Here is a 57,671-nt window from a genome sequence, read left to right as displayed (position 1 = left end):
CAGTAAAACCGGTATTTACTGGGCTACCATTGGTGTAAACCATAGTAACGCCACGTAATAACAGCATCATGACCAGAGTGGCAATGAACGCTTGTACCTTACCTTTAGCGACAATGACCCCGGTTATGGCACCAATAAATGCCCCTAACGCCAATGCAGCTGCGACGGCAACCAAAGCATTCACTTCCAACCCAACAATAGATGCCGCTACTGCGCCAGTCAGTGCCAATAATGACCCGACAGACAAATCAATACCGGATGTCAGGATAACCAGCGTCATACCCACCGCCATAATGGCATTGACAGAAGTCTGCTGGAGAATGTTAAACATGTTATTTAGGGTAAAGAAGTTCGGGCTTAGTGACGAAACCACAGCAATCAGCACCAGCAGCGCAATCAGTGATTTTTGTTCTAATAACCATTCTTTACTGAACCAGCGTTTTGTCTGGATAGCTTGGGAACTCATATCTGATTACTCCTGCTCTACTCGTCATATTTCAAGCCGCATTTGCGTTAGCTTCCTGCAACTCGAATTATTTAGAGTGTAAATAAATTATTTTTCAATAAATCACGCTTGCCAACGGCTGCCGCCATCAACACTTCCTGGGTAGCCTGTTCAATAGAGAACTCGCCGCTTAGCTGGCCTTCATGCATCACAAGAATGCGGTCACTCATGCCCAGCACTTCCGGCATTTCTGAGGAAACCAGAATGATGCTCAACCCTTCTTGTTTGAATTGGTTGATTAATTGGTAAATTTCTTTTTTAGCCCCGACGTCGACACCACGGGTAGGTTCATCAAGGATCAACACTTTAGGACGGGTCATTAAACCGCGTGCAATAGCCACTTTCTGCTGGTTACCACCGGATAACAAACCAATAGGTTGTTCCATGGAAGGTGTTTTAATATTAAATAAACGAATGAAATCCGATACCGCCTGCTGCTCTTCAGCATGCTTGAGCGAACCACCTGAACGGCTAAAATAACGCAATGCAGTCAAAGACATATTCTCTTTAACTGACATTCCAAGTACCAAACCATCCCGTTTGCGGTCTTCAGAAATATAGACAATGCCATTTGCCAGACCATCTTGTGGTGAATGGGTGACAACTTCGCGGCCATCCAACATCACAAAACCTGATTTACGCGGTAGCGCGCCATAGATGATTTTCATCAGCTCGGTGCGACCAGCCCCCATCAGACCGGCAACCCCCAAAATTTCGCCACTGTATAAAGTGAAACTGACATTTTTCACGCCCGGGCCGCATAGCTGTTTGACCTGCAAACGCTTTTCACCACGGGGTATATTCAAGCGCGGGTACTGTTCTTCCAGCTTACGGCCCACCATCATCTCAATCAGTGAGTTTTCAGTCAGACTATCAACCGGTTTTTCGGCAATAAATTGCCCATCACGAAATACCGTGACGTCGTCGCAAATCTCAAAAATCTCTTTTAACCGGTGAGAGATATAAACAATTCCGCGACCTTCCGCCTTTAGCTCTTTAATCACATTAAACAGAGAGGCGGTTTCAGTATCGGTAAGCGCATCGGTTGGCTCATCCATAATGATCACTTTGGATTCAAAGCTCAGCACTTTGGCTATCTCCACCATTTGCTGATCACCAATGGAAAGCTCACCCACTAGCCGATGGCTGCTGTAACTGATATTAAGGCGCGCCAGCAGTAAATCGGCTTCGGCATACATCTTTTTCCAATCGATGCTGCCAAAACGATTAACAAACTCACGCCCTAAGAAGATGTTTTCTGCGATAGTTAATTGAGGAATCAGGTTAAGTTCCTGATGAATAATGCCAATGCCCGCTTCCTGCGAGTCTTTTGGGCCATTAAACGCCACTTCCTTACCCATAAAATACTGACTGCCAGCATCTTTACTGTAGATGCCGGTCAGCACTTTCATCATGGTCGATTTTCCAGCGCCATTTTCGCCTACCAGTGCCATCACCCTGCCGGGATAGACACTCAGTGCGGCACCGGAGAGTGCTTTAACGCCGGGAAAGGCTTTATCAATCCCTTTAAGTTGCAGCAAAGGTTGCATAAATGCCTCAGAAGGTTACGCCGGAACAGAGAATGACATTAGCAAAGGGGGAACATTCCCCGCTACGGATCACTGCCCGGCTTTGTTTGGTTTGCTCTTTAAAAGCCTCATGGCTGATATAGCGCAAAACAATTTGGTTTCCCTGGTGCTGCTCAAGTTGTGATAGTTGCGCGAGTAACGCTTCATGGAGTTGCGGATTATTTTTAACGATCTCCTCCGCCAAGACTGCACTTTCAACCTGCATTTCTTGTGTTACCACCTCAAGAACCTGAAGAAATCCAGGGACGCCTCGTGTCAGTGCCAGATCGATACGTGTGGTGGTTGCCGGTATCGGCAGCCCCGCATCACCTATCACAACCTGATCGGTATGGCCCAGGCGGGAGATAACAGCGGAAATATCAGAATTAAGTAATGCGCCTTTTTTCATTTTCTACTCCAACAGCGAAACGTTTCGCTGATACTGAGTTTAGAAAAATAGCCGCAGAAGGCAAACCCAATTTGATGAAATTGTGATCGCCATCGAAACGTTTCGCTGAACAGTGGGAAAAGAAGAAGAATAGGTACAAAAAAGGCCGTTAATCATAACGGCCTTTCAGATTAAATCTCTACCTGCGTCCCAAGCTCAATCACCCTATTCGGTGGGATCTCAAACTGGTCAGCTGCACGCAGCGCATTCCGACTGAGCGCAATAAATAACTTACCGCGCAGGAACAGGTACCACGGCCGCTTGGTAAGGATTAGCGACTCATGGGACATAAAGAATGAGGTTTCCATCATCTGGCATGGCAACCCCTCCAGGCCGCAGCGATGGAAGATTTCTTCCACATTCGGTGTTTCACGCCAACCATAACTGGCCACCACTCGCCAAAACGTCGGGGAGAGTTGTTCGATGGTTACCCGGTTCACATTGTGCACATACGGCGCATCTTCAGTTCGCAATGTCAGTAGCACAACCCGTTCATGCAACACCTTATTATGTTTAAGGTTATGCAACAGCGCGAAGGGAATGACATTCATTGCGCGCGACATATACACAGCAGTACCCGTAACCCGCACTGGGGGGGATTTCTCCAATGAAGCAATCATCGCTTCCAGTGAATTACCGTGTTCATGCATACGGCGCAGCAAACCGAAACGTTCACTTTTCCAGGTCGTCATGATGATAAACATCACCAGCCCCAGAGACACTGGCAACCAACCACCGGAGAACAATTTCAACGCATTGGCAGAGAACATAGGGACATCGATAATCAGCAAAATCACCAGTAAGATGCCGACAAATACCCGATTCCAGTGCCAGTTTTTCAATGCCACGATGCAGAACAGAATACTGGTTATCACCATGGTACCGGTTACGGCGATACCGTACGCGGCCGCCAGGTTACTGGAACGTTCGAAGCCAACAATAACCAATACCACCGCCAGATAGAGAGTCCAGTTAATGACCGGGATATATATCTGGCCAGATTCCATTTCGGAGGTATGAATAATCCGCATTGGCGGTAAATAGCCTAGGCGAACCGCCTGCCGGGTGAGCGAGAATACACCGGAAATAACCGCCTGCGAGGCAATAACGGTCGCCAGGGTTGCCAGAATTAACAGCGGAATCAATGCCCAGTCAGGAGCTAATAAGAAGAAGGGGTTTTTGATGGCTTCAGGATTTTTCAGCAATAACGCGCCCTGACCAAAATAGTTCAGTACTAATGAGGGCAAAACCACGGTAAACCAGGCTAAACGAATAGGGAATTTACCAAAATGGCCCATATCTGCATATAAGGCTTCCACCCCAGTTATCGCCAGTACAACTGCGCCAAGCGCATAAAACGACACGGATTTATATTCAGTAAAGAAACCTATCGCCCATTTAGGATTCAGCGCAACCAATACTTCTGGATTCGCAATAATACTGCGCAAACCAAGTAGTGCGATCGTCAGAAACCAGACCAGCATCACGGGAGCGAATAATTTACCGACACTGCCGGTACCGTGCTTTTGAATCACAAACAGCAGGGTGAGTACCGCAATGGAGCAGGGAACAATATAAGGGTCTAATGCTGGGGCTGCTATTTCTAGCCCTTCAATGGCCGACATAACGGATATTGCCGGGGTGATGACCACCTCACCATAAAAGAAACTGCCGCCAATTAACCCGAGAATCACCAGTATTGAGGTGGCTCTGGAAGAGGTATTACGCCCTGCCAAAGACATTAACGTTAAAATGCCCCCTTCGCCGGCGTTATCGGCCCGCATGACATAGGTAAGATATTTAATCGAGACAATCAGGATAAGCATCCAGAAAATCAGCGATAAAAAGCCAAACACCACGTCCGGGCGGACATCAAAACCATAATGACCAGAAAAGCACTCTCTCAAGGTATAGAGCGGGCTGGTACCAATATCACCGTAAACTACCCCTATTGCCGCCAGGGTTACCGCCGATAAAGACTGTTTATGTTCTGTGCTCATAATTGATTTCTTTTTGCTAGAACATCCATAAGCTGATGCGTGCGTTTAAGAACCTTAATCCTCGGTTCTGTATTGTTTATACGCCCACCAAAAGGCGCACAGTATGCACGATTTCAATGGATTGCCTACTCTTAAATAGGCACCTAACAGAGCGAAAATTCATCAACTACAAATAACTGATGATATAAAAATTCTACGAATCAACGAACTATCTTATTAATAAAACCAGCGATCCCATGAAGAAAAGATGGTTTATTCCTTTTTATCAGGTAAAAATCAATCAACTAACGGAACATGTAGAACAATTATGGCGCAATCATCACAATTAGCAGAAAGAATCTCCCGCTTAAGCAGTGCCCTTGAAAGTGGTCTGTATGAAAGACAGGAAGCTATCCGCTTATGTTTGCTGGCCGCCCTCAGTGGCGAGAGTGTTTTTTTGCTCGGCCCACCGGGAATTGCCAAAAGCCTGATTGCCCGCCGCCTGAAATTTGCCTTCCGTAATGCCCGTGCATTTGAATATCTGATGACCCGTTTCTCAACACCGGAAGAGGTGTTTGGCCCCCTCTCGATTCAGGCATTGAAAGAGGAGGGACGCTATCAACGGATGACAGGCGGTTACCTGCCGGAGGCTGAAATCGTCTTTTTGGATGAGATCTGGAAAGCCGGCCCGGCAATTCTAAACACCTTGCTGACAGCGATTAATGAACGGCGCTTTAGAAATGGTGATCGGGAAGACAGCATCCCTATGCGATTACTCGTTACTGCCTCTAACGAGCTGCCTGACGCTGATAGTAGCCTGGAAGCACTTTATGACCGCATGTTGATCCGTCTATGGCTGGATCGCGTACAAGAGAAGCAGAACTTCCGCTCACTACTGCTCAGCCGACAGAATGAAAATCATAATCCGGTGGCAGAAAATCTCAGTATCAGCGATGAAGAGTTCTATCAGTGGCAACCGTTGATCGACAAAATCACCTTACCGGATCACTGTTTTGAGCTTATTTTTCAGTTACGTCAACGGCTCAGTGCGCAAGAACAAGCGCCCTATGTCTCAGATAGACGTTGGAAAAAAGCGCTACGCCTGTTACAAGCCAGTGCTTTCTTTAGTAGCCGCAGTGAAGTGACACCCATCGACTTAATCTTGCTGAAAGATTGCCTGTGGCATGACCTCAGTTCGCTTAAGCTGCTGCAACAGCAGCTTGAACAGTTATTAACCGAGCAGGGATATCAACAGCAAAGCCTGTTAATGAAACTACAGCATGTTCAGGGTCAGTGGTTGCAGCACCAACAACAGCAAAGTGACCATCAAGCGCTAACCGTCGTCAAACAAAGCGGTATGTTCAGCCGCAAATCCCAATATGCTCTACCAGACGACCTGACAGACAGCACTTTGACGCTTTTGCTGCAAAAACCGCTCAGCCTGCACGATATTCAAGTTACCCATTTGCAAATAGAAAAAGATGCCCTCGCTCAATGGTTGAACAAAGGAGGGAGCTTGCGCGCTAAATTAAATGGTGTCGGTTATGCCCAATCCATTGATGCAGAAATTGATGATAAATTGCATATCACAATACTGGATATCAGCCGCCAACCCTCCACACTTTCCCAACCGGGCACGGCAACTGTCAGTGTTCCCCCGGAATTGCTGGTGGAATTAACCACAGTAGAACATAGTCTTGCCGAACAACGGCGGCTATTCAGCCAACACCAGCCGTGTTTATTCACTCCCTCCTCATGGCTTGCCAAAGTCGAGGCCAGCTTGTTGCAGGTGGCAGAACAACTTAAACAGCAACAGCAAAAAATGCGCGGACACTGACAGATGCTCAGCCTGGCAACATTGGATATGCTGCTATCGATAAGTGAGGGTGAGCTTATCGAAGAGATGGTGATCGGGCTATTGGCGTCACCTCAATTAGCACTATTTTTCGAAAAATTCCCGCGAATTAAACGGGCGCTAATGAAAGATATTCCTGGTTGGAAGCAAAACTTACAGCAGCGTATCCGCGAGGCTAAAGCTCCGGCTACTCTGGCAAATGAGTTTTCCCTATACCAACAAAGCTTGTTGGAAAGTAGCCCACTATTTTATGTGCATCTGCCAGATATTGTGGCTCAGTTACAGCAATGGCAATCGCCCTTTGCTTCACAAGCCAATACATTGCTACAAACCGCTGATTTAGCCAGAAACCCTCAACCCGGCGATAGTTTACAAACCTTATTTTTACAGCGTTGGCGTGTCAGTCTAACGCTACAAACCATCACCATTCATCACCAGTTACTTGAGCAAGAGCGAGAGCAACTTCTGGCTGAACTCCAGCAGAGATTGGCGCTCAGTGGGGCATTAGAACCTGTACTGGCAACCAATGATGGGGCAGCAGGGCGGCTTTGGGATATGAGTCAGGGCCACTTACAGCGTGGCGATTATCAATTGCTACTGCAATACGGTGACTTTCTACAACAACAACCCGAATTACAACAACTGGCCGAGCAATTGGGTCGTAGCCGTTCAGCAAAGGCACAACCGACACCAGAGGCTCGCTTTGAACCTTATACTGTCATGGTTCGCCAGCCCGATACAGTGCCAGAGGAGGTCAGTGGCATTCATCAAAGCAATGATATTTTGCGATTGCTCCCGACGGAACTGGTGATGTTAGGGATGAGCGAGCTGGAATTTGAGTTTTATCGCCGTTTACTGGAGCGCCGCTTACTCACTTACCGTTTGCAGGGTGACAACTGGCAGGAGAAAACCTTACAGCGCCCGGTCAGTCTTAAAAGCAATGATGAACACCCTCGCGGCCCTTTTATCGTCTGTGTCGATACCTCAGGCTCCATGGGCGGATTTAACGAACAATGTGCCAAAGCATTTTGTCTGGCTCTGCTTCGAATTGCACTGGCAGATAATCGCCGCTGTTACATCATGCTATTTGCCACTGAAATAATTCACTACGAGCTATCTGCTGCCAGTGGTATTGAGCAGGCGATTCGTTTTCTTGGCCAACATTTTCGCGGAGGTACCGATCTGGCTGCTTGCTTAGCCAGCACATTAAATAAAATGGAAGATAGAGAATGGTATGACGCAGATGCAGTGATCATTTCAGATTTTATCGCCCAACGTTTACCAGACGAATTAGTCAGAAAGATTAAAATCCAGCAACAAGCCCACCAGCACCGTTTTCATGCTGTTGCCATGTCTGCGTATGGTAAGCCCGGTATCATGCGAATTTTCGATCATATCTGGCGTTTTGATACTGGGCTAAAAAGCCGCTTGATGCGCCGCTGGAAGCGCTAGTTAAGCAGGCCGGCTCCAACGTTTATCGACAACCCCAATATCGTCATATTAAAGATAAATGATAACACTGACTGCAAGAGTACTACGCGGCGGATATCTGACGTGCCGGTAGAGACATCGGCAGTTTGGCAAGCCACACCAATGGTAAATGAGAAATAAAGGAAATCCCAATAGGAAGGCGTGGTTATCTCTTTGGGGAAAAGTAACGGTAGAACCGTTTCTGATTTATCGCGGCGCATATAAAACAAATGTGCGTAGTGCATAGTAAAAGCGGTGGATAATAATAACCATGAAACCAATAACGTCAGCCCTGTCAGGACCAAATGGAACGCCTTGGCAGAGCCTGAGAGCTGATTCGCCGTGCTCAATTCAAATAAAATAACCAGAATACTGGCCAGACACGCCATGCTGACAATACTCAGCACCATACTGGCACTTTCATCCTGCACCCGGGCTATTTTGCTGATTTTCGTCGAATCAGTGCGTAATAATTGCAACCATAAAAACAGTAAATAAAGCCAGGCGGAAACATTCCAACTAACCATCAGACGCAGCAATACCGAGTAATGTGTTGGCAGCAGGAAATAAGTGACAACACCCGCGCCAACCGAAAACAACAATCGTGGCCGAGCGTGTAAATAGTGCTTTATAGGATGAAAAAGGGCCATAACATCAACAACCTTGCATATAGTGATATTTAAAATATTTATATATCACTACAGCATAGATTAAAAACCCACAATTATATTGGGAATCAATAATCCCCAATATAATTGGTCTTGTAGGTAGGCAGCAAGCGCACTCCCCCCTACAACATCTAGTATTAAGGGGATTTACAGCAGGCCTTCAACCTTCTCGCTAATTTCTGGCCCCCATACGCCACATTGAACCTGACCGATATGTTGCTGTTGCAGCAATAACATCACTAAACGAGACTGGCCGATACCGCCACCGATAGTTTGCGGCATTTCACCACTCAGCAGTGATTGGTGCCATTCCAGTTTCAGACGATCTTCATCAGAAGTCAGTGCCAATTGGCGTTTAAGTGCCTCAGCATCAACACGTATCCCCATGGATGAGATTTCAAACGCGTCTTCAAGAACAGGGTTCCAGACAATAATGTCACCGTTCAAGCCCGCAAAACCTTCAGCACTCGGCGACGTCCAGTCATCATAATCTGGCGCTCGGACATCATGAGATTTACCGTCAGCCAATTTACCACCGATGCCAATCAGGAATACAGCTCCCAGCTCTTTAGCTATCGCACGTTCGCGGCCTTTAGCATCCAGGTCAGGGAAACGCGCACGCAGGCTTTCGCTGTGGATAAACTGAATATTCTCTGGCAGGAATGGCTTCACACCAAATTCAGCACTGATCGCTACTTCAGTTTCTTTAATAGCGGTATAAATCTTGTTAACAGTGGATTTCAGATAAGCCAGGTTGCGTTCACCATCTCCCATCACGCGTTCCCAATCCCACTGATCGACATACACAGAATGAATAGCACTTAGGCGATCTTCATCAGGGCGCAATGCTTTCATATGAGTATATATCCCTTGGTCAGCACCAAAATCAAAGCGACCCAAGGTTTTGCGTTTCCATTTAGCTAATGAATGAACGACTTCAAAAGTTGCATCCGGCAATGTCTTCACTTTTACCTGAACGGCTTTCTCTGAACCTGAAAGGTTATCTTGAGTACCATCACCCACACGACTCAGGATTGGTGCCTGTACTTCAATCAGACCCAGTTGTTGTTCTAATTGACGGGAAAAGAATGATTTTACGAAGCTGATTTGTTGTTGTTTTTGGATAAATTGTTTTTTCATTGCCGTTTTCTCGATTCGTTATTACTGATTATGCTAATTAGGTTATGCCACCTGGCTTGACATCGATTAAGCAACATAATGAGGGTTAAATTCAATATCCAACAAATAATATTGCCTTTTCACTTTTAATAATTCATTTTTATGGGTCTTAAATTAAGTAATCGTTAAAAAAAGGAGGCAAATATGGGTGAAATTTATCAAATCGATAATCTCGATCGCGGCATCCTGAACGCATTAATGGAAAATGCACGCACACCTTATGCTGAATTGGCAAAAAATTTTGGCGTGAGTCCAGGAACTATCCATGTGCGAGTGGAGAAAATGCGCCAGGCGGGGATCATTACCGCGGCTTGTGTTCACGTTAATCCAAAAAAACTCGGGTATGACGTGTGTTGCTTTATCGGTATTATTTTGAAAAGTGCCAAAGACTACCCGTCGGCACTAAAAAAACTGGAAGGTTTAGAAGAAGTTGTAGAAGCCTATTATACCACCGGCCACTACAGCATTTTTATTAAAGTGATGTGTAAGTCAATAGATGCGCTCCAGCAGGTACTTATCAACAAGATCCAGACTATCGATGAGATCCAGTCAACGGAGACACTTATCTCCCTGCAAAACCCCATCATGCGTACCATTGTGCCTTGAGCACTAAATAACTATACCCACATTATCCACAGGTAGATCCCAGCTGATTCACAGCGTACAATACCGGCTCTTTACTTCGGTTGGGTTCTTTATGGCTGACATTACCTTGATCAGTGGCAGTACACTCGGCAGCGCTGAATATGTTGCTGAACATTTAGCTGAGAAATTAGAAGAAGCAGGTTTTTCTACAGAGACGCTGCATGGCCCTGAATTAGACGAGCTTACGCTTGAGGGTACGTGGCTAATAGTCACATCAACCCACGGTGCGGGTGATCTCCCAGATAACCTTCAACCATTATTAGAACAAATCGAACAACAGAAGCCTGATCTTTCTCAAGTGCACTTTGGTGCTGTTGGTTTGGGCAGTTCAGAATATGACACTTTCTGCGGTGCAGTGAGAGCATTGGATCAACAATTGATCGCACAAGGCGCCAAACGTTTGGGTGATATTTTAGAAATTGACGTCATCCAACATGAAATTCCCGAGGATCCGGCAGAGGTTTGGGTCAAAAATTGGATTAATTTGCTCTAATTTGATTAAAGATCACGCGAACGAATGTGGATAAGTATGCTTAAAAGCAGGGTAAAACCGGTACATATCCACATAACAACCTTGGCACCTCAAAGTGCCTGTGCATAACATGCCATTTAGATCCCAGCTTATACGCAATAGGATCACCGATCATTCACAGCAAACGATCTTCCTTAATACTATGATCTTCCATGTGAATAATCACTTATCCACAGAGGATCATGATCCTAATAAGAGATCTAATAAAGAGATCTTTAAATAAAAAGATCTTCTTTTAATTAAGGGGGATCCTAAGCCGCTTGGTCGAAAGTCTAAACTTGAGTAGAATCCCCCACCCCGGGGCAAACACAGAAATTCGCATAACGGCGAGGTGCAGTACCATGTTTTATCCAGATCAATTTGACGTCATCATCATTGGTGGTGGCCATGCCGGCACGGAAGCTGCAATGGCAGCGGCACGCATGGGACGTCAGACCTTATTGCTGACGCACAACATCGACACACTGGGACAAATGTCTTGTAACCCAGCGATTGGCGGTATCGGTAAGGGACATTTGGTAAAAGAGATCGATGCTCTGGGTGGTCTGATGGCCATGGCGACTGACCAAGCGGGTATTCAGTTTAGGATACTAAACGCCAGCAAAGGGCCAGCGGTAAGAGCGACCCGAGCTCAGGCTGACCGTGTGCTGTATCGCCAGGCAGTACGTACCGCATTGGAAAACCAGCCAAACCTGATGATCTTTCAACAGCCAGTTGAAGATCTGATTGTTGAAAATGATCGCGTTGTGGGTGCAGTCACCCAAATGGGTCTTAAATTCCGGGCGAAAGCGGTGGTATTAACCGTTGGTACTTTCCTCGACGGAAAAATTCATATCGGTCTTCAGAACTACAGTGGTGGTCGTGCTGGTGATCCGCCATCCATCTCATTGTCACAGCGTTTGCGTGAATTACCACTGCGCGTTAATCGCCTTAAGACCGGTACTCCACCACGTATTGATGCGCGGACCATTGATTTTAGCCAATTGGCTCCTCAGTTCGGTGATACGCCTATTCCAGTATTCTCTTTCCTGGGTCATGCCGATCAACATCCTGAGCAGATGGCGTGCCACATTACGTATACCAATGAAAAAACGCATGAAGTGATCCGCAATAACTTGGATCGTAGCCCAATGTATGCCGGGATCATTGAAGGGATCGGGCCACGCTACTGTCCGTCGATCGAAGACAAAGTTATGCGTTTCGCCGATCGTAATTCACACCAGATCTTCCTTGAACCAGAAGGTCTGACCAGTAATGAGATCTATCCGAACGGTATTTCAACCAGCCTGCCTTTCGATGTACAGATGCAAATCGTCCGTTCAATGAAAGGGCTAGAAAATGCCCGTATCATTCGACCAGGTTATGCCATCGAATATGATTTCTTTGATCCGCGTGATTTGAAACCTACCTTGGAAAGCAAATATATCCACGGTCTGTTCTTTGCTGGGCAAATCAATGGCACTACCGGCTATGAAGAAGCAGCGGCTCAAGGGCTGCTTGCAGGGCTTAATGCGGGCCGCTTCGCTAACGATGACGATGGATGGTCACCTCGCCGCGATGAAGCTTACCTTGGCGTGCTGGTGGACGATTTAAGCACCCTTGGCACCAAAGAACCGTATCGCATGTTTACCTCTCGCGCAGAGTATCGCTTGATGCTGCGTGAAGATAATGCGGATCTGCGCTTGACTGAGATGGGCCGTAAATTGGGGTTGGTTGACGATGCTCGTTGGGCACATTTCAGCAAGAAAATTGAGCAAATTGAAAAAGAACGTCAACGTCTGCGTGATATCTGGGTACATCCACACTCAGAAAACGTTTCTGAGATCAATGCATTACTAAAAGCGCCGTTGTCTAAAGAAGCCAATGGTGAAGAATTACTGCGTCGGCCTGAAATTGATTATCGTTTGCTGACAACCCTAACCTCTTTTGGCCCAGCATTAACAGATCCACAAGCTGCGGATCAGGTTGAAATTCAGGTTAAATATGAAGGGTATATTGCGCGTCAGCAGGAAGAAATTGAAAAACAACTGCGCAATGAGAATACTCTACTGCCGGCTGATCTGGATTATCGTCAGGTGTCTGGTTTATCGAACGAAGTCATCGCTAAACTGAACGATCACAAACCTAACTCAATCGGACAAGCCTCGCGTATTTCTGGCATTACCCCAGCAGCAATCTCTATTTTATTGGTTTGGCTGAAAAAACAGGGGTTGTTACGCCGTAGTGCCTAACAACCGACGTTTGCCTGCATTGCTAAGGGATAAGCAGTGCAGGTAAGTTCTTCTTTGCTTCAGGCCACAACTAACGGTTCAAACCACTGCCAAGCTAGATTATCATTCCTCATCCCGGCCCTTTTCATGCTGACTGAACGAGCTTAGTCAGAGGATATTGTTGTGTTAAAAAAATTAGATTCCCTGCTAAATGCCGCAGCTATTGTGTTACCTGAACAGCAAAAATTACAGTTGATAGGCTATGTAGAACTGCTGCATAAGTGGAACAAAGCTTACAATCTGACTTCTGTTCGTGACCCACAGCAAATGCTAGTGCGACATATTCTGGATAGTATTGTGGTTAACCCACATTTGCAGGGTGACCGGTTTATTGATGTGGGCACCGGCCCTGGGCTTCCTGGGATACCGCTGGCAATTGTACGGCCTACTGCGCACTTTACGTTGCTAGATAGCTTGGGTAAACGTGTACGCTTCTTGCGTCAGGTACAGCACGAACTGGGCTTAAATAATATTGAGCCAGTGCAAAGCCGAGTTGAGGACTTTGCCGCAAAACCGCCATTTGATGGTGTAATAAGCCGTGCATTTGCATCTCTACAAGATATGCTGTCTTGGTGTCACCATTTGCCAGCCAAGCCTGAAGGGCGCTTTTATGCGCTTAAAGGGGTGAGGCCGGACGATGAGTTAGCCGTACTGCCGGAGGGTATTAGCCTTGAATCGGTCGTGCGATTGCAGGTGCCAGAGTTGGAAGGTGAACGCCATCTGGTCATTCTTAAGTCAAACTAACTTTGTTATTTATCAAAAAAATGTAATAAATCCTTGGCGGATGGTAGGAAAATTATCGTATTTATTATTTTTAATATCGATAAGTATTTCTTCGCTTACTATCGTACCGGCAGATTATATTTTACGTGTTGTTTACAAAAACAGCGATAACAGATGGCATAACTATATTGAAAGCTGGCAAATAGTCACTTTAGTCATTACTTTAGCTGTGCCATCACTCTTTTTATGTAGACGAAGTGTTGCTTGATTATTATCTGAAATGTCAACGGGAAGTTTTTACTAAGTAGATAAGTTGTTCGATAATAGTTTAATTTTAACATTATGATTTATAAAACTTTTTAATGGCTCTTTTCGTTAAAGACAAACAGAAGCTTTATGGGATATAAATCAGTTTGTTTTAAGTTTTGTGATCAGTTGCACGCTTTATTGGTAATGGTTGGAATCGTCAGACAATTAAATGGGGGCTTTATTCCGAGGCTTTTCTTGTGAAAATAGTCCGAAAGAAGAAAATTTAAATAATTGTTCACCTTTTCGCTACTTATCGATTGAATTCGTTTGAGTGGCCCGTATAATTTGCTCGTTTTTTGCTGCTTGACTCAATGGGGTAAAAGGCAGTTTTATACCTCACTCAGCATACCCTTAGTGTGGTTCGGAGAGAACAAACGTCATGCCTGTATCCCTTTACAGTGGGAAAATCGCACGAAAGCTGCTGTTTTTGCAGTTAATGACTTTTGTTGTTCTCAGTGCTGCTTTTGGCTTTAAAAGCCTGGAATGGAGTGCTTCTGCTCTGGCAGGAGGATTGGCGGCTTGGTTGCCCAGCGCCATGTTTATGTTGTTTGCTTGCCGCCATCAGGCAAAAACAGCAGCTCCAGGTCGTGTTGCGTGGTCGTTTGCCATTGGCGAAGGGTTAAAAGTTATCATGACGATAATTTTGCTGATTGTGGCTTTGGGGCTGTTTAAAGCAGCGTTTGCGCCACTCGGTTTAACCTATTTGGCGGTGCTGATTGTGCAGATATTGGCACCGGCTGTGATTAGCGGCTACCGTACTTAACCGTTATCGTATTTAACTACAAAAAGGGTAAGAGGCATCATGTCTGCATCAGGAGAAATCTCTACTCCAAGGGACTACATAGGTCACCACCTGAATAACCTTCAGTTGGACCTGCGTACCTTTGAGTTGGTCAATCCCCACTCACCTGGCCCTGCAACGTTCTGGACGTTGAACATTGACTCTTTGTTCTTCTCTGTCGTGCTGGGGTTAGCTTTTCTGTTTGTGTTCCGCAAAGTCGCGGCAGGTGCCACCAGTGGCGTGCCTGGCAAATTGCAGACTGCTGTTGAGTTAATTATCGGTTTTGTCGATAACAGCGTGCGGGATATGTACCACGGCAAAAGTAAAGTCATAGCACCATTAGCCCTGACCGTGTTTGTTTGGGTTTTATTGATGAACATGATGGACTTACTGCCAATCGATTTACTGCCTTACATTGGTGAACATGTCTTTGGGTTACCTGCATTGCGCGTGGTACCTACTGCGGACGTGAGTATTACCTTGTCCATGGCATTGGGTGTCTTCATCCTGATTCTGTTCTATAGCATCAAAATGAAAGGTGTAGGCGGCTTCGTAAAAGAACTCACGATGCAGCCGTTCAATCACCCGATATTTATTCCAGTTAACTTAATTCTGGAAGGTGTCAGCCTGCTGTCCAAACCCGTTTCACTCGGTTTGCGACTGTTCGGCAACATGTATGCGGGTGAGTTGATCTTCATCCTTATTGCGGGTCTGTTGCCGTGGTGGTCACAGTGGATGCTCAGTTTACCTTGGGCTATCTTCCACATACTGATTATTACGTTACAAGCCTTTATCTTCATGGTTCTAACGATTGTCTATCTGTCGATGGCGTCCGAAGAGCACTGATTTTCTTAATATACCCTAAATAATTCGAGTTGCAGGAAGGCGGCAACTGAGCGAATCCCGAGGAGCTTACATAAGTTAAGTGACTGGGGTGAACGAAGGAAGCCAACGCACATGTAGCTTGAAGTATGAAGTGTATAACACTACTGCGTTTAACTGAAATAATTGGAGACTGTCATGGAAAACCTGAATATGGATCTGCTGTACATGGCTGCCGCTATAATGATGGGTTTAGCGGCAATCGGTGCTGCGATCGGTATCGGCATCCTGGGTGGTAAATTTTTGGAAGGCGCTGCACGTCAGCCTGACCTGATTCCTCTGCTGCGTACACAGTTCTTTATCGTCATGGGTCTGGTTGACGCCATCCCTATGATCGCTGTTGGTCTGGGTCTGTACGTGATGTTTGCTGTCGCGTAAGTAGAGTTTTCTCTACCGTGAACTACACCAAACTATTAACTTTTAAAGAGGCATTGTGCTGTGAATCTTAACGCAACAATCCTCGGCCAGGCCATCGCGTTTGTCCTGTTTGTCCTGTTTTGTATGAAGTATATATGGCCGCCAATTATGGCTGCCATCGAGAAGCGTCAAAAAGAAATTGCTGACGGTCTCTCTTCTGCAGAGCGTGCCAAAAAAGATTTGGACTTAGCGCAAGCCAATGCGACCGACCAACTGAAGAAGGCTAAAGCAGAAGCACAGGTGATCATCGAGCAGGCAAGTAAACGCAAAGCTCAGATCCTTGATGAAGCTAAAACTGAAGCCGAACAGGAACGTAACAAAATCGTGGCGCAAGCGCAGGCAGAGATCGACGCCGAACGTAAGCGTGCTCGTGAAGAGTTGCGTAAGCAAGTCGCGATGTTGGCTATAGCTGGCGCCGAGAAGATCATCGAACGTTCCGTGGATGAAGCTGCTAACAGCGACATCGTTGATAAACTGGTCGCTGAACTGTAAGGAGGGAGGGGCTGATGTCTGAATTTGTAACTGTAGCTCGCCCCTACGCCAAAGCAGCTTTTGACTTTGCTGTTGAGCACCAGGCGGTTGATCGTTGGCAGGATATGCTAGCGTTTACTGCCCAAGTGACGCGCAATGAACAGATCGCTGAATTGCTTTCCGGTGCTGTTGCACCAGAAACAATGTCTAAGACGTTTATTGCAGTCTGTGGTGATCAGCTCGATGAATCCGCACAGAACTTCATTCGAGTTATGGCGGAGAATGGCCGTTTACTGGTTCTTCCTGAGGTGCTACAGCAGTTTATTCAACTGCGTGCCTCGCTGGAGTCGACCGTCGACGTCGAAGTGAGCTCTGCGAGCCCACTGAAAGACGAACAGCTAGCTAAAATTGCTGCTGCGATGGAAAAACGTCTATCACGCAAAGTTAAGCTGAATTGCAAAATCGATAAGTCCGTAATGGCCGGCGTAGTAATACGTGCAGGCGATATGGTGATAGATGGCAGCGTTCGCGGTCGTCTAGAACGCCTGGCGGACGTCTTGCAGTCTTAAGGGGACTGGAGCATATGCAACTGAATTCCACCGAAATCAGCGAACTGATCAAGCAGCGCATTGCTCAGTTCAATGTGGTGAGCGAAGCTCACAATGAAGGTACTATTGTTTCCGTCAGTGACGGGATCATTCGCGTACACGGCTTAGCCGATGTTATGCAGGGCGAGATGATCGCACTGCCAGGCAACCGTTACGCAATCGCACTGAACCTGGAGCGCGACTCCGTAGGTGCTGTAGTTATGGGTCCGTACGCCGATCTTGCCGAAGGCATGAAGGTTAAATGTACTGGCCGTATCCTGGAAGTTCCCGTCGGTCGTGGCCTGTTGGGTCGCGTCGTCAATACTCTGGGTGAACCTATTGATGGTAAAGGTCCGGTAGAAAACGACGGCTTCTCAGCTGTTGAAGCTATCGCACCTGGCGTTATCGAACGTCAATCCGTTGATGAGCCTGTTCAGACGGGCTATAAGTCAGTGGATGCCATGATCCCAATTGGTCGTGGCCAGCGTGAATTGATCATCGGTGACCGTCAGACAGGTAAAACTGCTTTGGCGATTGATGCGATCATCAACCAACGCGATTCCGGCATCAAATGTGTGTATGTTGCTATCGGCCAGAAAGCCTCTACTGTTGCTAACGTAGTGCGTAAACTGGAAGAGCATGGCGCTTTGGCTAATACCATTGTGGTTGTAGCTACCGCCTCAGAATCTGCAGCATTGCAGTACCTGGCACCTTACTCCGGTTGTGCTATGGGTGAATATTTCCGCGACCGCGGTGAAGATGCGCTGATTATTTATGATGACCTGTCTAAACAGGCTGTTGCATATCGTCAAATCTCCTTGCTGCTCCGTCGTCCACCAGGTCGTGAAGCTTACCCTGGCGACGTATTCTACCTCCACTCCCGTTTGCTGGAGCGTGCTGCGCGTGTTAACGCCGACTACGTTGAAGCCTTTACCAAGGGTGAAGTGAAAGGTAAAACCGGTTCTTTGACCGCATTGCCAATCATTGAAACTCAAGCAGGGGACGTTTCCGCGTTCGTTCCGACTAACGTAATTTCGATTACCGATGGTCAGATCTTCCTGGAATCCAGCCTGTTTAACGCCGGTATTCGTCCTGCGGTTAACCCAGGTATCTCCGTATCTCGTGTGGGTGGTGCAGCGCAAACCAAGATCATGAAAAAACTGTCCGGTGGTATTCGTACTGCTCTGGCACAGTATCGTGAACTTGCTGCGTTCTCCCAGTTCGCATCCGATTTGGATGATGCAACACGTAAACAGCTGAGCCACGGTCAGAAAGTGACCGAGCTTCTGAAACAGAAACAATACGCACCGATGTCTGTTGCGCAGCAATCTCTGGTTCTGTTCGCAGCTGAACGTGGTTATCTGGGTGATGTTGAGTTGGCGAAGGTAGGTAGCTTTGAAGCTGCGCTGTTAGCGTTTGCTGACCGTGAGCATGCCGAGCTTCTGCAACAAATCAACCAAACTGGCGCGTACAACGATGAGATCGAGGGCAAGCTGAAAGGCATCCTTGATACATTTAAGGCAACCCAGTCCTGGTAACGCTATGCGGCCTTGCTTTTCATTAGAAAAGCAGGCCGTCTGGTAATGAGGAGAAGCAGAAATGGCCGGCGCAAAAGAGATACGTTCCAAGATCGCCAGCGTGCAAAACACGCAAAAGATCACCAAAGCCATGGAGATGGTCGCCGCCTCCAAAATGCGTAAATCGCAGGAACGCATGGCGGCCAGCCGTCCTTATGCAGAAACTATGCGTAGTGTGATTGGTCACCTTGCGTTAGGTAATCTGGAATATAAACATCCGTACCTGGAAGAGCGTGACGTTAAGCGCGTTGGGTATCTGGTGGTTTCTACAGACCGTGGCTTGTGCGGTGGTTTGAACATTAACCTGTTCAAAAGACTGTTGGCTGAGATGAAAGGTTGGTCTGAAAAAGGCGTTGAATGTGATTTAGCGCTGATTGGATCAAAAGCAGCTTCTTTCTTTGGTTCCGTGGGTGGCAAGATTGTCGCTCAGGTTACTGGCATGGGGGATAACCCTTCCTTGTCAGAGCTTATCGGGCCAGTCAAAGTGATGCTGCAAGCCTATGATGAAGGTCGTCTGGATAAGCTGTATATCGTTAATAACAAGTTTATCAATACGATGTCTCAGGAACCACGGATCATGCAGCTACTACCGCTTCCGCCTGCGGAAGATGGTGAGCTGAAGAAGAAATCCTGGGATTACCTGTATGAACCCGATCCTAAAGCATTGCTGGATACCCTCCTGCGTCGCTATGTGGAATCGCAAGTTTATCAGGGCGTCGTTGAAAACCTGGCCAGCGAGCAGGCCGCGCGAATGGTAGCGATGAAAGCCGCCACCGATAACGGCGGTAGTCTGATCAAAGAGCTGCAGTTGGTTTACAACAAGGCTCGTCAGGCCAGCATCACTCAGGAACTCACCGAGATCGTCGGGGGAGCCTCCGCGGTTTAACCAGGTTATTACCCTAAATAGTTCAGATTGCGAAACGGCGGCAACTGAGCAAATCCCCTGGCGCTTGCTAATAAAGTAAGCAACTGGGGTGAGAAAAAGCAGCCAACGCCCCAGCAATTTGAAGTATGACGGGTAAACGTATTACGTAGAGGATTCAAGATGGCTACTGGAAAGATTATCCAGGTAATCGGCGCCGTAGTGGACGTCGAATTCCCCCAAGACGCTGTACCAAAAGTGTACAACGCCCTTGAGGTTGAAGGCACTGCTGAGAAGCTGGTGCTGGAAGTTCAGCAACAGCTAGGCGGTGGTGTTGTTCGTTGTATCGCAATGGGCTCTTCCGATGGTCTGAGCCGCGGGTTGAAAGTCATCAACCTGGAACACCCAATTGAAGTGCCGGTTGGTAAATCAACTCTGGGCCGTATCATGAACGTATTGGGTGACCCAATCGACATGAAAGGTCCGATCGGTGAAGAAGAGCGTTGGGCAATCCACCGTGAAGCGCCTTCTTACGAAGAGCTTGCCAGCTCACAAGATTTGTTAGAAACCGGTATCAAAGTAATGGACTTGATTTGCCCGTTCGCTAAGGGCGGTAAAGTGGGTCTGTTTGGTGGTGCGGGTGTTGGTAAAACAGTAAACATGATGGAGCTTATTCGTAACATCGCGATCGAGCACTCAGGTTATTCTGTATTTGCCGGTGTGGGTGAGCGTACTCGTGAGGGTAACGACTTCTACCACGAGATGACGGACTCCAACGTTCTGGACAAAGTATCTTTGGTGTATGGCCAGATGAATGAGCCACCAGGTAACCGTCTGCGCGTTGCTCTGACCGGCCTGACCATGGCGGAGAAATTCCGTGATGAAGGTCGTGACGTACTGTTGTTCATCGATAACATCTATCGCTATACCTTGGCCGGTACGGAAGTATCCGCACTGCTGGGTCGTATGCCATCAGCGGTAGGCTACCAGCCAACGCTGGCAGAAGAGATGGGTGTGTTGCAGGAACGTATTACGTCCACCAAGACGGGTTCAATCACTTCTGTTCAGGCCGTTTACGTGCCTGCGGATGACTTGACTGACCCATCACCAGCAACCACCTTTGCTCACTTGGATGCAACCGTCGTTTTGAGTCGTCAAATCGCCTCTTTGGGTATTTACCCTGCGGTTGACCCACTTGACTCCACCAGCCGTCAGCTTGATCCGCTGGTTGTTGGCCAGGAGCACTACGATGTAGCGCGTGGCGTGCAGTCTATTCTGCAACGTTACCAGGAGCTGAAAGACATCATCGCAATCTTGGGTATGGACGAGTTGTCAGAAGATGACAAACTGGTTGTATCCCGTGCGCGTAAAATTCAGCGCTTCCTGTCTCAACCGTTCTTCGTGGCAGAAGTCTTTACCGGTTCACCGGGCAAGTTCGTTTCGCTGAAAGATACCATTCGTGGTTTCAAAGGCATCATGAACGGCGACTATGACCACTTGCCGGAGCAGGCGTTCTACATGGTTGGCACCATTGAAGAAGCAGTGGAAAAAGCCAAGAAACTGTAACGCTGTTGACTGGAGGGTGACATGGCTGCAATGACTTACCATCTGGATGTTGTGAGCGCAGAGAAGAAGATGTTCTCTGGCGTGGTACAAAAAATTCAGGTGACGGGTAGTGAAGGCGAACTTGGGATTTTCCCTGGTCACGCCCCACTGCTCACTGCCATTAAGCCTGGCATGATACGTATCGTGAAGCAGTTCGGTGAGGAAGAGTTTATTTATCTTTCTGGCGGCATCCTTGAGGTGCAACCGAGCGTTGTGATCGTATTGGCTGACACAGCTATTCGCGGAACTGATCTGGACGAAGCTAAAGCGCTGGAATCTAAGCGTAAAGCCGAAGATCATATCAACAACTCCCACGGCGACGTCGACTATGCTCAGGCATCCGCTGAATTGGCGAAGGCGATTGCGAAATTACGCGTAATCGAACTGACCAGGAAGGCGATGTAATTTTATACTAATGGGTTGCGTTAACTCATTGATTTATAAAATTACTATATATACTCAGGTCATTGGGGTTGCAGGTAGGTAGCAAGCTAACGCTACTGCAACTTCCAGTACGAAGGTATAAATAAAAAATAGAATGCCAGTCAGTAAATCTGATTGGCATTTTTTTTTACCTATACATCAGATAACACAGATACTCGCCTTTGGTTTATCTCCCTTAATCCGCTTTCCTACTATTTAGTTAAGCCTCAGCTAAACTCAAAGCGTTTCTTTCTGAAAACTCTTGTTTCTTGTCGTAAAATAAGTGGTTAATAGCGTAAATATGTACATGTGTTTTGACAAAAACAGCACGGGAAGCGTCGCTGATCGCAGACACTTTTCGCCCCATTTTTTCGTTACATGACGAGTAGCAACAACCCTTTAACCATGCGGGTTGAGTACATTTTTCGTTGAGAAATATGTAGTAATTATTTCGCTAAACAGGTTTACTTCCGTCTATTAAATTGGAGTTATCAGGTTGCTTATGTCTAACAGCTCAATGAGTGTAGTCATCCTTGCCGCAGGTAAGGGAACACGCATGTATTCCGACCTTCCTAAGGTGTTACACCCATTGGCAGGTAAGCCGATGGTTCAGCATGTTATTGATGCGGCCATGAAGCTGGGTGCAAAAAACGTTCATCTGGTTTATGGGCACGGCGGCGATCTGCTGAAAAAGACGCTATCCGATCCCTCTTTGAACTGGGTATTACAAGCTGAACAGTTGGGTACCGGGCACGCGATGCAACAAGCCGCACCGCACTTTGCTGACGATGAAGATGTGCTGATGCTATACGGCGATGTGCCGTTGATCTCTGTGGATACCTTACAGCGACTGCTGGCGGCGAAGCCACAAGGCGGCATTGGCTTGTTGACCGTGAAGCTGGATAACCCAAGTGGTTATGGCCGTATCGTGCGTGAGAATGGCGACGTGGTGGGGATTGTTGAGCATAAAGATGCCAGTGATGCACAGCGCGAAATTAATGAAATCAACACCGGAATACTGGTTGCTAATGGGCGTGATCTAAAGCGCTGGCTATCACTGTTGGATAACAATAATGCTCAAGGTGAGTTTTATATCACCGATATTATTGCATTGGCACATGCTGATGGTAAGAAGGTTGCTGCGGTTCACCCCGCTCGGTTGAGTGAGGTTGAAGGGGTAAATAACCGCCTGCAACTCGCTGCTCTAGAGCGTGTATACCAGTCTGAGCAGGCTGAGAAACTGTTATTGGCCGGTGTGATGTTACTGGATCCCGCGCGCTTTGATTTGCGCGGAGAATTAACACATGGTCGTGATATTACTATCGATACCAATGTCATCATTGAAGGTCATGTGACTTTAGGTGATCGGGTTCGTATTGGTAGCGGATGCGTACTGAAAAATTGTGTGATCGGTGATGATTCTGACATTAGCCCATATAGCGTATTAGAAAACTCACGCCTGGATACTGGCTGCTCTGTTGGGCCATTTGCCCGCCTGCGCCCAGGTGCTGAATTAGCTGAAGGCGCACATGTTGGTAACTTCGTTGAAATCAAAAATACCCGCTTGGGTAAAGGCTCGAAAGCGGGTCATCTTTCCTATTTGGGTGATGCCGAGATTGGTTCGGGCGTAAATATTGGCGCAGGAACCATAACTTGCAACTATGATGGAGCTAATAAGTTTAAAACTATTATTGGTGATGATGTCTTTGTTGGGTCCGATACTCAATTGGTCGCGCCGGTCACTGTTGCAAAGGGTGCCACTATCGCTGCGGGAACTACCGTAACTCGCGATATTGCGGAAAATGAGTTAGTGCTTAGCCGTGTTAAACAAGTCCATGTTCAGGGCTGGCAGCGTCCGGTGAAGAAAAAATAAGCTATACCCGTTATATTTCAAGCTGCATGTGCGTTGGCTGCGTTCAATCACCCCAGTTACTTACTGGTCGTTGACCTTAAAATAAGTAAGCTTCTGGGGATCTGCTCAATTGCTGCCTTCCTGCAACTCGAATTATTTAGGTTATATTAAAACAGCCCCTTCAATATCGTTTATTCTTTGAAGGGATGTTTTGCCCTGTGTTTTTGGTTTATCTATTGATGCTGAAAACACAGAGCAAAACATAATAATCCCCAACTCTACAGGCTCGGGGAACCCGGAAAATCCGGAAAATCAGGTCACTGACATCGACAAGGTTCTAAAAGAACCTTACATAGGAATAAAATAGATGTGTGGAATTGTTGGCGCAGTAGCGCAACGTGATATCGCTGAGATTCTGATCGAAGGTTTACGTCGTCTTGAATACCGTGGCTATGACTCTGCTGGTTTAGCAGTGGTTGACGCTGAAGGTAATATGACGCGTTTACGTCGGGTGGGTAAAGTACAGGCGCTGTCTGATGCTGCCGAAAATCAGGCTTTACATGGTGGCACCGGGATTGCACATACCCGTTGGGCTACCCATGGTGAGCCATCGGAAGCCAATGCGCACCCTCATGTTTCTGACTATATCTCTGTGGTACACAACGGCATTATTGAGAATCACGAACCTTTACGTGAATTACTGATTGGTCGTGGCTACCGTTTCAGTTCTGAAACAGATACTGAAGTTATTGCTCACTTGGTGCACTGGGAGCTACAGCAAGGTGGATCTTTGCTGGAAGTGGTTAAGCGTGTTATCCCGCAATTACGTGGCGCTTACGGCACTGTCGTTATGGATAGTCGTGACCCAAGTCGTTTGGTGGCTGCGCGTTCCGGTAGCCCATTAGTGATTGGTTGTGGTGTAGGTGAAAACTTTATTGCCTCTGACCAACTGGCGTTATTACCCGTGACTCGCCGCTTCATCTTCCTGGAAGAAGGTGATGTGGTTGAAGTAACTCGCCGTAGCATCGCAATTTTTGATAAACAGGGTAATGCTATTGAGCGCCCTGAAATTGAATCTCAGGTGCAGTACGATGCCGGTGATAAAGGTGTTTACCGCCATTACATGCAGAAAGAGATTTATGAACAGCCAATGGCGATTAAAAATACGCTGGAAGGCCGTTTAAATCATGGTGTAATTGATTTGTCTGAACTTGGCCCTAAAGCGGATGCATTATTGGCAAATGTTCAACATATTCAAATTATTGCCTGTGGTACCTCTTATAACTCAGGCATGGTTTCGCGTTATTGGTTTGAATCATTAGCCGGTGTGCCTTGTGACGTAGAGATTGCGTCTGAGTTCCGTTACCGCAAATCCGCTGTGCGCCCAAACAGCCTGTTGATCACCTTGTCACAATCAGGTGAAACTGCCGATACCTTAGCTGCTCTGCGCTTATCAAAAGAGTTGGGGTATTTGGGGTCGCTGGCTATTTGTAACGTCGCTGGCTCATCGCTGGTGCGTGAATCAGATTTAGCGTTAATGACCAAAGCCGGTACTGAGATTGGCGTAGCATCAACGAAAGCCTTTACCACTCAGTTGACAGTATTACTGATGCTGGTGGGGCGTATTGGCAAGCTGAAGGGCGCTGATGCCAGTCTGGAGCAGAATATTGTTCATGCGTTACAGGCTCTACCTGCTCGTATTGAACAGATGTTGTCTCTGGATAAAACCATTGAAGCGCTGGCTGAAGGTTTCTCTGATAAACACAATGCCTTGTTCCTTGGTCGCGGTGATCAATATCCGATTGCGATGGAAGGCGCGCTGAAACTTAAAGAGATCTCTTATATTCACGCTGAAGCTTATGCTGCAGGTGAGTTGAAGCACGGTCCATTGGCATTGATTGATGCTGATATGCCGGTCATCGTGGTTGCGCCAAATAATGAATTGTTGGAAAAACTGAAATCCAACATTGAAGAAGTGCGTGCCCGTGGCGGTTTGCTGTATGTGTTTGCTGATCAAGATGCCGGTTTCACTGACAGTGAAGGGATGAAAATCATTCAGTTACCACATGTAGAAGAGATTATCGCGCCTATCTTCTATACCGTGCCACTACAGTTACTCTCTTACCATGTCGCGCTAATTAAAGGCACCGACGTGGACCAGCCACGTAACTTGGCAAAATCAGTCACGGTTGAATAAGCTGCGATAGATATAGCACAAAATATTGTGGGCGGATGAAATAGCCGTTAACTCGAAAAGTCCGGTTATGCTGTTTAAAAGCATACCGGATTTTTTTATGACCAAATTAAAACAGTCATTGTCAGGAATCGGCAAAAGTTACGTTGCCGGTTTTTTAGATAGCTGCCGCTATCATCAGTTTATATATAAAAACACAATATATTACCCAACGACACTTTAATGCCACAGCGTCGTTGGGAGAGTGTCAAGGGACATAAATAATTTCGAAGGTCGAGGTTAAATCTCTAAGCTCTTTCCTTGCCCCATCCTGGTAATGAATCTGCACATCATAATGGTAGATCAGCTTTTCTTGCGGATTAAGAATGAGTTGCAAGGCCGACACTTTCACTTCTAAGGTTTTGGTAGGCTGCTCGCTATTCAGTGCTATCGTCTGGTGGTTGATACTGATTAGTATCTGTTCTATGGGTTTCGGGCCGGTGGGATCATAAGCACCCTGGCTGCTGATAAACTTCAGCGTTTTGACAATTTCAACTGGGGTGGAATTATCGATAAACAGCTGGGGATTATTTTTATATGCAACCGGCATCCTGAGCTGTACCGGGATATTGTCAGGGCTAAAGCCTTCCTGTTTAACTTCCAGCTCGCCATTGAGCAACAGATGCTGTGCCGTGGTATCAAACAGCGCATCCCAAATTTTTGCAAACTGCGCCGATGGCAGCGTGAACGAATCAATAATACCGCTTTGCAGGTTTACTATTGCGTTGGTTTCTTCGGTTTTCCCCGCCGGTAATGACAACCGTAGTTTAAGGCTATGCGCACTGGAAAAAGGGATCAACTTACCCTGTGGCTGGGATTGGATAAAGGTAGTTTCGGCGTCGCTAATGCGTTGTCTGCCCACCTTGGGTAGCAAGAAATAGTCAAAGGTCACATTAAACTGAGCCACCTCTGTTGCCCCTTCTGGTGCAGAAAAGGAGATCGACAACATGGGTTTATTATTGTCATTGCTGTTACTGGCCAGTTGAAACGTATCGGGTAAATAATAAAGATAATCTTTACGAATATTATCCTGATAATAGTTATACCAGTATTGATGATATTCTATTGGTGTGAGAATTAATTCAAGACGTGGATTCGGTGGCGCAATGCCGCGGTAGATATAAGGATAATAATTTTCCGCAAAATAAAATATTTTAGGATCAGTAATAGTATTCAGCAGGCCGGTATCAGATTTGATGGCGATCACCAACGTGGTTTGCGCATCGTAGTTGGATAAGGCTCTTAATAACGCATCTCGCTGCTCAAGTCGGGTTAGTTTTAGTTGAGCCTGATATTGCCGTTCAGCTTTGAGTGCCACGTCCTGAAATATCATTTCATTGAATTTGCCAAACTGATTGAAATTGAGCACTACATAAGGCATTTCCTGAATGTTTTTGTTGAGAAAAAAACTCAGTACCATCGTCCAACTAATGCCATCTGTTATGGTTTCAATCTGATAGCGTATTTCGCCAGAGACATTCTCGGTACTGACCTGTGCTATCAATTCATCGGATAATGGCGTTAGAGTTGTCCGTAATTTTCTGGTCAGATTAACATTGTCGGTAAACTGCTGCTGCGCGTTTTCCAGAATAATTTTGTTTAGCGTGACCAGATCATTGAGAAAGATGTTCATAGGTATCCTTCGTATCATAGAGAACAGAACAACGCCTTAGCGCTGATAAATAGGATGAGGTCCACAGATACTGCCCATCGTGACGACGATAGAGTGGTATTTCCCTAGCACTATTGGCAAGCTGCCATTTTTTTAACGGCGTAATAATGTCAGATAGTGTATCGATACCGATATTTTGGGCATATTCAAGTGTGGACAACCATTCGGCGGGATGAGCGTAGTAGGGGGTTAATTGGGTTATTCTCTGATATTCGTTTTGGCTCCAGACGACGGCTTTATTCAGCATGGTGATAATACGATAATAAGCCGGTAGGGTTGCGCATTGTTCGCCATAAAAACGATACAGTAAAATTAGCGCATTGGTATTAACACAGCAGTCGAGCTGGCTAATCTCATTATTTTGTTTCATCCAAGTGTGGAAGGTTTGACATTCAGCCCATTGATGCTGTGGTTCGGTAAGTCGGGCATCAACCTTCTGTAGCTGATAGCCATTCATCTCAATCAGCGTCAGGCGAACGGCGTCAGGCGAAATACGGCCAAATTTGTATAACATTTCGGTAATTATCGCCGTGTCATCAATATCGGCGTCAATCATCTGGCCGTTCATCCAACGGGGATGAGCGTGACGAGGCCAGAAACTGAAATGACCGGGGCGGGTTTCACAACTAGCGAGAAAATCCAGCGCGCGATCAATATAGGGAGCCGTTTGCTCGGTGTAGTCGAGCGTCCTTAATACCTGAGCAGTGACAAAAGCATTGGCATCCTGATGCCACTGGCCGTCGGGTGTTCTGACGCTGGACAGGAATGCCCCGTTTTCTGATTGCTGTTGTCGGAGGATTGCATCTGGCGACATGCCGCGCGGCGGCGGCGGGCTACGGTCTGGTAGGGCAACCTCGCGCCAAAGGTCGTTCTGCGGGCTGAAGGTACAACTGACGCCGCACCTTGCCTGTGCATCAACCGTAAAGCCGATGACATTAAACTGAAGAGGCACATTCTCCTTGAGCAACGCTTGTAGCAGCGGCATGGGCTGTGCCACGTGCTGCAATAGCTCACCAATCTTGATGGCAGCCTGCGCGTTGCCGCCTAAAAAGCGCGGCGCCATAGTAAACAGGCTAAAACTTTCCAACTGGCGTCGATGGTTATAGACCAGGCTGAAACCATAGGTGGTGGCGGGGAATTCATCTGGATTAGGCATGTTAGCTAATACCTGCCTGAGCAGCGCGGCCAGCGGAGGAAACCCACGTTCAATACCAAATAACCGCATAACGTTGGCAATGTCTGCCAGCGTTATTTCTGCGCTGTGCCACTGATAATAATATTCAGTTGGTGTGTCAGGGTTATCTGGGTAATAGCCAATCATCAACAGCGATAGTCCGGCTGCGGTTAACTGATGCAGGGGATAATCGCTATTGGCGTGATTTAGCGGGGAGGCATACAGAGCGATTAATGCTTGATTATTTGGCGGTACTTCGGAGTAAACCTTGGTTTTAATGCCGTCAGCGGTATATTTCCGCCCCAACCATGAGCCAAATTTTAGCGCTTGGGTAGGCGTATCCGGCCGTTGTATCCGGGCAATGTGTGCGAAGCAGGATGCAGACGAGTCTGACGAGGCGTGTGGGTAATTTTCCGCACTGAAGGCCCCAATATCACGAGCCTGGGTGAATAGCGGGAGAAAAGTATCAAACGTGCAAGCCACAGCCTGCGGTTTTATGCTGGATGTCGTGAACTCCAGTGGGCAACCGTTATAAGCCAATAGACTGGTATTAAATGCCGCAGACAGCAGCCCCGATGCCATCCGTTTCTGGCTAAAACGGTGAATGTCGGGTAATAGCGTGCCTGCTAAATCCGGCACATGATGGCATAAAGTGGTTACCAGGGCGTCCAATGCCGCTGGTAACACCGCAACGCGTTCAACCATGATTATTTACCGTAGCTCATGTCGGAATAACGATGGCAGGCGGATTATCTGTACCGTCGACCAACCGGGTATGCCCGCCGATCTCAAGATAGGTAATCGTATAATGAACCGTCCAGGGTTTCTCTGTCAGGCAGCGATACTTGAAGGTTTGCGCTTTGGTTTTATCGGGATTAAAGGAGAACTTCTTGGTTTTCTTTTGTTCTTTGTCATCAAGATAAGTGAGTTCAACCAGCACCTGATTGTATTTATCCCAGGAGAACTGGCGATCGAGGAAAATATCAATTTCATTGAAAGTGAGTAAATTACTCGGATCGAGACCGATGGTGGTAGAAGCGGTTTTGAATTTTGACTGATAGCTGCTGTTACCTTCCCAGCCGGAGCTGCTCGCTGATTTAAAAATAAACTCGCCTTGAATATCGAGTAATTCATTTTTGTCTTTGCTTCTGGCAATATTTTTCCGCCATTCTTTACCGTCCTCGGTAAAGGCATCACTGGTATAGACATTGTTATTGTAGCTGGCTTGAAATGCTGCCGCTTTGATACCGAACTCTTCAAAGCCATCAGGGCCGAAGATTTGCAGTTCGATTTTCTGAAAGAACGGATCATTGACGTTTACTTCAATAAAATAAGGTTTATCTTTTTGGGCTTTTAACGTGTCGGTGCCGATAAAGTTTTGTGGTACGGCGGCCTGAGTAATCGCTTTTGATGAAGTGTAGTTAAAGGATAAGGTTTTATGCTCGGTAATGTTGACCACTTTTAATTCCAATGATGCGCAGGGGAAAAGACCGCCTTTCCCTTTTTCATCTTTACTGCCAATCAATGATTCCAGAATGGAAGCGCTGGCTGATTTTGCCTGCTCATTACTTTCTGCGTTTGGTTTAATGGTTGCGTTGAAAAATATCTTTAGTAGTTCTTCTTTGACAAACTGTAATGCCCACTCTTTTTCTTTGGTCGCCTGATCGCCGGGCATACTTTCGGTCACTTTAATCACGAGTTTTTGATCTTGCTCCAGTTTCTTAATCACGCTGTCAAAGCCGAGCCAAAAACTTGCCGGTGTCTCGACCGGAATAGGAATATTAATGCCAAACTTAGCACCGAATTCCTTATAAACGCTGTCAAATTCCGCTGTAACATCCACTTTCAATGCTGGGGTGATACCGGTATAAGTGAGGTTGTAAGTCACCGCCGCTGGTGCCTGCGCTTGATTAAACGCAGCCTCCAGAATAACCGCCTGTTGTGGCGTCAGTTTGGCACTGAAAATGGCGGTGTTATTACCAAATAGGCTAGAGCTTTGTGCGCTAATCAACTGGCCGTTGGAATTTTGTGCATCCAGAACAAAAAAGTTCACAGTACCATTATTAAACGGTACTGGCGCTTTACGGGCATTTTTCGGCTTGATCTTCAGTTTATTCAGGTAATCGGTAAACGCGGTGTTGAGTTCGCCTTCATCGACGGCAGTATTGACCTCAAAGTTTATGTACCCGCCCTGTTGGTTGGCGTCATCACCGGTGTATTTAATTAATGAAAATACCGGTTTCCCATCGCGTACGGCAATATGAATATCACCGGGCAAATACCAAAATTGGTTTTCATCTGAATCATCAGAAAAAAACGTGATGTTTTTAATCGTGGCGGTTTTTTCTCTCAGTAATAACATGATATTTCCTCATGGTCAGTTAGTAATATTGATCTGTTCTTCATCGGTAATGAGTTTTTTATTTTCAACGCCGCCGTCATTATCAATAATCATGATGTCGAGATTAATAAACAGTAATGTCGGGTCGGTTTGATCTGCGCTAAATAATGCAGGTTCTGACTGGTCTTCAGAGAAATAAAATGCTTCCTTTAACGTGTTCATGGCGAATTGGTTATAGCAGTAAGTCACATTGACTAGAACCTGTGTGATTCTTTCCCAGTCAAAAGCTGGGGTGATTTTCAGCGTTCTTTGTTTATAGAGTCGTGAAGATATGCTGACATCCTGGCTGGTGGGTTGGTCTAACCTTACTGGTATATGGGGAGTGTTAGCGCTAATGCTATATTCTTTGATTACCGAAAAAGTATAGCATTCAGGATCTGGTAGCATGATGCTGTATTCTTCTGACGGTTTTTTCTCGGTGATGTGGAAGTTTTTTGATGTGCTGTTTTCTTTGTTTTCAATATGGGTACAGGTGATATTTACCAATATTGATGTATACCATGCCCAGTTGAATCTTTTTTCTGTGGCAATAACGAAATGATAACGGCTATATAACGATTCAATGTCTAAAAAAATTTCGGTTAAGGATGTGCTCATGATGGCTGAACTGACAAACATCACACCACCGACCGGATGGTTAAAATATAATGTGAACTGATACTCCACCGGCCAGGACATTTTTTTTGTTACAGGGTCGATAATGGCGGAAAAATGGAACGTTTTGGCCGCCATATTATTTCTGGAAAAAACTAACGGGGACCGCGTGTTACCATAAGTCAAATTGAGCGCCACCAATTGAATATTTTCGTCTAACTCAGATGTCAGCAGTTGAGCTTTTATGCTGCGGTAAGAGAAAAAATCATCCTGAAGCTCGTGATAGCTTACGACGTCGATGGCATCATAATGGCTCTGGCTAACCAATGTGGCAAAAAGCGCTTGAGGATAGAGAGATCGCCGTACTACCGTAGTTTCGGTGATTCGGGCACTGAGCGTGCGTTTATCAATATCTTTAACTGAGATGTTTTGTAATTGGAAACCAAATTTAGGCGCGGGGGCTGTTTTTATTTGACCAAATACTGGGGTGAAAAATTCGCAAGTCAGAATCGTGCTCAATTCAGCCGTGGCTTGTTTCATATAATGGTCGGGGTTGGTATTTCTTACCTTGATAGTAACCAGCTTATTACTGATTAAGGTTTCGGAAATATCATCAATATTAAAAGAAAAAATCAGCGCATTAAAACCGAATGAGATTTTCAGATATTCATATACCTGATCCCATTGGGCATCAAGTTCAAAGGTTGAGGGGGGTAATTGTTGCAGGTAGTCGATTTTATAACTGACGGCAATCGGTGCTGATTCCGGTTGCTGAAGCAGCGCGACGATTCGCTCAATATCATTCGTATCAGTCAGTGCGGCCATGATGTAGCAAAACTGATTATTCCCCAGCGAGGTGTGATTCAGCAGTTGAGGCATAGCTTGTGGAATACAGAGCGTGGCAGTGCTGGCAATAATTTGTAAGGGGAGCAGGGTCGCGTCCGGCGGAATATCGGGATTATCCCGCGCCGCTGCCTGTGCAGCAGCCATACTGCTGTTCAGTTGCGTCTGCAATGAGAGTATTGCGTAGTAAGTCGTCGGTTGTGCGGTGGCGCTGCTCCTGAATATTTGATAATGCACTTCGGGAATAGCCTGCTCATTTACCAAAATACTGGGTGCCAACGCGCTATAATAATAAACTTGGCTACCTGGCATTGCATTAATAAAACCGATAGTTTGTTCCGTTATTCTGTTATCCATGGGGGTGTCCATGTTGAATAAAAAACAATCAACCGAGCATCAGTCATCAATGCAATGACCGATGCTCTGCCTATCCAATAGTAATGAACACTGTTCATCACCGCCTCAACGGGAGGGCCGGTTCAGAGGCAGCACATCTGGCCGCCGCTACACCAGAAGAATGACGGGCCATTAACACTTCACCACCACCGCGACCGATGAACCGGTTACCTTGCCCTCAATTGGCTTGGGATCGCGCTCATCATTGTAAATAATGGTGCCGCTATAGGTGATTTCAGGAATGTCATCTGTGCCATCGGGTAAAAATTCGAAGGTAAGGTCGCGGCGGGTGGTGGTATCCACGAGATCTTTTTCTTCCAGATTAATCGATTTAGTCTGTTTAAACTTGTAGGTCTTATAGTTCACCATCATGTCGAAGATGATAATTAGTACATCTTTCTTCGGTGCGATGAAAAATATGGAGTAGGTCGTTTTCCTCGGTAAGGCATTCATTATTTGAATCTGGTTCGCACGGGTGCCACCATATCCGGGCAATTGCGGAGATGGTTCAATACCTGGTTCGATGTAAGTAAAATTACCACCATCCCGGGTATAATAACTGGTGGTGAAATAAATGGGATTCTCTGGCTTCATGCCTACTGGATAAATAAAAGGTTTTGGCTGCGTGGAAACATTCAATACCTGAGTATCGCTTTTTAATTCTACGCCATGCGCTGGATCGGAATATTGGGCTTTCAATAGCACCTGGTTGAATGTTTCCCATGCCTGTGTATCAAGTAACGAATCAATTTGCGCGTAGACAATACCGCATTGTGCCATGTTGATATATTGAACCAGACTATCAATTATATCTATTTTACCTGAATGATAGGGTTTTGAATGCAACCCTGAGAAATTCACCGTATATGAATAGCTGTAGGTGCGCCCCAGTTTTTTATCAATATACCATTTCTCGGTTTTTTGCGACGCGGTGTTTTTTCTGTCGAAGCGGAGTGTGCTGACATGGTTATCATCATATTTTGCGATAACAATAATATTTTCAATATCATATTTATCCAGGTCCTGACTGACATAAAATTCGGGTTGAATAAACTGAAAGAAGGGATCATCAAGATCGTATTCTTTGAAATAGTCATCGACCTTCTCAGCACCAACAATAGAGAGGATAGACGGCAACTGAGTCTGCGGCGCGATGGAAAAAGGAACAACACGGTTTTCTTCATATACGCGGGTGAAATCCTGCGTGTTTTTCAGACTTTCTTTAAATTTATCAAAACTACCCGCATCGTTCAGCAAATCCATACTCATATCCAGCCCTGTCTGGCTAGACAATATTTGTTGAAGTTGTGCTTGTCCCCAGTCCTCGAAGGTTTTTATCCAAGCGCTATATTGGTCATCTTTCATGCCCATTTCTTGCGCGCTGAGGCTGGTAATGACAGTGACCTTGGCGGCACCTTTCTCGGAAAATTCACGGGTGATTTCTTTTTCATCCGCAGACCAGGTATGCCGAGTAATGGTCTGCGTCACTTCTTTCATTTTCTCACTGTTGTAGGTGACAATAACTTTTACTGCCGGCAGAGAGGCATCCAGCGTGAAGTTATAACGAATCCCGACACTGGCGTTACTCGGCGTTCCTTTTAATACATTCTCAAACAGGGTTGCTCCCAGCCCCGTTAGCGACATGCTAAATACAGTATCGTTATTCCCCAAACCAGAGGGACTCAGTGGTGTGGGCATCTGACAGTAAAATACTTTGTTCTCATTGATGATCAATGAGGCCTGCGCTGAGGTATAGCGGGGTTGGCGCAATTCTATTTTACGCGCATTATCGGGCATCAGTTGACCAAGAAATTGATCGTCACCCGCGTCAGGGTTATAAGCGAGTATATATTTTTTTGCTTGCTCTTCGGTTAATCCAGAATTTTGAAAAGCTTTAATTTTGGCATCTTGATTGGCTTTATTGGTCGGATCGGAATTAAATAATTCTTCAGCTTTAATATACTGGACGATAAGTTTTGATTTCGCCACAAGTTGCGGTGATATCCCACTATAAAGCTGTGCTTTTATTTTGTCGGCTTCGCTTTCTGATGGCACAGGAAGTTTGACGGTAAACTGTGCGTATCCGCCTTGTTGCTCTTCTTTACGATATTTATAGAATAAGAAGTCAGGTTTATTTTCCTGACCAGAAAATACTGGAGTTTCAGGAATAACATAAAAAATATTTTTATCTTCGCTATCGCCATAGCAGGTATAGGTATATACCTTGACGCCTAAGTGTTCTTTGGTATCTATTTTAATCGAATGCTGGATGGCTGTGGTTAACATAGCTTATTCCTCTTAACTCATGGTTATTTTTTGTATTGAAGTTCAATACGGAATGAGGTCGATTGCTGTACACCTGAATCGTAATTTCTGCTTATAAATGACGACGTTTTTCCCTGCCAGTGGTATTCAATACGGCCATTCAAGCTATTTGACTGGGTATTGAGTAACCAAGTGGTTTGCCACTGCTGATCGGAAAATGAAAAATTAAAGGTAGCGCGTTTGGCCTGACCTTCTGGGACGTAATTGGCACTGCCTGAAATCGTCTTAAAATCAGATTGTAAGTGGCGGGCATCAAAGGTCACTTCATGAAACCCGATATCCTGAACGGTCAGGTTGATGTCTGCTTGCCACTGGCGCGTGATATTAATGAATGAATAGTCGGAAAAGGTGACCTTGATATTTATCTCATTCACGCGACTATCGGCGGTGACGGTGAGAGGAGGAAAGTTTGGCCACTGCATGGGTATTTTTTTATCCGCCCACGTCAGTTCAATCGACATAATCATAAATTTGCTGGCATTGAAATCCAGGCTGACTTTGCAGGTATGCTGTTTTCCCGGATCGTCAGGTTGTTTTCGTTGAGGCTCAGGCAGCGGCGAAGGGTCATAGGAAATAAGTTTATTGGCGATAAAGCCGCTAAATAGCGTCGCGATATCCTGTTCGTCGATCAGTTCATAAGATTGGGGCAGGCTGCTTTCGTAAGAAAAATCATAGTCAATTCTGGTGGGTATCTCATCAATATGCGAGATATTGGCGAGCGTATTACTGAGGATGCTGGCAGCGAGATCGACCAGATTTTTTCTCACGGTCTCTTTGGTCTGCGGCGACGGGGTATTTTTAAACTCCTCGTCCAGCACGACGATACCAGCAGTAATTTGCTTGTCGAGTAGCTGCGCAATAGCTTCTGGTGTGCGGGTTTTGGTGTTAAACGCCAGTATTAGAAACTGCCGCCAGTCGCTGTTGAGACGGGCATTAACCGTAGTGCTTACCGTGAATTGTGTGTGGGTGGCAAGAAAAACCCGCTTCGCGTTGCCCTGTATGGCCTCAGTCAACTCTATCCCTTCCGAATGGGTGGTCGACATAGAGTTTCCTTCAAACTCAACCAGATAGGGGGCGTCACCCAGCGGCTCATGAAAACGCAAGAAAATCGCCGTCTTCGCAGTACACTGCTTAAGGGTGATGTTACCGCCTGAGTGGGAGATATGTGTCTGAATATACTGTTGTATAGCTTGGGTATTGAGGGGAACTAACGGTGTAATCAGGATGACGAGGCCGCCTGCCGGACTGGTGGTAAGGTGAAAACCACTGGTTTTATTTCCCCGATCGTCATGAACTATCTCAGGCGTGAAGCAGCCGTAGGTATAGTCATTGGGCGGGCACCGCTGATCGTGAAAGACGAAAGCTCGATCAAGCAAAAAAAAGGACGCCAGATTTTTTTCAGGATTTAATGATTCAGTCTTCATTTTCAACCTCAAGTGTAATGGTTTGATTGCCCGTCACATAGTCCGACCATTGACCGTTACTGGTTTTATAACGAAACCCTGCCGCGTAAATCGATGTGACATTCCATTGATATTCATAGCAATTATCCTGCTGCGTAAACGTATGATCGCGCGTTTGCGTTTCACCCTGAGCTTGAAATCGTAACGTGACATAACGGATGCCAGTAGCAAACCGGGCGATAATGGTGGCGTGCTGCGCACCAAACTGAGGAAAACTATAAACACCGATGGTGGCTGACTGGATGATTGGCATATCGAGCACCACTGAGGCGGCGCTATCGTTATCCCAGGCGGTCAGCTTGGCATAGGCATCACGTCCCGTTATCGGATAACTGAAACAGGGCGAAGCCAGTGTGAGTTCAAAGGGTTCTGACAGGTTAGCGGAGGAGTAGTGGCCTGTGAGCATACTGTGTTGTGCGAATGTCGGATCGATATTGAGGGTCAGGAACTGACAAGGAAGGCTGGAATAATCCAGCGTCAGTATTTTGTTATTACTGGTTCGTTGCTCGCTGACGAGGGAGAGATATCCATTGGCGGTTGGGTAGCTAACGCGAATGTGGTACTGATATTCGCCATTCAAGCTGAACGTATTATTAATAAATGTGAAGGCCAAATAACTCTGACTGGGTATCAATAGCAGGGTTTGCTGTTGTCCAGCAGGATAAAGCTCGCCCGGAGGTAAAATGATTTGTATATCAATAAACGCCCCGTCTTTAAGACCCTGTGGGAAAGCGTAAAGGATGTTAATCCGCAGGCTACCGTCTGGCAGCGCAGGTGCGATTATCTGGTGGATAACCTGTTCGGGAGCCTCTTTGGCAATTTGTTGTGCCGTGGCAAAGGGATCCAATAAAAAGCAGATGGGGCGCTGGGTTAGCTCAACGCGTTTTAAATCAATTATCAGACGACGCTGTTTCTGGGGGAGCAACAGACAAATATAAGTAGTATTGGTGTTGGCGTTACCGATATAGGGCGATCCCAACGTGTTGAACAGACGATCGAGCAAAGCCTGCGCGAATAATAGCGCTTCTGCCGGGTTGGTTGAGGAGAAGGCTGGCGAGATTAGCAGCGGTAGCCGGGACAGATTTTCGTACATGTACTGAGTAAGCAACATGTAGGGAAACGCGATCCGGTTGTTGGACACCGGTTGGGCGTCTTTAATATTGGCCGCCAGTTCGGCAATTAACTGGCCGGGATCGCAATCTAGTGTGTAGTTCAGCCGTGGCGATACACCTTCGACAAAGCCATCGATACGAGCATTAAAGCCAACAATATTATCCAGCAACGTTTTTTTCATCAGTTGCGTGGTATCTGCATCAAGCGAGATCAAAAATTGAATCGACTGCGCCGAATACCAGGTCGGATCGTAATCCTGATGGGTTAATGCTGAATCATGGTCAGGTGGTGAGCGGAAACTTAGCTTATAGGGGATAACCGGCAAACCTTGGATAGCCTTCCCTGGGTGTTGGCGATTGAATGCCTCAAGTGCGCCGCCGCTGGCAAATTGTAGCTCAGCGGTAAAATCAAGGTCGCCGTAGATAATGTTGCTGCTTAGGCTGAGGATCACATCCAGTGCAAAGGCCAACGGATCACCAGCAATCAGGACGAAGGGTTCTGGATATAAATAATAGACATCAGACTGCTGACAGACGGCAACGACGCGCAGCTTGTCATCGGTGATAATTTGCTGAAAATCAGGATAACCAATAAACATATCAATCAATTACCTTATGGTTTTAATATGGTTTTGATAATCCTGACGCCATTCTTCCGGTAGCTGGTTTAGGATATTCACCGAGCGATGGTGGTAGGCCTCTTCGTAGTGATACTGCATCGTGCTATCGCCAACTAGCACGCCCGCGGCATACATGGTGCTGCTACTTTCTGTCAGATCTTTGATGGGGTCGTCAGTGGAAAGGTGCAGGTTGTACACCTCAATTTCGCCGTGTTGTTTGTTGATACGGCTGATAGCACAGTCACACTCTGGGGTTAGCAGTCGACTGGTCAGAGTCAATTCACTCGCCAGTTTCACACCGGTGGTAGTGCAAAAGGGGTGGCCCAGACTGGTGATAAGGGTTTTGAGCTGGCCGCTACTATCCCTGACTTCAATCTCAAGATAGTTTTGCTCCGTGCCGGTAATCACATCTTCGACTCTTAACGCTCGCCCATCCTGCGATTGCACCCATTCACCAATAAAGATGTCGTCAATGGCTTTTTCTTTACCATCCTGCATCAAAATGGGAGTGCCTTTACCTAAACAACCATAGGTAATCTGCATGGGTTTTAGTGTGTTGGTATTTAAAAAGCGCTGTTCAGGATCGAACGGACCGGGAGCATTGGTAATAAAACTGGCTACACTCGCTCCTTCAATTTGTAATGTCACTTTAAAGATATAATAAACCCGCTCACCGGAATCAAAATCGGGACGTTTGAATTTAAGCCAGTCTAGATCCCACGATAAAACGTTGCCATTAATTCGGGTTTTAGCGTCGTCAAAGAAATTAAAGTCATTGGCAGGGGTGATCGGATCGCCGCCCTGACGTTCGCGGACCAGATAAATTGAGTTATACGCGTTTATAGGCTTGCCATTATTTAAATCAATATTGCCGAAGTAAGTTACGCTGCCTTTTATCGGTACGGTGACATTGCCGTCAAAATTATTAAAGTAGTCACAGTCGCTTTCTTGACGGGCCAGACAGATTTTTATCAGATTATTTTTATTTAAATCAGCAGGAGAATCATTTTGAATTAATTTTGGGTAACTTTGTGTGGTAACAATTTCGGCCCCGTAAACTGTCTGGTTATTCACCGTTTGGGCGAAGGTATAGATGATATTAACCGGATAGCGGGTTTGTTTTAAACTGGCCGGGAAGGTGCCATTAGCCTGGATGGGGCAATTAGCAGTATAAATATAGTTCTTTTTACATTGTACTGTTCCCGCAGGGCTGCCTGATTCGTCAAAAATACCTAAGGTTTGCGTGATGTTTACGGCTGACACCGGCAACGAACCAATGGCATTTGCTGAGAACGTTTGCCCATCAGTAGAATCCAGGCTGACGATGCTGTGTACCTGTTGTGCGCTATCGCTATCCCCCATCGCCAGTGAGCTGACGGCATATTTAGCCAGTTTGTGGTTTGCCCAGAGCTGACTGAAATTAGGACAACGAACGAGGCTGATACCTGCCAGTCCCAGTTGAATATCATAAAATTTCACCAGCAGCGGATCGTTGGTATTAATTATAAATACACCGGTGTTTGCATATTTATTAATTATACTGCTAATAATATTATTTTCAGAAAAACTATTTTTTCCTGAGGGCATAGTTGCAGATTGCATAATATCATTTCCCAATGAGTTTACTGTGATTATCTATACGAAAATTCTCTAAAGCATCGGGCGTTTGATAGAATATAGAGACAAATATTCAGCGTAATAAAACAAGATGTTGGCTTAGTAACTCAAAAGCATTGACTGAAAATTTATATTTTCTATCTTTCGTATGCTGCCAGTTTTATGTAGGTAGCCGCGTTGGTTACTTGTTCTACCCGAGAGTCTGGCTCGGAAAGAGCCAATATGTTGTTAAGACAGAAATATTTTCTCCTGAGACGATGATTTTTTTGTGTGTAATATTGAAAATTTATTAAAATGGTGACGGTGTTCAATAGAGTAAATTAATTCAGTGTTACTCAGTATCGTAACCCTAGAAAATAATGTTAGCAGCAATGCAAAAAAAAACCACTGAGGAAATAGAGAATAGAGGGAAGCCGTCTGGGAAAATGTGCACAGCAGGATGGTGATGAGAATGAAATAATAGGCTTTATATTCGTATTTTTATTGAGTTTCCTCTCCTTATTCTTTTATCTTACGTTTACTCATCCAATTTGTTGAATATGCTCAGCGCTGAGCATAAATACAACATTATTCAATTGAATTCATTCGTTAATATAATGGATTAAACGTGATAAAAAACGACGTTATTTTATCAGAAACGATTTCGTCGTATCGAACCCACAGCGCAACGCTACTTGAAAGCGGTGACCAACCACGATCACAACTGAAGTTATTACAAATAAAAAGATAAAAAATAGTCTAATCTAATGATAAATAATGATTTTATTTTAACGCCAGCAGCTTGTCATATAACTGTAATATTTCATACATTTTTCTGTCATTAAACTGTCCTATTTTCCCTCCTGCACCATACTTAATCTGATGAAAACAATTTATACACTTGGTACTTGAGTTGCAGCGTTGTTAGCTTGGTTCATTACTCAGCCCATCCTGCAATACCAGGTTCTTTGGTATAGAGTTAATTCTAATATCCCATTAGGAGGGATTATGAAACTGATGCGTACCACCGTAGCCAGCATTGTGGCAGCGACTTTATCTATGACCACTGTGTCCGCGTTCGCTGCTGCAAGCCTGACAGGTGCAGGTGCGACATTCCCCGCGCCGGTGTATGCCAAGTGGGCAGATTCTTATCAGAAAGAAACAGGTAACAAAGTTAACTATCAAGGGATCGGCTCTTCAGGTGGCGTAAAACAAATCATTGCCAATACTGTTGATTTCGGTGCTTCTGATGCGCCATTAGCAGACGATAAGCTGGCGGCTGAAGGTTTGTTCCAATTCCCAACTGTGATTGGTGGTGTGGTGCTGGCCGTTAATATCCCTGGCATCAAATCTGGTGAACTGACTTTAGACGGTAAAACACTGGGTGATATTTATCTGGGTAATGTGAAGAAGTGGAATGACCCGGCGATTGTGAAGCTGAATCCGGGCGTTAAATTGCCAGATCAAAATATTGCAGTGGTGCGCCGTGCTGATGGTTCTGGCACTTCATTCGTATTCACCAGCTATCTAGCTAAAGTGAATGCGCAGTGGAAAGAGAAAGTGGGTGCAGGCTCAACGGTTAACTGGCCGACCGGTTTAGGTGGTAAAGGTAACGACGGTATTGCGGCATTTGTTCAGCGCTTGCCAGGTGCCATTGGTTATGTGGAATACGCTTATGCCAAACAAAATAACCTGGCTTACACCAAACTGGTTTCAGCCGATGGCAAACCAGTCAGCCCAACAGAGCAAAGCTTTAGCGCTGCGGCCAAAGGTGTAGACTGGAGCAAAACGTTTGCTCAAGACTTAACCAATCAGAAAGGTGATGATGTTTGGCCAATTACCTCTACTACTTTCATTTTGGTGCACAAAGAGCAGAAAAATGCGGCTAAAGGCACTGAAGTACTGAAGTTCTTTGATTGGGCATACAAAAACGGTGCTGAACAAGCTAATGCGCTGGATTACGCCACATTACCAAAAGAAGTGGTTGAACAGGTTCGTGCAGCTTGGAAAACCAATGTTAAAGACAGCAACGGTAAGCCAATCTTCTGATTGAAGTTAGTTTTGCCTGTAATAATTTATTTATAAGATATTGATTTAATATACCCAAAGTAATTGAAGTTGCAGGTAGGCGGCAAGTGAACGAACCCCGATGAGCTGACTCAGGTCAGTGATTCGGGTGAGCGAACATAACCAACAACCCTGCGGCTTCAAGTACGAAGGGAATTAACACCCGGATGAGAAGAGAGTCTATGGCTGATTATAAGCCGACTACCAAAGCACCGAGCAAATACGGTGACATCATTTTCAGCGCGCTGGTTAAACTGGCTGCGCTGATTACGCTATTTCTGCTGGGCGGCATTATCATTTCATTGATTGTTGCTTCTTGGCCAAGTATTCAAAAATTTGGTTGGGCTTTCCTGTGGACCAAAGAATGGGATGCCCCGGCTGAGCAGTTTGGTGCATTAGTGCCGATTTATGGCACAGTTGTCACCTCTGTTATCGCCTTACTTATTGCAGTCCCGGTCAGTTTTGGTATTGCCTTGTTCCTGACTGAGCTGGCCCCTAACTGGCTAAAACGCCCACTGGGTGTGGCTATCGAACTATTAGCGGCTATCCCTAGTATTGTTTACGGGATGTGGGGTTTGTTTGTTTTCGCTCCCTTATTTGCCCGCTATTTCCAAGAACCCGTCGGCAACGTGATGTCTGGCATCCCGATTGTGGGTGTGTTGTTCTCAGGCCCGGCATTCGGTATTGGTATTCTGGCCGCAGGTGTCATCCTGGCCATCATGATTATTCCTTACATTGCAGCGGTTATGCGCGATGTGTTTGAGCAAACCCCGGTGATGATGAAAGAGTCAGCCTATGGTATTGGCTGTACCACTTGGGAAGTTATCTGGCGCATTGTGCTGCCTTACACCAAAAACGGTGTGATTGGCGGTGTGATGCTGGGCCTGGGGCGCGCTTTGGGTGAAACCATGGCAGTGACCTTTATTATCGGTAACACCTACCAACTCGACAGTTTCTCACTCTTCATGCCAGGGAACAGTATCACCTCTGCGTTAGCGAATGAGTTTGCTGAAGCGGAGTCCGGTTTACATACTGCCGCGCTGATGGAATTGGGCCTGATATTGTTCGTGATTACCTTTATCGTGCTGGCGTTATCTAAGTTAATGATTTTGCGTCTGGCTAAGAAAGAGGGGCGCTAAGATGGCGACAATGGATATGCAAAGTGATGCGACGCTACTGGAAACCCGCCGTAAAAAGCAGGCTTGGCGTCGCCAAAAGAACCGTATAGCCTTACTGCTTTCAATGGCTACCATGGCGTTTGGTTTGTTTTGGTTGGTGTGGATTTTGTTCTCCACCGTGACCAAAGGAATTGACGGCATGTCTTTGGCGCTGTTTACCGAGATGACTCCGCCACCCAATACCGCGGGTGGTGGTTTGGCTAACGCCATTGCCGGCAGTGGTTTATTGATCTTATGGGCCACAGTCATTGGCACCCCTCTGGGTATCATGGCGGGGATTTACCTGGCTGAATATGGCCGTAAATCCTGGTTGGCGGAAATTACCCGCTTTATAAATGATATTTTGCTATCAGCACCTTCCATCGTGGTCGGTCTGTTTGTCTACACCATCGTGGTTGCCAAGATGGAGCACTTCTCCGGTTGGGCTGGGGTGATTGCATTGGCGCTGTTACAAGTGCCGATTGTTATCCGTACTACTGAGAACATGCTCAAGTTGGTACCAGATAGCCTGCGTGAAGCTGCCTATGCCCTGGGAACACCGAAATGGCGCATGATATCGGCTATTACGCTGAAAGCGTCTATCTCCGGTATTTTGACAGGCATCTTGCTCGCGGTAGCACGTATTGCCGGTGAAACAGCACCCTTGCTGTTCACATCGCTCTCCAACCAGTTCTGGAGCACTGATCTGAGCCAGCCTATCGCTAACTTGCCGGTTACTATATTTAAATTTGCCATGAGCCCATTTGCCGAATGGCAACAACTGGCTTGGGCAGGGGTGCTGCTAATTACCCTGTGTGTATTGTTACTGAATATTCTGGCTCGGGTTATTTTCGCGAAGAAAAAGTATTAATCGGCTGCGTAAGTATCAGCATTGAGTAATGAAAATACCGAATCGCCAATAAATTTCAAAATGCGGCTACGGCAGCATTGGCTAAAAGAGAGAAGTCTTGATGAGTATGGCTACTGACATCAATAACAGCAAAATCCAGGTTCGCGATCTGAACTTCTACTATGGCAAATTCCATGCGCTAAAGAATATCTCGCTGGATATTGCTAAGAACCAGGTCACAGCATTCATCGGGCCATCAGGTTGCGGTAAATCTACTCTGCTGCGTACATTCAATAAAATGTATCAGTTGTATCCTGATCAACGTGCTGAAGGCGATATTTTATTGGACGGTCAGAATATCCTGACTGACAAACAAGATATTGCGTTGTTGCGGGCTAAAGTTGGCATGGTTTTCCAAAAACCGACCCCGTTCCCGATGTCGATTTACGATAACATCGCCTTTGGTGTGAAACTGTTCGAAAACTTGTCCCGTGCTGATATGGATGAACGGGTGCAATGGGCGCTGACCAAAGCGGCATTATGGAATGAAACCAAAGATAAATTACACCAGAGTGGTTATAGCTTGTCAGGCGGGCAGCAGCAGCGTTTGTGTATTGCCCGTGGTATTGCTATCCGCCCTGATGTATTGCTGTTGGATGAGCCTTGCTCAGCGTTGGACCCTATATCCACCGGTAGAATTGAAGAGTTGATCAGCGAATTGAAGTCCGATTACACGGTAGTTATTGTGACGCATAACATGCAGCAAGCTGCACGTTGCTCAGACCACACTGCATTTATGTATCTGGGCGAGCTAATCGAATTCAGTGATACCGATACCCTGTTTACTGCGCCACAGCAGAAACAGACGGAAGATTATATTACTGGTCGCTATGGCTGATCGGCCTATCCCCGTAATACTTCAAGCTGCATGTGCGTTGGCTGCTTTCGTTCACCCCAGTCACTTACTTGAGTAAGCTCCTGGGGATTCGCTCAATTGCCGCCTTCCTGCAACTCGAATTATTTAGGGTATACATCAATTTCGCCTACTTACACGTACGGGAAGTATTATGGATAACTTGAATCTGAATAAACATATTTCCGGCCAGTTCAATGCAGAACTTGAACATATCCGCACCCAAGTATTGACCATGGGTGGACTGGTGGAACAACAATTATCTGACGCGATCACCGCAATGCATAATCAGGACGGTGAACTGGCGAAGCAAGTGATTGCAGGCGATAGAAAGGTCAATATGATGGAAGTGGCGATTGATGAAGCCTGTGTGCGCATCATTGCCAAACGTCAACCTACGGCCAGTGATTTACGCTTGGTGATGGCGATTATTAAAACTATCTCTGAGCTGGAGCGCATCGGTGACGTAGCAGATAAAATCTGCCGTACCGCGCTGGAAAAATTCTCTCATCAGCATCAGCCTTTGTTGGTTAGTCTGGAGTCTTTGGGCCGCCATACGGTGCAAATGTTGCATGATGTGCTGGATGCTTTCGCACGTATGGATTTGGACGAGGCTATTCGGATCTATCGCGAAGATAAAAAGGTTGATCAGGAATATGAGGGCATCGTGCGGCAATTGATGACTTATATGATGGAAGATCCGCGAACTATCCCAAGTGTACTGACTGCCCTGTTTTGCGCTCGCTCTATTGAGCGTATTGGCGACCGCTGTCAGAATATTTGTGAGTTTATCTTCTATTTCGTCAAAGGGCAGGATTTCCGCCACCTTGGTGGCGATGATTTAGAGAAACTGCTTTCCAGTAAGACTGAAAAATAACGATTTCCCCAATCATCCTGGCGAATTAGGCAGGTTGGGGATTGTTTTTTGTATTTGCCCTCCTTTTTTGAACAATATAAGATAACTCTATATTGTTTCATGTTTGTTTATATTCTAAATCCTAATTTGTTGACATAATAAAATAGCATTGTGCTTCTCTGTTTTTATATATTCCTGATAATTTTGTTATAGGTGGGAAATATATTTTCCTTTTGACGGAAGATGTATTTCCTATATCTAAATTGTTTTTGGTGATATTTAAATTTCAGCTTAACATGATTATTTTGGTATGTTTTTACGCGGGAGCGGGATAAGTGAACATGGGTCTGTATACACACAAAAATGTAACGCTTAGCCTATTTTGGTTGCTATGGATAGCATGTTTAGTGAGCTATATAGTCTACAATTTATTTTTTTATCTACTGCTTGCTCCTACTCTATTCCTTATCTTTATCTTGATAAAAATTATGTTTAAAAAGAAAACTAACAGTAATAATGAGGTGTTTCCTGTGACGAATATTCCCCATAAAGCCCATTCACCATTAACTGATTTGTCACCAGATACAACTAAAACAAATACCATTATCGCCGCAGGTACGCAATTAACAGGTGATGTTAGGCTTGATGGCGACATTCAAATTTATGGTGTAGTGGTCGGCGATATTATCGTTAGTGATGGCACCATAAGGCTGATGCGCAGTGGCAAGATTGAGGGTAATTTAACCGCACCACACATTACGGTGGATGGACGGATTGAAGGGATCTGTGTTTCTGATCATCTGGAAATTCTGGAAAATGGACGTTTAAACGGCATTGTGAAAGGCAGTAATTTCTCAATCAAGAAAGGTGGCGTCTTTATCGGTCAGTCTGAGATAACAGAGGAACCTGACAGCCAAAGCAAGGGTAAAGTAAAACCTGCTGTAATAGTGCCCCAGGAAAAGGCTAATACAGAAGAAGCCCGATCTGATGCCATTTCCAGTAGCAAATAATTCTGTCAGTTCACTTTTTTCTAATACATGCTAATAACACGATTGGGCTAAATTTTAGGGCTACGATCGTGTTACTTGCTCACTTTTTTGGGTGTTTTTTCATCGATTATTTTTTTATTTGCTGAATATACAGCATTTTTCAACCTACAACTTCAGAAACAGGCTTTGGGATGCACTCTAAGGCTCCCTATTCTCCTCATTTTCCTTTGCCACCGATCCCACTTTCTTTGCCAATATAATCAGACTAATTGACTGAGATTAATTAGTTATAAATATATCGTTTTATATTATTTCCTGACCTAACGCCGAATTGATAGCTTATCCACATCGCAACATCTCAATCATCTTAGGAGCTTTCAATGAAGCAATCTCTGTCCACAAAAAAAAGCGCACTGGCATTAACGCTGTTAGCGGGTCTGGCGACGCTGTCTGGTGCAGCCCACGCTGATAAACTGGATGATATCAAGCAAGCGGGTGTGGTGCGGATTGCTGTTTTTGATAGTAACCCTCCATTTGGTTATATCGACCCACAGACTAAAAAGCTGGTGGGATATGACGTGGACGTGGCGAATGCTATCGCGAAAGATCTCGGTGTAAAAGTAGAACTACGCGCCACTAACCCGGCCAACCGTATTCCATTACTGACATCGAAGAAAGTTGATCTGATTGCGGCAAACTTCACTATTACTGATGAGCGCGCTAAGGAAGTTAACTTCAGCCTGCCATATTTCGCTACGGGTCAGAAATTTATCGCGCATAAAGGTGTGCTAAAGACACCTGAAGATATCGGCAAATTACGTATTGGTGCGGATAAAGGTACGGTTCAGGAAATTACCCTGCGGGAGCATTATCCAACCGCAAAAGTGATTTCTTACGATGATACACCGCTGGCATTTACTGCTTTGCGTAATGGTAACGTTCAAGCTATCACCCAGGATGATGCGAAACTTGTCGGCCTGCTCGGTAACTTACCGGCGGCACAAAAAGCTGATTTTGAGATCTCACCGTTCAGTATTACCAAAGAGTACCAAGGGGTTGGTATTCCTAAGGGTGAAGAGCGCTTAACGGCAAGTATTAACGAAACACTGGTGAAATTGGAAAAAGATGGCGAAGCGGCGAAGATTTATGATCGTTGGTTTGGCCCAGCAACCAATGCAGCCCAGCCGCGCGGTGAGTTTAAATTTGCGCCATTGGATCAGCAACCTAAAGCCTAATATATCCTTCGTCCTTGAAGTGAGAACATTAAAGCCCTGCATTGTCACGATGTGGGGCTGCTTGCATTGTAATCCGTTAGTGATTAACACCATGGGGGATAGGTAAGATGGATTTTACAACACAGCTAATAATAACTATTGAGATGCTTTTAGCGCGATATGGGTATCAAGACCTATGAATCTACATCATCTCACTGATTGGTTGTTGGCCCCGCAATATCTTAACTGGCTGTGGCAGGGGTTTCTGCTTACGTTGTGGATTTCTGCCTGCACGGTGGTTGCTGCCACGTTATTAGGCTTTTTGCTCGCTGCCGCCAGAGATAGTGAACTTAAAGTGCTGCGGTGGTTTGCTGTTGGCTATAGCACGCTATTTCGCAATACGCCGCTGCTGATACAACTGTTCTTTTGGTATTTTGCTGCCAGTCAGTTTCTGCCTGCTTCCTGGGTTCCATGGCTCAATACGCCCCATGAAATCACCTTTATCGGACTCACGTTAAGTTGGCCTTCTTTTGAATTTTTAGCCGGGTTTATCGGGCTAACCCTCTATTCCACGGCGTTTATTGCTGAAGAATTACGTTCTGGGATCAGCGGTGTCGCTAAAGGACAAAAATACGCGGCACATGCGCTGGGGTTAACGGGCTGGCAATCGATGCGCCATGTGGTGTTGCCGCAGGCGTTGAAAATTGCCATGCCGCCATTGTTGGGCCAGTACATGAATATTATTAAAAACTCCTCTTTAGCGATGGCTATCGGGGTGGCTGAGCTTTCCTATGCTTCTCGTCAGGTTGAAACCGAAACATTGCGGACATTTCAAGCCTTTGGGGTGGCAACAGTATTGTATATCGCCATTATCGCGTTGATTGAAGCCTGGGGCATGTGGCGTCAACAGCGAACCACAATCAGGGGGCATTGAGATGGATTTTACAATTATTGCTGATAACTGGACTTATCTACTGTGGGGTACTTTCCCTGATGGCCCTCTGGGTGGGGCGGCATTAACCCTGCTGATCAGTATCATGGCTGGAGTGGCCTCCGCAATCTTAGGGACCGTGCTGGGGGTATTGCTGGCAATGTCTCGTGGTGTTTGGGCGGGCGTATTGGCGGCTTTTTTGGGCTTTTTCCGCGCCATCCCGGTGATAATGCTGATTTTTTGGACTTACTTCCTGCTGCCAATTGTATTTGGTGTGGATATCCCCGAAATCACCACGGTGGTGTGTGCACTGGCATTGATTGCTTCCGCCTATCTGGCGCACGCAGTAAAAGCGGGGATTGTGGCGATTGGTGCAGGGCAGTGGCAGGCTGGGTTGTCGCTAGGTTTTAACCGCTGGCAGGTTTTATGGTTTGTGGTCTTGCCGCAAGCATTGCGCATGATGGTGCCATCATTTATCAATCAATGGATTTCATTGATTAAGGACACATCGCTGGCTTATATAGTTGGGGTGAATGAACTGACTTTTCTGGCAACTCAGGTTAATAACCGCAGCATGGTTTATCCAATGGAAGTGTTTCTGTTTGTCGCGTTGGTCTACTTCGTTTTATGCCTGGCTTTGGATTTATTGGCAAATGGCCTTAACCGCCGTTTTAGCCCACAGCATGCTATTAAGAAACAAAGTGCCATTAAACGTTCATGGCGCTGGTGGAGTCATAAACCAGCGCCGTCGGCACACTAATGATGAGTAATCTGCCAGCCTCTTTCGCGCCACAAGTCAGGCAGTTGCTGCATATCATCAAACATGGTGACTAGCGGGTGGTGTATCGGCTGGTTGTGTGGATCGGCGCAGTAGTAAAATACCGGTATACCTGCGGCAATCCCAGCGTGGGTGCCGGCCGCGGAGTCCTCCACCAAAATGCAGTGCTCGGCGGCCACCTGCATCTCTTTTGCCGCGTGATAAATCAGCGCGGGATCAGGCTTCCAACGCTGAATGTCGTAACCGCTATAGAGGCGCGTATCAAAGAAAGACAGCAGGCCAGTCAGGCCAAGGGAGTGCTGCATTTTGCTCACTGGCCCGTTGGAGACCACGCAGACGGGCAGGGTGATTTGCTCCAATAGTGCTTTTGCCCCAGCAATAGGCTGTAATTCGGCATCAAACAGGCGTGCAACCTCAGCGCGGTAGAGTTTTTCCAGCGTTGCTATTGATTCATCCAGACCGTTTTCTTTACTCACCAGCGCGACTATTTCATTCAGTTTTACCCCTTTAAAACGCTTAATCACCTCTTCCAGCGACAGGTGAATACCGTAATGGGCAAACATCACGACGTATGCACGACAACACAGAACTTCACTGTCAACCAAGGTGCCATCGCAATCGAACATGACGCATTCAATGTTATTCACTCTACTTATCCTTAAATTGTGCAGATCTACGTTCACTTCACTTTAATCATCCTGAGTAAGAATGCGATGTTTATTGACCCTACTAGCAGAAAAACTAATAACAAGTTAATAAAATACAACGGGTTGAATAATATGCAGTCATAATGAAGGCGTTGTTGCGCAACAGTGAAGATAAAAAATAGCCAAAAAAGAGTGTGATCCCGCTCTAAACAATAGTTTTTTGTTATAGGATATCCCCCGACTATCACTCCCTTCTGTGGAACTCTTCGAATGAGTAAACCAAACCTTGATACTGAGCAGGGGCTGCTCGAACGTGTATTTAAACTGAAACAGCACGGTACCACGGCACGTACTGAGTTGATTGCCGGTATCACTACCTTTTTGACTATGGTCTATATCGTGTTCGTAAACCCCCAGATTTTAGGGGTTGCGGGTATGGATGTGCGGGCTGTTTTCGTGACAACCTGCCTGATTGCCGCCTTTGGTAGCATCTTTATGGGCTTATTGGCTAACTTACCGGTAGCACTGGCTCCGGCGATGGGGCTTAACGCTTTCTTCGCTTTTGTGGTGGTTGGCGCGATGGGTATTTCATGGCAAGTCGGCATGGGTGCTATTTTCTGGGGCGCAATCGGTTTCCTTTTACTGACCATTTTCCGCATCCGGTATTGGATGATTGCTAACATCCCACTGAGCCTACGGGTGGGGATTACCAGTGGTATTGGCCTGTTTATTGCCATGATGGGGCTGAAAAATGCCGGTATCGTGGTGGCAAACCCGGATACCTTAGTCGCGGTAGGTAATTTGACTTCTCACAGTGTGCTGTTAGGTGCGCTGGGCTTCTTTATTATTGCGGTTCTGGCCTCTCGCAATATCCACGCTGCGGTGCTGGTGTCGATTGTGGTCACCACGCTGATTGGCTGGGCGCTGGGTGATGTGCATTACTCTGGCATTTTCTCCATGCCGCCAAGTGTGACTTCGGTGGTCGGGCAGGTGGATTTAGCCGGAGCGCTGAATATAAGTATGGCGGGGATCATTTTCTCCTTCATGCTGGTTAACCTGTTCGATTCATCCGGCACATTAATCGGCGTCACGGATAAAGCGGGCTTAACCGACCACAAAGGCAAGTTCCCGCGCATGAAGCAAGCGCTGTACGTAGATAGCATCAGCTCGGTAGCCGGTGCTTTTATCGGTACCTCATCGGTGACCGCGTATATTGAAAGCTCCTCAGGGGTGTCTGTCGGGGGTCGTACTGGTTTAACGGCCGTTGTGGTTGGTATCTTGTTCCTGCTGGTGATGTTTGTGTCACCCCTGGCCGGTATGGTGCCTGCTTATGCCGCTGCCGGTGCGTTGATTTATGTTGGCGTGCTGATGACATCTAGCCTGTCACGGGTGAAGTGGGATGATTTGACTGAAGCCGTTCCTGCGTTTGTTACCGCGGTGATGATGCCGTTTAGTTTCTCTATCACTGAAGGGATCGCGCTGGGCTTTATCTCTTATTGCCTGATGAAGCTGGGCACTGGCCGTTGGCGTGAAATCAGCCCATGCGTAGTGGTTGTTGCGCTACTGTTTGTGCTGAAAATTGCCTTTGTTGATCACTGATAGCCGATCATAAAAACGCCCCCCTTTCGACACCGAGGGTGGGGGCGTTGTCGTTATAATCTTATGCTTTTAACTGAGCGCTGATTTGCTCCAGTGCCTTTGTCGCACATTGTGCGTCCAAATGCCCGCCCGGTGCACCGGCAACACCCACTGCACCGACCACCTCATCCCCTGCTTTCACTGGCACTCCACCCCCTAACAGCAAGAACCCTGGAATGTCTTTCAGGTTGTTGGCCGCAGGTGTCTTTTGGCTGTTTTCCATCACTTGCCCGCTTGGGGTTTTAGTCGATAGTGCCGTAAAGGCTTTTTGCTCGCTGGCTTTAACGGTGTGCGGACCGGCATTATCAGCACGTAATACAGTTTTGATGATCCCAGCACGGTCAACCACAGTTACCGCCACGTTGTAACCATCCGCCTGGCAAACAGCGAGGGTGCGGCTGGCCAAATCGGTGGCCAGCGCCTGAGAGATATTACGTTCAGTGTTCAGACCCGCAGCAGAGGCTTGAGCTATCAGGCCAATGAATAAGGCGGAGGTCAGGGCAATAGGCTTGATCATATAAAATCCTTATTGTTAGCGAAGTGATTTCATCACTGTGCCGCTATGTTACGGCGATAAGTGGTGAAAAAACATTCGGCTAACTACCCGTTTTACTCCGTACTTCTACCTATTCCCTTCGGACTTGGCGCCGCAGGGTTGTTATCTGCGCTCACGCATCCACATCACTTGACTGCGTAAGCTCATCGGGATTATGAGCCTCATCAGAGGCTCACCCTACGGGCCACGCAGGCGCTGTTCAAAATGGTTTACAACCAATTTGTTGTTCACTTGCTGCCTACCTGCAACACCAATTACTTTGAGTATATTATTGGTAGGATATAGGAGTAATTATGAATAAGTGATGCCAGCGAGTTGACCTCCAGCTTGGAGAATATATTCGCGCGGTGCGCTTCAACGGTTCGCGGTGAAAGTGACAACATATGGGCGATTTGCTTGCTGGTTTCCCCTTGGATAATCAGCGCGGCGACTTCCCGCTCGCGGGGTGAGAGCTGGCTAAGTAACTGTTGATAGCTCACTTGCTGCTTTTTCACTGCCAGCGCTTGCTCATGTTGCTCCAGTGCCATGCCGACCGCCTCGATCAGCACATCGGCGTCGATAGGTTTGGTCAAAAACTCCAGCGCTCCACCTTTAAATGCCCGGCGGCACAATTCAATATTACCGTGCCCAGTCATTATGATGACCGGAAGAGTGCTATCACGGCATTGAATGGCTTCTAATACTGCCATCCCACTCTTACCCGGCATTCTGATATCCAGGAGTACGCAACTTGGCTGGGTTATTGCCAATGTATCGAGGAAATGCTGGCCGTCACTGAATGCTTTTACTTCCCAGCCCAGGGTGGCGAGTAATGCGGTTAGCGCGGCGCGAACACCGTCATCGTCATCAATCAGATAAATGTGTTTTGTCATGCGTATTCTCGCCAATCAGGGGAAAGGTTAGGGTAAAACAAGCCCCGCCATATTCACTGTTTGCGGCTTTTATGTCACCTCCCATTCGCTGTACCAATGTCTCACACAGGGTTAGCCCTAATCCCAGGCCACTCTCGCGAGTGGTATAAAAAGGTGTGAACAGGTGGTCTAACTGCTGATGGCTTAGCCCCGGCCCATTATCTTCTATCTGAATTAGCCATTGCTGTGGTTGCAGGCGGGCAGTGAAATAAATTAACGGGGTCGCAGTATGTTGTACGGCATGGATAGCATTACTGAGTAAATTATGCAGAATTTGCTCCAGCCATAAAGGATCGGCCGAGAGTGGTGGTAAATTCGCTGGAATACTATTCACAACCGTTACTTTGCTGGCGGCTATCTCATTACTTAATAAAGCATTCACGCGTAACCAGATATCCGCTACCACCACCGGTTGTAAATTCACCTGCCCACGGCTGAGTAATGTGCGTAGCCGCTCCAGTAGCGCCGAAATCCGTTTGATTTGCTCAACTGACGCCCGTAGCAGTGGGGTAATTTTGTCGTCCTGTGCGGGTAATAACCGCAGAGCGGTTTGGTTATACGTCAGGGTGGCAGTGAGCGGCTGGTTCAACTCATGGGCGATACCTGTGGCAATTTCCCCCATGGCATTGAGTCTGGCTTGATCAGCAAATTTAGCCCGTTGTTCGGCGCGATTGCGGTATTGCGCCAACTGCTGCCAACGGTGCCAACCATAGAGGGTAGCTCCCCATATGAGTGAAAGCAGGAGGGCAGTTAACCAAGGCAGGTCACGCCAAAGAGGAGTTGCATAGCCAGTTAACGCAAAGGATTGAGCGCCCTCTCCCAATGGTTTTTGCCATTGCCAAAAGCTGTCTGGATTTGGCTTGCCCAGCACAGCTAGCAGATGTTGCTGATAGCGCAATGTCACGCTGTCGAAATTTTCTGGTAAACCCACTACCTGTAACAGTTTTAACCCATTAATCTGCAAGCCACTGCCATTGTATGAGTTCGATAGCTGATAATCACCGCCGTGAACTTGCAGCGTTAACTGGCCTGCTTTTGATTTGTCGGCTTTAGTTTGGCTAATTGCGACTAATTGCGGGAAATGGCGCTGTAGTTGCGACAGTTGGTTTGGTTCAAGAGTCAGAAACAAAATAGCCTGTTGCTGGGCTAATTGCTGGCTCAATTCACGGTGGGTAATACGAAATTCGGCCTCACGCTCAGCTTGCTGCTCATTTAAACCATACCAACCCAGCCAGAGAGTGGATATCAGGGTCAGGATAAGCCAGACAGTGATTTTAACGGCCATTTAGCAGCATCCAACATGTGTGGGTCAAGAGAGTAACCCCCAATCACCAGCGGCCAGTGGGGGTTTTGAATCATGGGTTACTTCACGCGGACACGATCAATATAGGTCGCAAAGGCTGCTAGTTGGCTGGTAAGGAAATCCAGCGTTCCTTGATCAATCAACGCCTTGGCATGCTCATCCACTTTGCTTTGAATCACGCCACCCATAAATTCAGGCTTATTCATCACCATCGCATCAAGGAAAACCAGGATCTGACGTAAGTGATACTGGCAACGTGCTCCACCCACCGGCCCCATTGAGCTGGTTTGAATAGCAACTGGCTTGCCTGCCAGTGGTTGGTTTGGCAAGCGAGACAACCAGTCGATCGCATTCTTCAATCCACCTGGCACCGAATAGTTATATTCCGGTGTGACGATGATAACCCCATCAGCTTGACGAATCTGCTCAGCAATAGCTTGAACTGTAGCCGGGAAGCCGTCTTCCTGCTGAACATCAGCATCATAAAGCGGAATATCACGAATAGAAGGCAGTGCTTCAATGGTGACGCCTGAAGGCGCTAATTTAGGCAGTGCGCGGGCTACCATCGCATTGTAAGAACCATTACGCAGGCTACCCAGTAGGGTAACAATTTTAAGGGATTGCTGTGGCATGACATACTCCCGTTCAGTAAATGGATGAGGCTTTATACCCGTCATCTTTCTCATTGCAGGTGTGTTGGCCTCTCACCTGCATTTTGAAATCTATTGGTTATTTGTTACCAGAGTAGGCCAAACTTATGCGACAAAACAATGACTATCTCGCGTATGACGACATTTAAACATCACTTAAATTGGTGTTAGGGGGGAATTATTACGCTGAAACTGTGACCGCAGGAGAGGAACGGAAAAATCGTTTTTATCAGTCATCAAGTCTGTGCGCAAAATGCCGTTAATAGATCTGGAGCTATCCAGCTCTCTTAATTGAGCGACACGATAATGCTAAAAACCACTCAAGCCCGCTTTACCTTACTCGTCAGTGCGTTTTTTATTTTATTACTGATAATCACCGTGGTGGTTATTCAGCTTTTTGTGACACCACAACTCAAACAATCTGAAAGTACCATTGTCGGTAATAGCGTTGACCAAATTGCGACGGCAATCACGGCGCAAATGAACAAAGTGGAAGCGCAAGCCCGCAGCATTACACAGGCTGTTGCCATTATGGACAGCAATACCATTGATCAACTATTACCGGGGCTGGTGGATCAGTACGGCGACAGTAATGTGTTTGGTGGTGGCATTTGGCCATTACCTAATAAACGTGAGCAAGGGGTGACTAAGTTCAGCACTTTCTTTGCCCGTAATGGAGAAAATAAGTTAACGGTCAACACCCATTGGAATTCACCAGAATCACAAAATTATTTTGAGCAACCATGGTACAAAGATGGCTTAAATGCGCCTAAAGGCTTCTGCGCGTGGGCTAAGGCCTACCAGGATGATGCCAGCCCACAGCCAAGAACCAACTGCGCGATGGCAATTTATAAAGGTGACGAGGCCTACGGTGTTTCAACCATTGACGTTACTTTAGGTTTCTTTAACCGTTTGGTTAAAGAAATGGAACAGAAAGTGAATGGCACTATTCTGATTGTCGAAGCTGATGGCAAGATTGTCGGCAGCAGTGCTCTGGCGGATGGCAAAGCCGAATTAAAAAATCTGTCTGACTTTGCGGCCAACTCGCCGATGGCGGCTGAAACCCAGCGGTTATTGCCGCAGTTAAAAGATCAAAAAGCACTGGAGAGTGAATTTGATGTCGACGGTACCTCTCACACCCTGTTTATTCGCCCGATCGCCAATAGCCCGTGGTATTTGGTTACTGACTTACCAACCAGTTTATTGGTGAAACAGAGCCACGCCATCCTGTTGCATCTGGGGTTAGTACAGATTCCAATTATGCTGTTATTGCTCTTGTTCCTGGTGTTTTCTATCCGCGTCTTTATGAAACGCTTAGCGGCTTTGAAAGAGAATATCACTGCATTATCGGCGGGAGGGGCTGATTTGACGCAGCGCTTACCGGAAAGCAATAGCCCAGAATTCAATGCAATTAACCAAAGTTTCAACAATTTTATCGACTATTTACAGCAAATGATGCGGCAAGTCGGTGAAAGTAGCCTAGCTATTGCCTCAGCATCGCGCCAGATAGCTAGCGGTAATCTGGACTTATCCGCCCGTACTGAAGATCAGGCCAGTTCAATTGAACAAACCGCAGCCTCAATGGATGAACTTACCAGCACGGTGAAACAAAATGCGGATAACGCCAGTCACGCCAACCAATTGGCGAGAGATGCTTCTACTGTTGCGGTGAAAGGTGGCAAGGTGGTGAAACAGGTGGTGGATACCATGGGTTCAATCAATCATTCATCGAAGAAAATAGTCGATATCATTAGTGTGATTGACAGTATCGCCTTCCAAACCAATATATTGGCACTTAATGCGGCGGTAGAAGCAGCAAGAGCGGGTGAACAAGGCCGTGGTTTTGCGGTGGTGGCATCAGAAGTGCGTAATCTGGCGCAGCGTTCAGCGACATCTGCTCGTGAGATTAAAAAACTGATCGAGGACTCGGTGGCTGATATTGCCATTGGTACTGGCTTGGTGGCTGACGCGGGAACCACTATGGATGATTTAATGAGCGGGGTGTCCAATGTGGCGGCATTAATGAATGAAATCATGTCATCCAGTCAGGAACAAAGTTTGGGTATCGAACAGGTTAATCTGGCAATCAATCAGTTGGATAATTCAACACAGCAAAATGCGGCGCTAGTGCAACAAGTTGCTGCTGCGGCTCAGGCGATGCAGGATCAAACTTT

At 46.4% G+C, this 57,671-nt stretch carries 47 protein-coding genes and 1 pseudogene (2 of these 48 running past the window's edge); 29 read left to right on the top strand and 19 right to left on the bottom strand.

The window, feature by feature from the left end; translation table 11 throughout:
- From A6J66_017005 to trkD, 4 genes are all read right to left on the bottom strand, one after another.
- Window positions 1–466, bottom strand: partial view of a ribose ABC transporter permease gene (locus A6J66_017005; protein PNM25729.1) — the 5' portion only. 503 nt of this gene lie to the left of the window's left edge; 466 of the gene's 969 nt are visible here — the first part of the coding sequence; the start codon lies at window positions 464–466; its stop codon lies beyond the left edge, outside the window.
- A gap of 71 nt (window positions 467–537) precedes the next feature.
- The gene (locus tag A6J66_017000; GenBank protein PNM25728.1) at window positions 538–2,055 is read right to left on the bottom strand and encodes a ribose ABC transporter ATP-binding protein RbsA; all 1,518 of its coding nucleotides are present in this window, start codon (window positions 2,053–2,055) and stop codon (window positions 538–540) included.
- Between the two features lie 7 nt (window positions 2,056–2,062).
- Window positions 2,063–2,482 (bottom strand): D-ribose pyranase, encoded by a 420-nt coding sequence (locus tag A6J66_016995; protein ID PNM25727.1) that lies wholly within the window; start codon window positions 2,480–2,482, stop codon window positions 2,063–2,065.
- Between the two features lie 170 nt (window positions 2,483–2,652).
- A complete protein-coding gene (gene trkD, locus A6J66_016990) occupies window positions 2,653–4,521 on the bottom strand; it encodes a low affinity potassium transporter Kup (GenBank protein PNM25726.1) in 1,869 nt (622 codons plus the stop codon).
- 307 nt (window positions 4,522–4,828) lie between these two features.
- On the opposite strand from trkD, the gene A6J66_016985 reads away from it, so the two are divergent.
- Both A6J66_016985 and A6J66_016980 read left to right on the top strand, forming a co-directional pair.
- Entirely contained in the window at window positions 4,829–6,337 is a 1,509-nt protein-coding gene (locus tag A6J66_016985; GenBank protein ID PNM25725.1) for an ATPase RavA, read from the top strand.
- 3 nt (window positions 6,338–6,340) lie between these two features.
- Window positions 6,341–7,807, top strand: a complete 1,467-nt coding sequence (locus tag A6J66_016980) for an ATPase RavA stimulator ViaA (protein PNM25724.1) — start codon at window positions 6,341–6,343, stop codon at window positions 7,805–7,807.
- Here A6J66_016980 and A6J66_016975 read toward each other — a convergent pair.
- Complete coding sequence (locus A6J66_016975; GenBank protein PNM25723.1) at window positions 7,804–8,475, bottom strand: DUF1345 domain-containing protein; 672 nt, start codon at window positions 8,473–8,475, stop codon at window positions 7,804–7,806. The genes A6J66_016980 and A6J66_016975 overlap by 4 nt on opposite strands.
- A gap of 165 nt (window positions 8,476–8,640) precedes the next feature.
- On the bottom strand, window positions 8,641–9,633 hold the full coding sequence (locus A6J66_016970) for an aspartate--ammonia ligase (protein ID PNM25722.1): 993 nt from the start codon (window positions 9,631–9,633) through the stop codon (window positions 8,641–8,643).
- Between the two features lie 183 nt (window positions 9,634–9,816).
- Here A6J66_016970 and A6J66_016965 point away from each other — a divergent pair, with 183 nt between their 5' ends.
- From A6J66_016965 to glmS, 16 genes and pseudogenes are all read left to right on the top strand, one after another.
- A complete protein-coding gene (locus A6J66_016965; protein PNM25721.1) occupies window positions 9,817–10,278 on the top strand; it encodes a transcriptional regulator AsnC in 462 nt (153 codons plus the stop codon).
- A gap of 91 nt (window positions 10,279–10,369) precedes the next feature.
- Complete coding sequence (locus A6J66_016960) at window positions 10,370–10,810, top strand: FMN-binding protein MioC (GenBank protein ID PNM25720.1); 441 nt, start codon at window positions 10,370–10,372, stop codon at window positions 10,808–10,810.
- 380 nt (window positions 10,811–11,190) lie between these two features.
- The gene (locus A6J66_016955) at window positions 11,191–13,080 is read left to right on the top strand and encodes a tRNA uridine-5-carboxymethylaminomethyl(34) synthesis enzyme MnmG (protein ID PNM25719.1); all 1,890 of its coding nucleotides are present in this window, start codon (window positions 11,191–11,193) and stop codon (window positions 13,078–13,080) included.
- Between the two features lie 162 nt (window positions 13,081–13,242).
- Window positions 13,243–13,863: a 16S rRNA (guanine(527)-N(7))-methyltransferase RsmG gene (locus tag A6J66_016950; GenBank protein ID PNM25718.1), complete on the top strand. Its 621-nt coding sequence runs from the start codon at window positions 13,243–13,245 to the stop codon at window positions 13,861–13,863.
- Between the two features lie 667 nt (window positions 13,864–14,530).
- Window positions 14,531–14,914: a F0F1 ATP synthase subunit I gene (locus A6J66_016945; protein PNM25717.1), complete on the top strand. Its 384-nt coding sequence runs from the start codon at window positions 14,531–14,533 to the stop codon at window positions 14,912–14,914.
- 39 nt (window positions 14,915–14,953) lie between these two features.
- Complete coding sequence (locus tag A6J66_016940; GenBank protein PNM25716.1) at window positions 14,954–15,778, top strand: ATP synthase subunit A; 825 nt, start codon at window positions 14,954–14,956, stop codon at window positions 15,776–15,778.
- Between the two features lie 174 nt (window positions 15,779–15,952).
- Window positions 15,953–16,192, top strand: coding sequence for an ATP synthase subunit C (locus A6J66_016935; GenBank protein PNM25715.1), 240 nt, complete (start codon window positions 15,953–15,955; stop codon window positions 16,190–16,192).
- Between the two features lie 60 nt (window positions 16,193–16,252).
- Window positions 16,253–16,723 carry an ATP synthase subunit B gene (locus tag A6J66_016930; GenBank protein ID PNM25714.1) on the top strand — a complete coding sequence of 157 codons (471 nt, stop codon included), beginning with the start codon at window positions 16,253–16,255 and terminating at the stop codon, window positions 16,721–16,723.
- 14 nt (window positions 16,724–16,737) lie between these two features.
- Window positions 16,738–17,271 (top strand): F0F1 ATP synthase subunit delta, encoded by a 534-nt coding sequence (locus A6J66_016925; protein ID PNM25713.1) that lies wholly within the window; start codon window positions 16,738–16,740, stop codon window positions 17,269–17,271.
- A gap of 14 nt (window positions 17,272–17,285) precedes the next feature.
- Window positions 17,286–18,827 (top strand): F0F1 ATP synthase subunit alpha, encoded by a 1,542-nt coding sequence (gene atpA, locus A6J66_016920; GenBank protein PNM25712.1) that lies wholly within the window; start codon window positions 17,286–17,288, stop codon window positions 18,825–18,827.
- A gap of 61 nt (window positions 18,828–18,888) precedes the next feature.
- The gene (locus A6J66_016915) at window positions 18,889–19,752 is read left to right on the top strand and encodes an ATP synthase subunit gamma (protein PNM25711.1); all 864 of its coding nucleotides are present in this window, start codon (window positions 18,889–18,891) and stop codon (window positions 19,750–19,752) included.
- 159 nt (window positions 19,753–19,911) lie between these two features.
- Complete coding sequence (gene atpD / locus A6J66_016910; protein ID PNM25710.1) at window positions 19,912–21,294, top strand: F0F1 ATP synthase subunit beta; 1,383 nt, start codon at window positions 19,912–19,914, stop codon at window positions 21,292–21,294.
- Between the two features lie 21 nt (window positions 21,295–21,315).
- The gene (gene atpC / locus A6J66_016905) at window positions 21,316–21,738 is read left to right on the top strand and encodes an ATP synthase epsilon chain (protein PNM25709.1); all 423 of its coding nucleotides are present in this window, start codon (window positions 21,316–21,318) and stop codon (window positions 21,736–21,738) included.
- A 520-nt stretch (window positions 21,739–22,258) separates the two neighbouring features.
- A complete protein-coding gene (gene glmU / locus A6J66_016900) occupies window positions 22,259–23,629 on the top strand; it encodes a bifunctional UDP-N-acetylglucosamine diphosphorylase/glucosamine-1-phosphate N-acetyltransferase GlmU (GenBank protein PNM25708.1) in 1,371 nt (456 codons plus the stop codon).
- 165 nt (window positions 23,630–23,794) lie between these two features.
- Window positions 23,795–23,975, top strand: a pseudogene (locus A6J66_016895) (hypothetical protein).
- Window positions 23,976–25,805 carry a glutamine--fructose-6-phosphate transaminase (isomerizing) gene (gene glmS / locus A6J66_016890; protein ID PNM25707.1) on the top strand — a complete coding sequence of 610 codons (1,830 nt, stop codon included), beginning with the start codon at window positions 23,976–23,978 and terminating at the stop codon, window positions 25,803–25,805. It begins immediately after the preceding pseudogene.
- Window positions 25,806–26,049: 244 nt separating this feature from the next.
- Here glmS and A6J66_016885 read toward each other — a convergent pair whose 3' ends face one another.
- From A6J66_016885 to A6J66_016850, 8 genes are all read right to left on the bottom strand, one after another.
- On the bottom strand, window positions 26,050–27,474 hold the full coding sequence (locus tag A6J66_016885) for a hypothetical protein (GenBank protein ID PNM25706.1): 1,425 nt from the start codon (window positions 27,472–27,474) through the stop codon (window positions 26,050–26,052).
- Complete coding sequence (locus tag A6J66_016880) at window positions 27,455–29,392, bottom strand: hypothetical protein (protein ID PNM25705.1); 1,938 nt, start codon at window positions 29,390–29,392, stop codon at window positions 27,455–27,457. Before A6J66_016880 ends, A6J66_016885 begins: the two co-directional genes overlap by 20 nt.
- 16 nt (window positions 29,393–29,408) lie before the next feature.
- Window positions 29,409–31,049: a hypothetical protein gene (locus tag A6J66_016875; GenBank protein ID PNM25704.1), complete on the bottom strand. Its 1,641-nt coding sequence runs from the start codon at window positions 31,047–31,049 to the stop codon at window positions 29,409–29,411.
- Between the two features lie 15 nt (window positions 31,050–31,064).
- Entirely contained in the window at window positions 31,065–32,882 is a 1,818-nt protein-coding gene (locus tag A6J66_016870; GenBank protein PNM25703.1) for a hypothetical protein, read from the bottom strand.
- A gap of 171 nt (window positions 32,883–33,053) precedes the next feature.
- The gene (locus tag A6J66_016865) at window positions 33,054–35,207 is read right to left on the bottom strand and encodes a hypothetical protein (protein ID PNM25702.1); all 2,154 of its coding nucleotides are present in this window, start codon (window positions 35,205–35,207) and stop codon (window positions 33,054–33,056) included.
- A 23-nt stretch (window positions 35,208–35,230) separates the two neighbouring features.
- Window positions 35,231–36,670: a hypothetical protein gene (locus tag A6J66_016860; GenBank protein ID PNM25701.1), complete on the bottom strand. Its 1,440-nt coding sequence runs from the start codon at window positions 36,668–36,670 to the stop codon at window positions 35,231–35,233.
- Window positions 36,660–38,429 (bottom strand): hypothetical protein, encoded by a 1,770-nt coding sequence (locus A6J66_016855; protein PNM25700.1) that lies wholly within the window; start codon window positions 38,427–38,429, stop codon window positions 36,660–36,662. Before A6J66_016855 ends, A6J66_016860 begins: the two co-directional genes overlap by 11 nt.
- Window positions 38,430–40,043 (bottom strand): hypothetical protein, encoded by a 1,614-nt coding sequence (locus A6J66_016850; protein ID PNM25699.1) that lies wholly within the window; start codon window positions 40,041–40,043, stop codon window positions 38,430–38,432. It abuts the gene before it with no gap.
- Between the two features lie 1,002 nt (window positions 40,044–41,045).
- Here A6J66_016850 and A6J66_016845 point away from each other — a divergent pair.
- The 9 genes from A6J66_016845 to A6J66_016805 all read left to right on the top strand — a co-directional run bounded on the left by A6J66_016845 (window position 41,046) and on the right by A6J66_016805 (window position 49,774).
- Window positions 41,046–42,086 carry a phosphate ABC transporter substrate-binding protein PstS gene (locus A6J66_016845; GenBank protein ID PNM25698.1) on the top strand — a complete coding sequence of 347 codons (1,041 nt, stop codon included), beginning with the start codon at window positions 41,046–41,048 and terminating at the stop codon, window positions 42,084–42,086.
- A 200-nt stretch (window positions 42,087–42,286) separates the two neighbouring features.
- A complete protein-coding gene (gene pstC, locus A6J66_016840; GenBank protein ID PNM25697.1) occupies window positions 42,287–43,243 on the top strand; it encodes a phosphate ABC transporter permease subunit PstC in 957 nt (318 codons plus the stop codon).
- 1 nt (window position 43,244) lies between these two features.
- Entirely contained in the window at window positions 43,245–44,132 is an 888-nt protein-coding gene (gene pstA / locus A6J66_016835; GenBank protein PNM25696.1) for a phosphate ABC transporter, permease protein PstA, read from the top strand.
- Between the two features lie 100 nt (window positions 44,133–44,232).
- The gene (locus A6J66_016830; GenBank protein PNM25695.1) at window positions 44,233–45,009 is read left to right on the top strand and encodes a phosphate ABC transporter ATP-binding protein PstB; all 777 of its coding nucleotides are present in this window, start codon (window positions 44,233–44,235) and stop codon (window positions 45,007–45,009) included.
- 169 nt (window positions 45,010–45,178) lie between these two features.
- Window positions 45,179–45,901 (top strand): phosphate transport system regulatory protein PhoU, encoded by a 723-nt coding sequence (phoU, locus tag A6J66_016825; protein PNM25694.1) that lies wholly within the window; start codon window positions 45,179–45,181, stop codon window positions 45,899–45,901.
- A gap of 467 nt (window positions 45,902–46,368) precedes the next feature.
- On the top strand, window positions 46,369–46,890 hold the full coding sequence (locus A6J66_016820; protein ID PNM25693.1) for a polymer-forming cytoskeletal family protein: 522 nt from the start codon (window positions 46,369–46,371) through the stop codon (window positions 46,888–46,890).
- 359 nt (window positions 46,891–47,249) lie between these two features.
- A complete protein-coding gene (locus tag A6J66_016815) occupies window positions 47,250–48,104 on the top strand; it encodes an amino acid ABC transporter substrate-binding protein (GenBank protein PNM25692.1) in 855 nt (284 codons plus the stop codon).
- 175 nt (window positions 48,105–48,279) lie between these two features.
- The gene (locus tag A6J66_016810) at window positions 48,280–49,017 is read left to right on the top strand and encodes an amino acid ABC transporter permease (GenBank protein ID PNM25691.1); all 738 of its coding nucleotides are present in this window, start codon (window positions 48,280–48,282) and stop codon (window positions 49,015–49,017) included.
- A 1-nt stretch (window position 49,018) separates the two neighbouring features.
- Entirely contained in the window at window positions 49,019–49,774 is a 756-nt protein-coding gene (locus A6J66_016805) for an amino acid ABC transporter permease (GenBank protein PNM25690.1), read from the top strand.
- Here the strand turns inward: A6J66_016805 and A6J66_016800 are convergent.
- On the bottom strand, window positions 49,771–50,439 hold the full coding sequence (locus A6J66_016800; protein PNM25689.1) for a 6-phosphogluconate phosphatase: 669 nt from the start codon (window positions 50,437–50,439) through the stop codon (window positions 49,771–49,773). The genes A6J66_016805 and A6J66_016800 overlap by 4 nt on opposite strands.
- 270 nt (window positions 50,440–50,709) lie before the next feature.
- Between A6J66_016800 and A6J66_016795 the strand changes: the two genes are divergently transcribed.
- Window positions 50,710–52,038, top strand: a complete 1,329-nt coding sequence (locus tag A6J66_016795) for an NCS2 family permease (GenBank protein ID PNM25688.1) — start codon at window positions 50,710–50,712, stop codon at window positions 52,036–52,038.
- Window positions 52,039–52,099: 61 nt separating this feature from the next.
- Here A6J66_016795 and A6J66_016790 read toward each other — a convergent pair whose 3' ends face one another.
- From A6J66_016790 to A6J66_016775, 4 genes are all read right to left on the bottom strand, one after another.
- On the bottom strand, window positions 52,100–52,594 hold the full coding sequence (locus tag A6J66_016790; protein PNM25687.1) for a heme-binding protein: 495 nt from the start codon (window positions 52,592–52,594) through the stop codon (window positions 52,100–52,102).
- A gap of 293 nt (window positions 52,595–52,887) precedes the next feature.
- A complete protein-coding gene (locus A6J66_016785; GenBank protein PNM25686.1) occupies window positions 52,888–53,505 on the bottom strand; it encodes a DNA-binding response regulator in 618 nt (205 codons plus the stop codon).
- Complete coding sequence (locus tag A6J66_016780; protein PNM25685.1) at window positions 53,480–54,829, bottom strand: GHKL domain-containing protein; 1,350 nt, start codon at window positions 54,827–54,829, stop codon at window positions 53,480–53,482. The genes A6J66_016785 and A6J66_016780 overlap by 26 nt, the downstream gene beginning before the upstream one ends.
- Before the next feature lie 77 nt (window positions 54,830–54,906).
- A complete protein-coding gene (locus A6J66_016775) occupies window positions 54,907–55,479 on the bottom strand; it encodes an NAD(P)H-dependent oxidoreductase (protein PNM25684.1) in 573 nt (190 codons plus the stop codon).
- Between the two features lie 324 nt (window positions 55,480–55,803).
- On the opposite strand from A6J66_016775, the gene A6J66_016770 reads away from it, so the two are divergent.
- Window positions 55,804–57,671 carry the 5' portion of a methyl-accepting chemotaxis protein gene (locus tag A6J66_016770; protein PNM25683.1) on the top strand. 37 nt of this gene lie beyond the right edge of the window, so only the first 1,868 of its 1,905 coding nucleotides appear in the window; it begins with the start codon at window positions 55,804–55,806; its stop codon lies off the right edge, out of view.

The sequence above is a fragment of the Yersinia enterocolitica genome (assembly GCA_002082245.2).
In the GTDB taxonomy this organism is placed as follows: Bacteria; Pseudomonadota; Gammaproteobacteria; order Enterobacterales; family Enterobacteriaceae; genus Yersinia; species Yersinia enterocolitica_E.
This window is presented reverse-complemented; position numbering and strand designations above follow the sequence as displayed.

Coding starts and splice junctions, on each gene's coding strand:
- A6J66_016885 (PNM25706.1), bottom strand. CDS start 27,474: ATGAACATCTTTCTCAATGATCTGGTCACGCTAAACAAAATTATTCTG.
- atpA (PNM25712.1), top strand. CDS start 17,286: ATGCAACTGAATTCCACCGAAATCAGCGAACTGATCAAGCAGCGCATT.
- A6J66_016980 (PNM25724.1), top strand. CDS start 6,341: ATGCTCAGCCTGGCAACATTGGATATGCTGCTATCGATAAGTGAGGGT.
- A6J66_016960 (PNM25720.1), top strand. CDS start 10,370: ATGGCTGACATTACCTTGATCAGTGGCAGTACACTCGGCAGCGCTGAA.
- trkD (PNM25726.1), bottom strand. CDS start 4,521: ATGAGCACAGAACATAAACAGTCTTTATCGGCGGTAACCCTGGCGGCA.
- A6J66_016915 (PNM25711.1), top strand. CDS start 18,889: ATGGCCGGCGCAAAAGAGATACGTTCCAAGATCGCCAGCGTGCAAAAC.
- phoU (PNM25694.1), top strand. CDS start 45,179: ATGGATAACTTGAATCTGAATAAACATATTTCCGGCCAGTTCAATGCA.
- A6J66_016790 (PNM25687.1), bottom strand. CDS start 52,594: ATGATCAAGCCTATTGCCCTGACCTCCGCCTTATTCATTGGCCTGATA.
- A6J66_016810 (PNM25691.1), top strand. CDS start 48,280: ATGAATCTACATCATCTCACTGATTGGTTGTTGGCCCCGCAATATCTT.
- A6J66_016945 (PNM25717.1), top strand. CDS start 14,531: ATGCCTGTATCCCTTTACAGTGGGAAAATCGCACGAAAGCTGCTGTTT.
- A6J66_016965 (PNM25721.1), top strand. CDS start 9,817: ATGGGTGAAATTTATCAAATCGATAATCTCGATCGCGGCATCCTGAAC.
- A6J66_016875 (PNM25704.1), bottom strand. CDS start 31,049: ATGTTATTACTGAGAGAAAAAACCGCCACGATTAAAAACATCACGTTT.
- A6J66_016880 (PNM25705.1), bottom strand. CDS start 29,392: ATGGTTGAACGCGTTGCGGTGTTACCAGCGGCATTGGACGCCCTGGTA.
- A6J66_016795 (PNM25688.1), top strand. CDS start 50,710: ATGAGTAAACCAAACCTTGATACTGAGCAGGGGCTGCTCGAACGTGTA.
- A6J66_016975 (PNM25723.1), bottom strand. CDS start 8,475: ATGGCCCTTTTTCATCCTATAAAGCACTATTTACACGCTCGGCCACGA.
- A6J66_016955 (PNM25719.1), top strand. CDS start 11,191: ATGTTTTATCCAGATCAATTTGACGTCATCATCATTGGTGGTGGCCAT.
- A6J66_016815 (PNM25692.1), top strand. CDS start 47,250: ATGAAGCAATCTCTGTCCACAAAAAAAAGCGCACTGGCATTAACGCTG.
- A6J66_016785 (PNM25686.1), bottom strand. CDS start 53,505: ATGACAAAACACATTTATCTGATTGATGACGATGACGGTGTTCGCGCC.
- A6J66_016830 (PNM25695.1), top strand. CDS start 44,233: ATGAGTATGGCTACTGACATCAATAACAGCAAAATCCAGGTTCGCGAT.
- A6J66_016925 (PNM25713.1), top strand. CDS start 16,738: ATGTCTGAATTTGTAACTGTAGCTCGCCCCTACGCCAAAGCAGCTTTT.
- A6J66_016845 (PNM25698.1), top strand. CDS start 41,046: ATGAAACTGATGCGTACCACCGTAGCCAGCATTGTGGCAGCGACTTTA.
- A6J66_016775 (PNM25684.1), bottom strand. CDS start 55,479: ATGCCACAGCAATCCCTTAAAATTGTTACCCTACTGGGTAGCCTGCGT.
- A6J66_016780 (PNM25685.1), bottom strand. CDS start 54,829: ATGGCCGTTAAAATCACTGTCTGGCTTATCCTGACCCTGATATCCACT.
- A6J66_016850 (PNM25699.1), bottom strand. CDS start 40,043: ATGCAATCTGCAACTATGCCCTCAGGAAAAAATAGTTTTTCTGAAAAT.
- A6J66_016985 (PNM25725.1), top strand. CDS start 4,829: ATGGCGCAATCATCACAATTAGCAGAAAGAATCTCCCGCTTAAGCAGT.
- glmS (PNM25707.1), top strand. CDS start 23,976: ATGTGTGGAATTGTTGGCGCAGTAGCGCAACGTGATATCGCTGAGATT.
- A6J66_016870 (PNM25703.1), bottom strand. CDS start 32,882: ATGGATAACAGAATAACGGAACAAACTATCGGTTTTATTAATGCAATG.
- A6J66_016865 (PNM25702.1), bottom strand. CDS start 35,207: ATGTTAACCACAGCCATCCAGCATTCGATTAAAATAGATACCAAAGAA.
- A6J66_016995 (PNM25727.1), bottom strand. CDS start 2,482: ATGAAAAAAGGCGCATTACTTAATTCTGATATTTCCGCTGTTATCTCC.
- atpD (PNM25710.1), top strand. CDS start 19,912: ATGGCTACTGGAAAGATTATCCAGGTAATCGGCGCCGTAGTGGACGTC.
- atpC (PNM25709.1), top strand. CDS start 21,316: ATGGCTGCAATGACTTACCATCTGGATGTTGTGAGCGCAGAGAAGAAG.
- A6J66_016820 (PNM25693.1), top strand. CDS start 46,369: ATGTTTAAAAAGAAAACTAACAGTAATAATGAGGTGTTTCCTGTGACG.
- A6J66_016970 (PNM25722.1), bottom strand. CDS start 9,633: ATGAAAAAACAATTTATCCAAAAACAACAACAAATCAGCTTCGTAAAA.
- A6J66_016805 (PNM25690.1), top strand. CDS start 49,019: ATGGATTTTACAATTATTGCTGATAACTGGACTTATCTACTGTGGGGT.
- A6J66_017000 (PNM25728.1), bottom strand. CDS start 2,055: ATGCAACCTTTGCTGCAACTTAAAGGGATTGATAAAGCCTTTCCCGGC.
- A6J66_016860 (PNM25701.1), bottom strand. CDS start 36,670: ATGAAGACTGAATCATTAAATCCTGAAAAAAATCTGGCGTCCTTTTTT.
- A6J66_016940 (PNM25716.1), top strand. CDS start 14,954: ATGTCTGCATCAGGAGAAATCTCTACTCCAAGGGACTACATAGGTCAC.
- glmU (PNM25708.1), top strand. CDS start 22,259: ATGTCTAACAGCTCAATGAGTGTAGTCATCCTTGCCGCAGGTAAGGGA.
- A6J66_016935 (PNM25715.1), top strand. CDS start 15,953: ATGGAAAACCTGAATATGGATCTGCTGTACATGGCTGCCGCTATAATG.
- pstA (PNM25696.1), top strand. CDS start 43,245: ATGGCGACAATGGATATGCAAAGTGATGCGACGCTACTGGAAACCCGC.
- pstC (PNM25697.1), top strand. CDS start 42,287: ATGGCTGATTATAAGCCGACTACCAAAGCACCGAGCAAATACGGTGAC.